General features: G+C 71.9%; 52 protein-coding genes (1 of these 52 cut by a window edge). 37 read left to right on the top strand and 15 right to left on the bottom strand.

Going from position 1 to position 57,669, the window contains the following annotated elements; translation table 11 throughout:
• On the top strand, positions 1-1,226 hold a 1,226-nt coding region (locus AMYTH_RS45710), incomplete at its 5' end, for an AMP-binding protein (protein WP_037322675.1).
• A gap of 341 nt (positions 1,227-1,567) precedes the next feature.
• Here AMYTH_RS45710 and mycP read toward each other — a convergent pair.
• Together mycP and eccD are read right to left on the bottom strand one after the other, a co-directional pair.
• Positions 1,568-3,016, bottom strand: coding sequence for a type VII secretion-associated serine protease mycosin (gene mycP / locus AMYTH_RS0125150; protein ID WP_027932616.1), 1,449 nt, complete (start codon positions 3,014-3,016; stop codon positions 1,568-1,570).
• 23 nt (positions 3,017-3,039) lie between these two features.
• Positions 3,040-4,404 carry a type VII secretion integral membrane protein EccD gene (gene eccD / locus AMYTH_RS0125145; protein ID WP_027932615.1) on the bottom strand — a complete coding sequence of 455 codons (1,365 nt, stop codon included), beginning with the start codon at positions 4,402-4,404 and terminating at the stop codon, positions 3,040-3,042.
• 304 nt (positions 4,405-4,708) lie between these two features.
• On the opposite strand from eccD, the gene AMYTH_RS0125140 reads away from it, so the two are divergent.
• The 4 genes from AMYTH_RS0125140 to AMYTH_RS0125125 all read left to right on the top strand — a co-directional run bounded on the left by AMYTH_RS0125140 (position 4,709) and on the right by AMYTH_RS0125125 (position 11,528).
• Positions 4,709-8,719: a type VII secretion protein EccC gene (locus AMYTH_RS0125140; RefSeq protein ID WP_027932614.1), complete on the top strand. Its 4,011-nt coding sequence runs from the start codon at positions 4,709-4,711 to the stop codon at positions 8,717-8,719.
• Positions 8,720-8,793: 74 nt separating this feature from the next.
• Positions 8,794-10,710: a type VII secretion-associated protein gene (locus tag AMYTH_RS0125135; protein ID WP_027932613.1), complete on the top strand. Its 1,917-nt coding sequence runs from the start codon at positions 8,794-8,796 to the stop codon at positions 10,708-10,710.
• Positions 10,711-10,863: 153 nt separating this feature from the next.
• On the top strand, positions 10,864-11,181 hold the full coding sequence (locus tag AMYTH_RS0125130; protein WP_017986646.1) for a WXG100 family type VII secretion target: 318 nt from the start codon (positions 10,864-10,866) through the stop codon (positions 11,179-11,181).
• Positions 11,182-11,246: 65 nt separating this feature from the next.
• On the top strand, positions 11,247-11,528 hold the full coding sequence (locus tag AMYTH_RS0125125; protein ID WP_017986647.1) for a WXG100 family type VII secretion target: 282 nt from the start codon (positions 11,247-11,249) through the stop codon (positions 11,526-11,528).
• A 51-nt stretch (positions 11,529-11,579) separates the two neighbouring features.
• Here the strand turns inward: AMYTH_RS0125125 and AMYTH_RS51075 are convergent, their stop codons facing one another.
• Positions 11,580-12,041: a DUF4333 domain-containing protein gene (locus tag AMYTH_RS51075; RefSeq protein ID WP_037322672.1), complete on the bottom strand. Its 462-nt coding sequence runs from the start codon at positions 12,039-12,041 to the stop codon at positions 11,580-11,582.
• A gap of 341 nt (positions 12,042-12,382) precedes the next feature.
• A complete protein-coding gene (locus tag AMYTH_RS0125115; protein ID WP_027932611.1) occupies positions 12,383-13,240 on the bottom strand; it encodes a hypothetical protein in 858 nt (285 codons plus the stop codon).
• 232 nt (positions 13,241-13,472) lie between these two features.
• On the opposite strand from AMYTH_RS0125115, the gene rplM reads away from it, so the two are divergent.
• The 6 genes from rplM (at position 13,473) to AMYTH_RS0125085 (ending at position 19,255) form a co-directional block, all read left to right on the top strand.
• The gene (rplM, locus tag AMYTH_RS0125110; RefSeq protein ID WP_020420002.1) at positions 13,473-13,925 is read left to right on the top strand and encodes a 50S ribosomal protein L13; all 453 of its coding nucleotides are present in this window, start codon (positions 13,473-13,475) and stop codon (positions 13,923-13,925) included.
• Between the two features lie 14 nt (positions 13,926-13,939).
• A complete protein-coding gene (rpsI, locus tag AMYTH_RS0125105; RefSeq protein WP_017986651.1) occupies positions 13,940-14,422 on the top strand; it encodes a 30S ribosomal protein S9 in 483 nt (160 codons plus the stop codon).
• A 211-nt stretch (positions 14,423-14,633) separates the two neighbouring features.
• A complete protein-coding gene (gene glmM / locus AMYTH_RS0125100) occupies positions 14,634-15,968 on the top strand; it encodes a phosphoglucosamine mutase (protein WP_027932609.1) in 1,335 nt (444 codons plus the stop codon).
• Positions 15,969-16,005: 37 nt separating this feature from the next.
• Positions 16,006-16,344 carry a hypothetical protein gene (locus AMYTH_RS0125095; protein ID WP_228684950.1) on the top strand — a complete coding sequence of 113 codons (339 nt, stop codon included), beginning with the start codon at positions 16,006-16,008 and terminating at the stop codon, positions 16,342-16,344.
• Positions 16,344-18,887, top strand: a complete 2,544-nt coding sequence (locus AMYTH_RS0125090) for a hypothetical protein (protein ID WP_027932607.1) — start codon at positions 16,344-16,346, stop codon at positions 18,885-18,887. Before AMYTH_RS0125095 ends, AMYTH_RS0125090 begins: the two co-directional genes overlap by 1 nt.
• Positions 18,884-19,255: a hypothetical protein gene (locus AMYTH_RS0125085; RefSeq protein WP_027932606.1), complete on the top strand. Its 372-nt coding sequence runs from the start codon at positions 18,884-18,886 to the stop codon at positions 19,253-19,255. Before AMYTH_RS0125090 ends, AMYTH_RS0125085 begins: the two co-directional genes overlap by 4 nt.
• Positions 19,256-20,005: 750 nt before the next feature.
• Here AMYTH_RS0125085 and AMYTH_RS0125080 read toward each other — a convergent pair.
• Positions 20,006-20,818 (bottom strand): dienelactone hydrolase family protein, encoded by an 813-nt coding sequence (locus AMYTH_RS0125080; protein ID WP_027932605.1) that lies wholly within the window; start codon positions 20,816-20,818, stop codon positions 20,006-20,008.
• 121 nt (positions 20,819-20,939) lie between these two features.
• On the opposite strand from AMYTH_RS0125080, the gene glmS reads away from it, so the two are divergent.
• The 12 genes from glmS (at position 20,940) to AMYTH_RS0125020 (ending at position 34,988) form a co-directional block, all read left to right on the top strand.
• Positions 20,940-22,802, top strand: a complete 1,863-nt coding sequence (glmS, locus tag AMYTH_RS0125075) for a glutamine--fructose-6-phosphate transaminase (isomerizing) (RefSeq protein WP_027932604.1) — start codon at positions 20,940-20,942, stop codon at positions 22,800-22,802.
• A gap of 10 nt (positions 22,803-22,812) precedes the next feature.
• Positions 22,813-24,252, top strand: coding sequence for an NAD(P)H-hydrate dehydratase (locus AMYTH_RS0125070; protein WP_027932603.1), 1,440 nt, complete (start codon positions 22,813-22,815; stop codon positions 24,250-24,252).
• Between the two features lie 289 nt (positions 24,253-24,541).
• Positions 24,542-26,002, top strand: a complete 1,461-nt coding sequence (locus AMYTH_RS0125065) for an extracellular solute-binding protein (RefSeq protein WP_027932602.1) — start codon at positions 24,542-24,544, stop codon at positions 26,000-26,002.
• A complete protein-coding gene (locus tag AMYTH_RS0125060) occupies positions 25,999-26,919 on the top strand; it encodes a carbohydrate ABC transporter permease (RefSeq protein WP_228684948.1) in 921 nt (306 codons plus the stop codon). The genes AMYTH_RS0125065 and AMYTH_RS0125060 overlap by 4 nt, the downstream gene beginning before the upstream one ends.
• On the top strand, positions 26,916-27,761 hold the full coding sequence (locus AMYTH_RS0125055; protein WP_027932600.1) for a carbohydrate ABC transporter permease: 846 nt from the start codon (positions 26,916-26,918) through the stop codon (positions 27,759-27,761). Before AMYTH_RS0125060 ends, AMYTH_RS0125055 begins: the two co-directional genes overlap by 4 nt.
• A gap of 1 nt (position 27,762) precedes the next feature.
• Positions 27,763-28,782 (top strand): NAD(P)-dependent alcohol dehydrogenase, encoded by a 1,020-nt coding sequence (locus AMYTH_RS0125050; RefSeq protein ID WP_027932599.1) that lies wholly within the window; start codon positions 27,763-27,765, stop codon positions 28,780-28,782.
• Positions 28,775-29,566, top strand: a complete 792-nt coding sequence (locus AMYTH_RS0125045; protein ID WP_027932598.1) for a DeoR/GlpR family DNA-binding transcription regulator — start codon at positions 28,775-28,777, stop codon at positions 29,564-29,566. Before AMYTH_RS0125050 ends, AMYTH_RS0125045 begins: the two co-directional genes overlap by 8 nt.
• The gene (gene xylB / locus AMYTH_RS0125040; protein WP_027932597.1) at positions 29,563-30,975 is read left to right on the top strand and encodes a xylulokinase; all 1,413 of its coding nucleotides are present in this window, start codon (positions 29,563-29,565) and stop codon (positions 30,973-30,975) included. The genes AMYTH_RS0125045 and xylB overlap by 4 nt, the downstream gene beginning before the upstream one ends.
• A gap of 332 nt (positions 30,976-31,307) precedes the next feature.
• The gene (gene alr / locus AMYTH_RS0125035) at positions 31,308-32,432 is read left to right on the top strand and encodes an alanine racemase (RefSeq protein ID WP_027932596.1); all 1,125 of its coding nucleotides are present in this window, start codon (positions 31,308-31,310) and stop codon (positions 32,430-32,432) included.
• Complete coding sequence (locus AMYTH_RS0125030) at positions 32,432-33,529, top strand: alpha/beta fold hydrolase (protein ID WP_037322671.1); 1,098 nt, start codon at positions 32,432-32,434, stop codon at positions 33,527-33,529. The genes alr and AMYTH_RS0125030 overlap by 1 nt, the downstream gene beginning before the upstream one ends.
• Positions 33,526-33,984 (top strand): tRNA (adenosine(37)-N6)-threonylcarbamoyltransferase complex ATPase subunit type 1 TsaE, encoded by a 459-nt coding sequence (tsaE, locus tag AMYTH_RS0125025; RefSeq protein WP_027932594.1) that lies wholly within the window; start codon positions 33,526-33,528, stop codon positions 33,982-33,984. Before AMYTH_RS0125030 ends, tsaE begins: the two co-directional genes overlap by 4 nt.
• Positions 33,984-34,988 (top strand): zinc-dependent alcohol dehydrogenase, encoded by a 1,005-nt coding sequence (locus AMYTH_RS0125020; protein WP_027932593.1) that lies wholly within the window; start codon positions 33,984-33,986, stop codon positions 34,986-34,988. Before tsaE ends, AMYTH_RS0125020 begins: the two co-directional genes overlap by 1 nt.
• A gap of 292 nt (positions 34,989-35,280) precedes the next feature.
• On the opposite strand, the gene AMYTH_RS0125015 is transcribed toward AMYTH_RS0125020, so the two are convergent.
• The 3 genes from AMYTH_RS0125015 to AMYTH_RS0125005 are packed head-to-tail and all read right to left on the bottom strand — an operon-like array spanning position 35,281 to position 39,350.
• Positions 35,281-36,603, bottom strand: coding sequence for a carboxyl transferase domain-containing protein (locus AMYTH_RS0125015; protein ID WP_027932592.1), 1,323 nt, complete (start codon positions 36,601-36,603; stop codon positions 35,281-35,283).
• Positions 36,596-38,035, bottom strand: coding sequence for an acyl-CoA synthetase (locus tag AMYTH_RS0125010; protein ID WP_027932591.1), 1,440 nt, complete (start codon positions 38,033-38,035; stop codon positions 36,596-36,598). The genes AMYTH_RS0125015 and AMYTH_RS0125010 overlap by 8 nt, the downstream gene beginning before the upstream one ends.
• Positions 38,036-38,051: 16 nt before the next feature.
• Positions 38,052-39,350, bottom strand: a complete 1,299-nt coding sequence (locus AMYTH_RS0125005; protein WP_027932590.1) for an SLC13 family permease — start codon at positions 39,348-39,350, stop codon at positions 38,052-38,054.
• A gap of 94 nt (positions 39,351-39,444) precedes the next feature.
• Between AMYTH_RS0125005 and AMYTH_RS0125000 the strand changes: the two genes are divergently transcribed.
• From AMYTH_RS0125000 to tsaD, 4 genes are all read left to right on the top strand, one after another.
• Entirely contained in the window at positions 39,445-40,146 is a 702-nt protein-coding gene (locus tag AMYTH_RS0125000; protein WP_027932589.1) for a FadR/GntR family transcriptional regulator, read from the top strand.
• Positions 40,147-40,308: 162 nt separating this feature from the next.
• The gene (gene tsaB / locus AMYTH_RS0124995) at positions 40,309-40,962 is read left to right on the top strand and encodes a tRNA (adenosine(37)-N6)-threonylcarbamoyltransferase complex dimerization subunit type 1 TsaB (RefSeq protein ID WP_027932588.1); all 654 of its coding nucleotides are present in this window, start codon (positions 40,309-40,311) and stop codon (positions 40,960-40,962) included.
• Complete coding sequence (gene rimI, locus AMYTH_RS0124990) at positions 40,959-41,429, top strand: ribosomal protein S18-alanine N-acetyltransferase (protein WP_027932587.1); 471 nt, start codon at positions 40,959-40,961, stop codon at positions 41,427-41,429. The genes tsaB and rimI overlap by 4 nt, the downstream gene beginning before the upstream one ends.
• Positions 41,429-42,475 (top strand): tRNA (adenosine(37)-N6)-threonylcarbamoyltransferase complex transferase subunit TsaD, encoded by a 1,047-nt coding sequence (gene tsaD / locus AMYTH_RS0124985; protein WP_027932586.1) that lies wholly within the window; start codon positions 41,429-41,431, stop codon positions 42,473-42,475. The genes rimI and tsaD overlap by 1 nt, the downstream gene beginning before the upstream one ends.
• 157 nt (positions 42,476-42,632) lie before the next feature.
• Here tsaD and AMYTH_RS0124980 read toward each other — a convergent pair whose 3' ends face one another.
• The 4 genes from AMYTH_RS0124980 to AMYTH_RS0124965 form a co-directional block, all read right to left on the bottom strand.
• Positions 42,633-42,920 (bottom strand): hypothetical protein, encoded by a 288-nt coding sequence (locus AMYTH_RS0124980; RefSeq protein WP_123683973.1) that lies wholly within the window; start codon positions 42,918-42,920, stop codon positions 42,633-42,635.
• Positions 42,921-42,945: 25 nt separating this feature from the next.
• Positions 42,946-44,841 (bottom strand): N-acetylmuramoyl-L-alanine amidase, encoded by a 1,896-nt coding sequence (locus tag AMYTH_RS0124975; protein WP_027932584.1) that lies wholly within the window; start codon positions 44,839-44,841, stop codon positions 42,946-42,948.
• 66 nt (positions 44,842-44,907) lie between these two features.
• Entirely contained in the window at positions 44,908-45,480 is a 573-nt protein-coding gene (locus AMYTH_RS47195; RefSeq protein ID WP_157360666.1) for a hypothetical protein, read from the bottom strand.
• An 80-nt stretch (positions 45,481-45,560) separates the two neighbouring features.
• Positions 45,561-45,944, bottom strand: coding sequence for a winged helix-turn-helix transcriptional regulator (locus tag AMYTH_RS0124965; protein ID WP_017986677.1), 384 nt, complete (start codon positions 45,942-45,944; stop codon positions 45,561-45,563).
• Between the two features lie 67 nt (positions 45,945-46,011).
• Between AMYTH_RS0124965 and AMYTH_RS0124960 the strand changes: the two genes are divergently transcribed.
• The 3 genes from AMYTH_RS0124960 to groL all read left to right on the top strand — a co-directional run bounded on the left by AMYTH_RS0124960 (position 46,012) and on the right by groL (position 49,319).
• Positions 46,012-46,863 (top strand): NADP-dependent oxidoreductase, encoded by an 852-nt coding sequence (locus tag AMYTH_RS0124960; RefSeq protein WP_027932582.1) that lies wholly within the window; start codon positions 46,012-46,014, stop codon positions 46,861-46,863.
• Between the two features lie 468 nt (positions 46,864-47,331).
• Positions 47,332-47,625 (top strand): co-chaperone GroES, encoded by a 294-nt coding sequence (gene groES, locus AMYTH_RS0124955; protein WP_026153773.1) that lies wholly within the window; start codon positions 47,332-47,334, stop codon positions 47,623-47,625.
• A gap of 77 nt (positions 47,626-47,702) precedes the next feature.
• Positions 47,703-49,319 (top strand): chaperonin GroEL, encoded by a 1,617-nt coding sequence (gene groL / locus AMYTH_RS0124950; protein ID WP_017986679.1) that lies wholly within the window; start codon positions 47,703-47,705, stop codon positions 49,317-49,319.
• Between the two features lie 276 nt (positions 49,320-49,595).
• On the opposite strand, the gene AMYTH_RS0124945 is transcribed toward groL, so the two are convergent.
• Entirely contained in the window at positions 49,596-50,336 is a 741-nt protein-coding gene (locus AMYTH_RS0124945) for a 3-oxoacyl-ACP reductase family protein (RefSeq protein ID WP_027932581.1), read from the bottom strand.
• 74 nt (positions 50,337-50,410) lie between these two features.
• On the opposite strand from AMYTH_RS0124945, the gene AMYTH_RS0124940 reads away from it, so the two are divergent.
• Positions 50,411-51,019: a TetR/AcrR family transcriptional regulator gene (locus tag AMYTH_RS0124940; protein ID WP_209440787.1), complete on the top strand. Its 609-nt coding sequence runs from the start codon at positions 50,411-50,413 to the stop codon at positions 51,017-51,019.
• Between the two features lie 40 nt (positions 51,020-51,059).
• Here the strand turns inward: AMYTH_RS0124940 and AMYTH_RS0124935 are convergent, their stop codons facing one another.
• Positions 51,060-51,362, bottom strand: coding sequence for a WhiB family transcriptional regulator (locus tag AMYTH_RS0124935; RefSeq protein ID WP_017986683.1), 303 nt, complete (start codon positions 51,360-51,362; stop codon positions 51,060-51,062).
• A gap of 274 nt (positions 51,363-51,636) precedes the next feature.
• Here AMYTH_RS0124935 and AMYTH_RS0124930 point away from each other — a divergent pair, with 274 nt between their 5' ends.
• The 5 genes from AMYTH_RS0124930 to AMYTH_RS0124910 all read left to right on the top strand — a co-directional run bounded on the left by AMYTH_RS0124930 (position 51,637) and on the right by AMYTH_RS0124910 (position 55,865).
• Positions 51,637-52,536: a MerR family transcriptional regulator gene (locus AMYTH_RS0124930; RefSeq protein WP_027932579.1), complete on the top strand. Its 900-nt coding sequence runs from the start codon at positions 51,637-51,639 to the stop codon at positions 52,534-52,536.
• 1 nt (position 52,537) lies between these two features.
• On the top strand, positions 52,538-53,374 hold the full coding sequence (locus AMYTH_RS0124925) for a serine/threonine-protein kinase (RefSeq protein WP_027932578.1): 837 nt from the start codon (positions 52,538-52,540) through the stop codon (positions 53,372-53,374).
• A gap of 141 nt (positions 53,375-53,515) precedes the next feature.
• Complete coding sequence (locus AMYTH_RS0124920; protein ID WP_017986686.1) at positions 53,516-54,112, top strand: response regulator transcription factor; 597 nt, start codon at positions 53,516-53,518, stop codon at positions 54,110-54,112.
• Positions 54,113-54,365: 253 nt separating this feature from the next.
• Positions 54,366-54,938 carry a sigma-70 family RNA polymerase sigma factor gene (locus AMYTH_RS0124915; RefSeq protein ID WP_026153775.1) on the top strand — a complete coding sequence of 191 codons (573 nt, stop codon included), beginning with the start codon at positions 54,366-54,368 and terminating at the stop codon, positions 54,936-54,938.
• Positions 54,939-55,865 carry an anti-sigma-D factor RsdA gene (locus AMYTH_RS0124910; protein WP_017986688.1) on the top strand — a complete coding sequence of 309 codons (927 nt, stop codon included), beginning with the start codon at positions 54,939-54,941 and terminating at the stop codon, positions 55,863-55,865. It abuts the gene before it with no gap.
• A 115-nt stretch (positions 55,866-55,980) separates the two neighbouring features.
• On the opposite strand, the gene AMYTH_RS0124905 is transcribed toward AMYTH_RS0124910, so the two are convergent.
• Complete coding sequence (locus AMYTH_RS0124905) at positions 55,981-56,370, bottom strand: DUF5319 domain-containing protein (RefSeq protein WP_017986689.1); 390 nt, start codon at positions 56,368-56,370, stop codon at positions 55,981-55,983.
• 173 nt (positions 56,371-56,543) lie between these two features.
• On the opposite strand from AMYTH_RS0124905, the gene guaB reads away from it, so the two are divergent.
• Positions 56,544-57,669, top strand: partial view of an IMP dehydrogenase gene (guaB, locus tag AMYTH_RS0124900; protein ID WP_027932577.1) — the 5' portion only. 377 nt of this gene lie beyond the right edge of the window; the window shows 1,126 of its 1,503 coding nt (coding positions 1-1,126); it begins with the start codon at positions 56,544-56,546; the stop codon falls past the right edge of the window.

Here is a 57,669-nt window from a genome sequence, read left to right as displayed (position 1 = left end):
AGACGTCCGACTACGCGGCGATGATCGAAGAGGTCCGGCCGCGGTGCGCCGCGCTGGAGCAGGTGGTGCTGCTGGGCTCGGACGAGTGGTCGGAGTTGATGGAGTCCGGGCGGGGCAAGGCGTTGCCGGAGGTCGGCCTGTCCGCCGACGACCCGATCAACATCCAGTACACCTCGGGCACGACGGGCTTCCCGAAGGGCGCGACCCTGTCGCACCACAACATCCTCAACAACGGCTTCTTCGTCGGCGAGCTGTGCCACTACACGGAAGCGGACCGGGTGTGCATCCCGGTGCCGTTCTACCACTGCTTCGGAATGGTGATGGGCAACCTCGCGGCCACCACGCACGGCGCGTGCATGGTGATCCCGGCGCCGTCGTTCGAGCCGAAGGCCACCCTGCAGGCGGTGGAGGCGGAGCGGTGCACGTCCCTGTACGGGGTGCCCACGATGTTCATCGCGGAGCTGGCCGAGCCCGGCTTCGAGGACTACGACCTGAGCAGCCTGCGAACCGGCATCATGGCGGGCTCGCCCTGCCCGGTCGAGGTGATGAAGCAGGTCATCGAGCGGATGGGCATGGCCGAGGTGTCCATTTGTTACGGCATGACGGAAACCTCGCCGGTGTCGACGCAGACCCGGTCGGACGACTCGATCGAGCGGCGGGTGTCGACGGTCGGACGGGTCGGGCCGCACCTGGAGGTCAAGATCGTCGACCCGGAGACCGGGCTGACGGTGCCGCGCGGCGAGCCGGGTGAGCTGTGCACCCGGGGCTACTCGGTGATGCTCGGATACTGGGACCAGCCGGACAAGACGGCCGAGGTGATCGACAAGGCGAGGTGGATGCACACCGGCGACCTCGGCGTGATGGACGACGAGGGCTACATCCAGATCACCGGGCGGATCAAGGACATGGTCATCCGCGGCGGCGAGAACATCTACCCCCGGGAGATCGAGGAGTTCCTCTACACGCACCCGGATGTGCTGGACGCGCAGGTGATCGGCGTCCCGGACCAGCGCTACGGCGAAGAGCTGATGGCGTGGATCCGGATGCGCGAGGGAGCCCAGCCACTGACGGCGGAGTCGCTGCGGGAGTTCTGCACGGGAAAGCTGGCGCACTACAAGATCCCGAAGTACGTGCACATCGTGGACGAATTCCCGATGACCGTGACCGGAAAGGTACGAAAGGTCGAGATGCGGGAAAAGGCACTGAAGATCCTCGACCTGGAATAGGAAAGGAAACCGCCACCCGGCAACGAAGGCGGCCCGACAAACCCACCCCAAAACCGCCACCCGGCAACGAAAGCAAGCCGACCAACCCAACCAGACCTCCCCCGCCCCCGATCCACAGCCGATCTTTAGTCGCCGATCAGGGTTGTCAAGGCACGCTTTCCCGCCTTGACAACCCTGCTCGGCGACTGAAACACAATCAGGCATCGGGGGCGGGGGAGGTCGCACCCAAGGCGACCTTCCGACGCGCCGCAAGGCGCACCGCCCGCAGGGCGGAAAAGATCAAAAGAGTCCTCGCCGGAAAGCCACCGGGATGACCACCCAGCTCGGGTGTTGTTCAAAGATCAGGCGCGTGTGCGGCGGATGGTCCTCATCACGAACATGACGACCAGCAGGACCACCAAGCCGCCGCCGGTGCCGGCCAGCGCCACGATCATCGGCGTCCAGTTCTTCGGCGACGCGTCCGGCAGCCCGGACGGCAACTGCCTGCCCGCCTCTGCGGCCAGGCCCTCCTCGGCGGGCACGATCGCGGTCAGCGCCGCCACCGGGTTGACCACGCCGAAACCGGTGAAGTTGTCGCGTCCGCCCTGCGCGCCGGGGTGCTGCGCGGTCACCCGGATGCGGTTCATGATCTGCCTGGCGTTCAGGTTCGGGTACTGCGCGGCCACCAGCGCCGCCACCCCGGCCACGTACGGCGCCGCGAAGCTCGTCCCCTGGATGGGCGTCGCCTTGTCGTTCTCGATCGTCTGGTTCGCCAGCTGCGACGAGCCCTTCGACGGGTCCAGCGAGATGATGTTCGTGCCCGGGGCGGCCACGCTCACCCACGGCCCGTGCACGCTGAACGGCGCCACCCCGCCGGTTTCGTCGATCGCCGCCACCGACAGCACGTCGTCGGAGAACCACGGGGGCGTCACGATCGACCGGGGCTTGTTCGGGTCGGCCTGGTCGTTCTGCGGGCACGTCTCGGACGTGTTGCCCGCCGCGGCGACGACCACCACGTTCCGATCCACGGCGTACCGCACCGCGGCCTGGATCGCCCGCTCGCCGTCGGTGATCGAGCCGTCCGCCGGCCGGCAGTTGTCCACCGACATGTTGATCACGTCGACGTTCAGGTTCACCGCGCGCACGATCGCCTGCGCCAGCGACAGCGTGGTGCCCGCGCCGTTCGCGTCGTTCTGCTGCCGTCCACCGGTCTGCTGGCCGCTGGTGCCGCCCGCGGAGTCCGGTTTGGAGTAGTTCTGACTGGACTGCCGGATCGACACGATCGTCGAATCGGGCGCGACGCCGGTGAACCCGATCTGGTCCTGCGGCGTCTGCGCGGCGATGATCCCGGCCACCTCGGTGCCGTGACCGTCGCAGTCGTTCAGGCCGTTGTCACCGGCCGAAACGTAGTCACCGCCGCCCTCCAGCCGGGGCAGGTACGGGTGCCGGGTCACGCCGGTGTCGATCACCGCGACCCGGATGCCGCCGCCCGCCGAACCGGTCTTGGCGCGGGCGAGCTGCTGGGCCTCCTCGATCTGGAGGTACTGCTGGCCCCACGGCTTCTCCCGCAGCACGACCTCCTTCTGCCCGAGGTCGCGCGTCACACAGGCGTTCTTCTGCTGGTAGTCGAAGCTGTTGCGGCCACCGTTGTCGCTCGGCAGGTAGCTGGCGACGAACGGCGGCGGCACCGCCCAGTACCCGTCGGAGCCGGTGCCGCCCGTCTGCGCCTGGGCCGTCCCGGTCGCCAGGACGCCGATCGACGCCGCCAGCAGGACGGTCGCCGTCCGGCCGGGCGCACCGAGTCTCCGCACGCGAGTTCCCCCTCGAATCATGCTCAGCCGAACGAGATGTGCCGCAGCGTGGCGTACAGGTCCATGACGGCCAGCGCGAGCGGCAGCACGGTGGCGATGCAGATCGCCTCGAAGATCTCGACGGTGCGGCGCAGCGGCGGCGAGAACCGCTGGTTGGGGAACACGACGCCGACCACCAGCGAACCCGCGCCGATGATCACCAGCGCGCCGAACACCCACAGCAGGCGGCCCATCGGTGTCTGCGTGCCCAGCCAGCCGATCAGGATGCCGGCGCCGGACACGATGCCGGTGGTCAGCAGCGCGACGGCCTGGCTGCCGTTGGCGTAGGAGCGGGCGCGCAGCAGCAGCACCATCGTCGCGACGGCGGCGGTGAGGATGCCCCACACGCCGGGCGCGGTCGCGGTGATGATCGCGGCGATCGCGGTCGCGCTGCCGCACCCGATCAGCAGGCCGGTCATGTAGTTGTGGGCGACGGCCGTGCGGCGCTCGATCTCGGCGTAGTCCGGGAACGTCGTGTCCTCTTTGAGCTCCTCCGCGGTGCCCGGCACGTGCGGCAGCGGCAGCTTGGCCAGCCAGATCGTCGCGCGCGGCAGCAGGGAGATCAGCGCCAGCGCGCCGGCCGCGGTGCCCGCGGCGATGCCGGCCGCCGGGTGCGCGATCAGGGTCGCGATGGTGAACGCGACTACCCCGATCACACCGGCCGTGGCGGCGGCGATGAACGTCGTGATGCCCGCGCCCATGATCATGATCGCGACCGCGGCCAGGATCACCACGAGCCCGCTGGCCAGCAGCAGGTTGGCCCGCACGGTCAGTCCGGGCACGGCGTAGAAACCGGCGACGAACGCGAACGGCAGCCCGCCCGCGGCGGCGATCACCACCCCGGTCGCCTCGGCCTGGTAGGCCTTCGCCAGCGTCGCGCCGACCGCGAGGCAGGCGATCGCGGCGACACCCGCGGTGAGCGCGGCGGCCAGGCCGTTTCCGCCGAACAGCGGGCCGCCGAAGAACAGGGCCACGGCCGCGGTGAACAGCGCCAGGCCGCCCGCGATGTGCCCGATGCGCCGCGCGGTCTCCTTGGTCCACGGCCGGAAGGTGTCCGGCTGGGCGTCGGCGATCGCGTCGACCACGTCGTCGTACAGCGGCGGCGGCGGGTTGTCGTTGCGCTTGCGCAGCTGCAGCAGGTCGCCGTCGACGATGCCCAGCGAGGCGAGCGTCCGGCTCGGGTCGAGCGGCGCGTCACCCAGCTTGGCCAGCGCCCAGCCGCCGTGGCGGGCGCCGCCGTCCGGCGAGGTCTCCCTGGCCATGTCGAGCAGCATCGGCATCAGGTCGGCGACCGCGACGTCGGCGGGCAGCGCCACGTCGATCCTGGTCCGGGGCGCGACCACCGTCACCCTGCTGAATACCGTCGTGCCCGTTGCCACTTGCCTGCCCCCTACCCGAGAGAATGCTGCGGGCTACTTATACCGAACGACCGTGTCCGCGGCAGCCGCTGCCCGTGAATTCCTGCCCAACGTGCACCCGCGGATCGTTCCGGACTGTCGGTGGGCGGTCCTAGTATTACTGCACCTGGCTCCGCCACGGGGGTGGATTCGGGCAATCGGTGCCGGGTTGGGCGGTCTCGGCCTCGGAAGAGGCCGTTGTTCGCTACCGTGTGGGCGCTGGAGGAGCAGGACGACTTGAAGAGGGGACCCTTCGGTGAGCACGCTGCAGTTCAAGAGGTCACCACGGCTTGCTGCGCCGCGCCCACCGGGTGGTGAGGTCCACCTCGAACCGCCGCCCGAGGTGCCCCGCACGATCCCGGGCAACGTCGTCCAGAAGATGATGCCCGTGGTCATGATCGTGGCCACCATGGGCATGGTCGTCGTCATGTTCACCACCGGCGGATCGGCGGCGCGCAGCCCGCTGACGCTGATGTTCCCGCTGATGATGCTCATGTCGATGGGCGGGATGTTCGCCGGCGGCGGCAAGAGCGGCGGGGCCAAGAAGGCCGAGATGAACGAGGACCGCAAGGACTACCTGCGGTACCTCGGGCAGATGCGTGAGCGGGCCCGCGAGGCGATGGCCGAGCAGCGCGCGTCGCTGGAGTGGGTGCACCCGGATCCGCAGGCGCTGTGGTCGCTGGCCGCGAGCCGCCGCATGTGGGAACGCCGCCAGAACGATCAGGACTTCCTGCACCTGCGCGTCGGGCGCAGCTCGCACCGGCTGGCGACGCGCCTGGTGCCGCCGCAGACCGGCCCGGTCGACGAGCTGGAGCCGATCGCCACGCTGGCGCTGCGCCGGTTCGTGCGCGCCCACTCGATCGTCCCCGACCTGCCCACCCAGATCACCCTGCGCGGGTTCGCAGCGGTGAGCCTGAGCGGCGACAAGGAGCTGACCCGCGGTCTGACCAGGGCGATGCTGGCCCAGCTGGTCACCTTCCACAGCTGTGACGACGTGCTGCTCGCGTTCGCCACCACCGGCCGCGCGAAGGCCGAGTGGGAGTGGGCGAAGTGGCTGCCGCACGTCCAGCACCCCGAGCTGGCCGACGGCATCGGCCAGCTGCGCATGATGGCCGGTTCGCTCGCGCAGATCGAGCAGTGGCTGGACGCGGAGCTGCGCGACCGCCCGCGGTTCTCGCGCAACGCGACGCCGTCGCCGGACCAGCCGCACATCGTGATCGTGCTGGACGACGCCGAGGTCACCCGCGAGGAGCAGATCATCCTCGAGGAGGGCCTGGTCGGCGTCACCCTGATCGACCTCTCCGACTCGCTGGGCAACCTCGCCGCGCGCCGCGGCCTGCGCCTGGTCGTGGAGAAGGAACGCGTCGGCGCGCGCAGCGGCGGCGGCATCGAGTGGTTCGGCAAGCCGGACACCCTCAGCGTCGTCGAGTGCGAGGCGCTGGCCCGCAAGCTCGCGCCGTACCGGGTCGGCAGCGCGGCGCAGGAGGCCAGCGAGGACGAGCCGCTGCTGTCCAACCCGACGCTGCTCGAGCTGCTCGGCATCCCGGGCGACCCGATGACGTTCGACGTGCAGCAGGCCTGGCGGCCGCGCCCGGTGCGCGACCGCTACCGCGTGCCGTTCGGGATCGGCGAGTTCGGGCAGGCCGTCGAGCTGGACATCAAGGAAGCCGCGATGGAGGGCATGGGCCCGCACGGCCTGTGCATCGGGGCGACCGGTTCCGGTAAGTCGGAGTTCCTGCGCACGCTGGTGCTCGGCCTGCTGGCCACGCACTCCAGCACGACGCTGAACATGATCCTGGTCGACTTCAAGGGTGGTGCGACGTTCCTCGGCCTGGACAAGGCCCCGCACGTCGCCGCGACGATCACCAACCTGGCCGGTGACCTGACGCTGGTCGACCGCATGAAGGACGCGATCGCGGGCGAGGTCGCGCGGCGACAGGAAGTGCTCGCGAAGGGCAACTACAAGAACGTCTGGGACTACGAGAAGGCCCGCGAGAACGGCGCCGACCTCGACCCGCTGCCCGCGCTGTTCATCTGCATCGACGAGTTCTCCGAGATGCTGACGGCCAAGCCGGACTTCATCGACATCTTCCTCCAGATCGGCCGCGTCGGCCGGTCGCTGCAGATGCACATGCTGCTCGCCTCGCAGCGGCTGGAGGAGGGCAAGCTGCGTGGTCTGGACACGTTCCTGTCCTACCGGATCGGTCTGAAGACGTTCTCCGCCGCGGAGTCCCGGGCCGCGATCGGCGTGCCGGACGCGTTCGAGCTGCCGTCGATCCCGGGTTCGGGGTACCTGAAGTACGACACGTCCACGATGGTCCGGTTCAAGGCGTCCTACGTGTCCGGTCCGTACCGGCCCGCCGGGATGCAGGCGGCCGGGCCGGTGGCCAACGTCGTGCGTGCGGACAAGCGGCCGCAGCTGTTCGTGCCCGACTTCGTGGAGCTGCCGCCGGAGCCCGAGCCGGAGCCGGTGCGCGTCGAGGCCGCGCCCCAGCCGCAGCAGGAGGAGGGCACCGAGCCGACCGAGCTCGAGGTCATCGTCGACCGCCTGATCGGCCAGGGGCCGCCCGCGCACGAGGTGTGGCTGCCGCCGCTCGACGAGTCGAACTCGCTGGACACGCTGCTGCCGAACCTCAACCCGACGGACGACCGCGGTCTGTCGCCGGTGGGCTTCTTCGGCAACGGCAAGCTGCAGGTGCCGATCGGCATCGTCGACCGGCCGTTCGAGCAGCGGCGCGACCCGCTGTGGGCGGACTTCTCCGGCGCGGCCGGCCACGGTGTGATCGTCGGCGGTCCGCAGTCGGGCAAGTCGACCCTGCTGCGCACGCTGATCATGTCGCTGTCGCTGGCCAACACGCCGGAGGAGGCGCAGTTCTACTGCATCGACCTCGGTGGTGGCACGCTCGCCGGCCTCTCCGACCTGCCGCACGTCGGTGGTGTCGCGGTGGCCCGGCGCGAGCCGGACAAGGCCCGCCGCATCGTGGCCGAGCTGAACGCGCTCGCCAACGAGCGGGAAGGCCTGTTCGGGCAGCTGGGCATCGACTCGATGGCCGACTTCCGCAACCGCAAGCGGCGCGGCGAGATCACCCCGGAGCAGGACCCGTTCGGCGACGCGTTCCTGATCGTCGACGGCTGGCGCGCCCTGCGCGACGACTTCGAGGAGCTGGAGCCGCAGATCACCGCGCTGGCCCAGCGCGGCCTGGCCTACGGCGTGCACGTGATCATCTCCGCGAACCGGTGGGCGGACATCCGCCCGGCCATCAAGGACATGCTGGGCACGCGGTTCGAGCTGCGGCTCGGTGACCCGAGCGAATCCGACATCGACCGCCGGACCGCGGTGAACGTGCCCGAGGGCCGTCCCGGCCGCGGCCTGACCCGCGACCGGCTGCACATGCTGATCGGCCTGCCGCGGATCGACGGGTCGAGCGACCCGGAGACGATCGGCGCCGGCGTCGCGGACGCGGTCGCGAAGATCAAGGCGGCCTGGCCGGGCCGCCCGGCGCCGCAGGTGCGGCTGCTGCCGGAGATGGTGTCCTACGAGGACGTGCTGTCGATGGACAAGCAGCGGCACACCAAGCTCATCCCGATCGGCATCAACGAGGACGAGCTGGCGCCGGTCTACCTGGACTTCGACGCCGACCCGCACTTCATCGCCTTCGCCGACGGCGAGTCCGGCAAGACGAACCTGCTGCGGCAGATCACGCGCGGGATCACCGAGCGGTACACGGCGAAGGAAGCGGTCATCGTGCTGGTGGACTACCGGCGCACGATGCTCGGGTTCGTGGAGGGCAACCACCTGCTCGGCTACGCGGTGTCGGCCAACCAGCTCGACGGCATGGTCAAGGACATCGTGGGGTCGATGACCCGGCGGCTGCCCGGGCCGGACGTCACGCAGGAGCAGCTGCGCAACCGGTCCTGGTGGAAGGGCCCGGAGCTGTTCATCGTGGTCGACGACTACGACCTGGTGGCCACGCAGACGTCCAACCCGCTCAAGCCGTTGTCGGAGTTCCTGGCCCAGGCCAAGGACGTCGGCCTGCACATGGTCGTGGTGCGCCGCACGGGTGGCGCGTCGCGGGCGGCCTACGACCCGATCATCGGCAAGCTGAAGGAGATCGCGGCGCCGGGCATCGTGATGAACGGCAGCAAGGACGAGGGCCAGCTGCTGGGCAACGTCAAGCCGTCCGCGATGCCGCCGGGCCGTGGTGTGCTGGTGAGCCGCAAGGTCGGCAAGCAGTTGATGCAGGTGTCGTGGATCCAGCCGGACTGATCAGGACCGTCCACATCGGAGCGGGGGCACCAGGGCCGTGGCGCGGCTCTGGTGCCGTTTCGCGGGGGCGCCTCGTGACCTTGCGCGTCGCAGTGGACTTCGGGACGTCGAGCACGTGCGTGGTGGCCGCGCTGAACGGGCGGCCGCCGCAGGTGGTCGTCGTGGACGGGCAGCCGCTCATGTCCTCGGCCGTGTACGCGGCGGCCGACGGCACGCTGTTCGTCGGGCAGGAGGCCGACCGGCAGGCCGCGATGGACCCGTCGCGCTACGAGCCGAACCCGAAGCGCCGCATCGACGAGGGCGAGCTGCTGCTCGGCGACCGCGTCCTGCGGGTCACCGACGTCGTGCGGGCGGTGCTGGAACGAGCCGTCACCGAGGCGCGCCGCCTCGCCAGCAACGCCGAGGTCGGGCTGCTCGTGCTGACCCACCCGGCCGACTGGGGCGCGGTCCGCACCCGGCTGCTGCGCCAGGCCGCGAGCGGTCTGGCCCGCGAGGTCACGCTCGTGCCCGAACCGGTCGCGGCCGCGGTGTTCCACGCCGCCACCTTCGCGCCCGAGGAGATCAACTCCGACCGCACGGTGGAGATCAGCAACCGTCCCGGCGCGACACTGGCCGTGCTCGACCTCGGCGGCGGCACAGTGGACGTGAGCGTCGTGAGCCGGGTGCCCGGCCACCGCGGCGGGTTCCAGGTCCTGGCCACCCGGGGCGACCCGAGCTTCGGCGGCGCCGACGTCGACCAGTTGCTGCTGGAGCACGTCGGCAGCCTGGTGTCCTCGGCGGACCCGGACGCGTGGCGCCAGCTCGTCGAGGGCCGCGAGCTGACCGACCGGCGCCGTCGCCGCGTGCTGCGCCAGGACGTGCGTGGCGCCAAGGAAACGTTGTCCCGGCACGCCTACACCGACGTGCCGATGCCGCCGCCGTTCGCCGACGCGCACGTGACGCGCGAGGACCTGGAGCGCCTGGTCGCCGCGCCGCTGGGCCGCGCGGTCGAGCTCACCTGCGCCGCGATCGAGGAGGCCGAGCTGCGCCCGAAGCAGCTCAGCGCGATCTTCCTGGTCGGCGGGTCGAGCCGGATCCCGATGATCTCGCGGCTTGTCCACGAGCGCACCGGCGTGGTTCCGACCACTCTGGACCAGCCGGAGACGGTGGTCGCGCGTGGCGCGCTGCTCGCGGTCCAGAAGGCGCCCGCGGCGCCGCCGCCGCGCGTGCCCGCCCGGCAGCTCGCCGACCAGCGCACCGAGGTCGTGCGCAACCCGAACGCGCCCCGCCCGGGGTTCTCGCCGCGGCCGCCGACACCGCCCGGCGGGTTCAGCGGTCCGGCCGTGCCGCGCCACGCGCCGCAGGGCGTGCGCCGCCCGCCGCCTGGGCCGCCGCGCCCCGCCCACCACGGCTCCGGCCCGGGTTCGCCGCCGCGCGGGATTCCCGCGCCACCGGCGCGGAAGAAGCCGAAGCTGCCGTGGATCATCGGCGGCGCGGCCGTGCTGGTCGTCGCCGCGGTGGCCGGGCTGGTGCTGGTGCTGACCGCGGACGGGGAGCCGGAACCGCCGCCGGGGAAGGTCGTCGCGCAGTACCACTACCAGTTCACCGCGCCGCAGGACTGGACGCAGACCGGTGGCTCGCCGGACCTGCGGGAGACGCTGATCAAACCGGACGACGCGCAGCAGCAGTTCGACTCGGTGTCGGTCCAGGAGCACCCGCTGTCCTACGACGCGTCGGCCGATCCCGGCCGGCTCGTCAGTGAGTTGCGCTCGCAAATCGAAGCGGCGCCGGCGCAGTACTCCGGGTTCAACCCGGAAGCCACCTACGCCGGCCGGAAAGTGGTCTTCTACCACCAGGTCCTGCCCGGCCAGAACGCGTCGATCGACTGGTACGCGCTCGCGCAGGGGAACGTCCAGGTGAACGTCGGATGCGTGTACGCGAACGAAAACGCGCGTGAGCGGGTGAACGCCGCGTGCACGCAGGTGATCCGGACGCTCAACATCAGCGCGTGAAAACCCGTTCGGGTGAGCGCGGCATTCACACGCGCAACTACTTCCGCGAACGGCGGGACAAGGCGGAACCGGCCATGGCAAGGTCATCGTCGTAGGTCCGTAAGGCGGTTGGGATCGTTACGGACAACACCACGACGAAGGGGGTAGTTCCTCATGGCAGGCGGCTTTGAAGGGGATCCGGCAGAATTCGCGGCCGCGCACCTGAAGGTGTCCGAGGCCAAGCTGGCGATGGACCAGAACCTGATGCAGCTGGCCAACAACATCGAGGCCACGCAGGCGGGCTGGACCGGTCCGGCGGCCAAGGTGTTCCAGGACGTCATGGACGCGTTCGCCCAGAAGTCGGCGAAGCTGAACGACGCGCTCGAGCACATCGGCGAGATGCTCAAGTCCTCCGGTGTCCAGTACGAGGTGCAGGACCAGGAAGTCAACCAGCAGCTGAGCTCGCTCCAGGCCGCTCTCGAAGGCCTGTGATCGCGGCCTGAGCGCCGTCACCACACCTGACTTCCAGACCAGAAAGGACAATCATGTCGGGCCCGATGAAGGTCGATTACGCCACCATCCACCAGGCCGCCACGGACTGCAACAAGACCGGCGGCGAGCTGGAGAACCTCTTCACCCAGCTGAAGTCGGACCTCGCTCCGCTGACCAACAGCTGGACCGGTGACGCGCAGCAGGCGTGGCACGACCGGCAGGAGGAGTGGAACCGCGCGCTGGAGGACATGAAGGGTCTCCTCGCCCGCATCGCCACCGCGCTGCCGCAGATCGCGGACGGCTACCAGTCCACCGACACCGGCATCACCAAGATGTTCGGCGGCTGAGTATTTCCCGAAAAAGGGCCCCGGCGTGCGCCGGGGCCCTTTTTCCGTTGGTCAGCGCGGCATTCCGACTTCGTACTGCGCCTGGTCGTTGAGCACGCGGACGGTGACCTTTTTCGGTTGTCCCGCAACGGTCACCGTGCATTCGAACGTGGTGCCCGTGCGGACCGGCTGGTCATCGGGGCACTGGGCGTTCTTGACGTCCCCCTCGCCGAAGTCCTCGCGGAGGATCTTGACGACGCCGTCCTGGACCGCGGCCTGGTCGAGGGTGTCCCCCTGGAACGCGCCGAGCAGCCAGGCGCCGACGCCACCCCCGCCGAGCAGCACGACCACCGCGGCGCCGATCAGGAACGGCTTCTTGGAGCGCTTGGGCTTCTGCTCGCCGAACGCGCCGAACCCCCCGTAGCTCGGCTGCCACTGCCCGCCCTGCTGCGGCTGAGGTCCGGCCCCCGGGCCGGGGGCAGGTTGGTGCTGCGCCTGGCCGGGCTGCTGGTTCCACCCCTGGCCCGGCGGCACCTGGCCGGTTTGGTGCTGGCCCCAGGGTTGGGGGACCGGTCCGCTGGCGGGATTCTGCTGGCTGGGCTGGCCCCAAGATGCGGCAGGGCCGTTCGCCGCACCGGTCTGGTCGGCTGCCTGTTGCCTCCACGGTTGGGGGACCGGTCCGCTGGCGGGGTTCTGCTGGCTGGGCTGGCCCCAGGGTGCGGAAGCGCCCGCTTGGTCAGCGGGCTGCTGGCCCCACTGCGGCGGAACCGGCCCGCCGGCCGGGCCCTGCTGTCCCCAGGACTGGGGGACCGGTCCGCTGGCGGGATTCTGCTGTCCTGGCTGCCACCCCGGCTGTTGCGGCTGGTTCACGCCATTCACCTGCCCTGCCCCTGGATGTCGTCCATCCGGGCGTAGAAATCAGCCACCGCTGCGCTGTCCGCCAGTACCGTGACCTGCGACGGGTCCGGGATCTTCGGCAGGTCGACCTCGGACGGCGTGCCGTCGAGCCGGTAGTGGTAGTCGATCTCCAGCTCGTGCCCGTTGCCGGTGATCTTGCCGGTCATCTCGATCTCGGTCAGCTTGCCCCGCGGGTCCAGCACGACGCGCGTCTGCAGCGTCTGAGCCTTCATCTCGGCCGTCAGCTCGGCGCTGATCGCGGCGGGGAAGGTCACCACGTCGTTGTCGATGAACGCGGTCAGGGTCACCTCGGCCATCAGCTCGACGCTGCCGTCGGGCTTGCTGTTGGCGCGCTTCGCGCCGTGGCCGCCCTCCACCGAGTCCTGCACGGCGCCGAGCATCTTGCAGACCGTCTGCGCGCCCTCCCAGTAGCACTCGTTGTACTGGCCCGACGTGTACGGCATCTGCACCCACGGCGTCGGCGCGAGGCTCGCGTACACGGGCCCGAGCAGCATGTACTCGACCGGGCTGTTGGCCGGGTGGTAGACGTCCAGGTACTCGTTCGAGTCGAGGTTCGAGTGGTTGCGGCTCAGCCGCGCGGGCGGGTGCCCCAGCTGGACGGCGCTGATCGTCGCGTTCAGGCGCCGCTCGTCGAAGCGAACCACCTGGTCCAGCCGGGTCTTCCTGGTCTCGTTGGCGCTGAACTGGTCGGACAGCTTGTTGAGCGTGTCGTCGAACTTCGCGCTCACGTACGCGGCGGCGTCCTCGCCGTCGGGCACGGGGGTCCCCGCCTTGGCACTGCCGCACCCGGCGAGCAGGGCCACCGTGGCGAGCACCGCGGTGAACCTCGGTAGGCTGGATCTCGTTCGCGCGGACACGCCGGTGGCCCCCTCCAGGCGGAAAACCGTGTTCTCGACTGCGCGCAACCCTAGTATGTAAGCCGGGGACACCCCGCCTTCAAGGTCGCCGAACCCGGCGGGTATCTTTATATGTCGTTGTGCGTGCAGCAAGCGTTCGCGCTGGGTACGCACTCGACCCCAAACGCACCGTTGACCACGAGGTAAACCCTTGCCCACGTACAGCCCTAAGCCTGGCGATGTCACCCGTGCCTGGCATGTGATCGATGCCGAGGATGTCGTGCTCGGCCGGCTCGCGACCGAGGTCGCCACGCTGCTGCGCGGCAAGCACAAGCCCACGTATGCACCACACGTGGACACCGGTGACTTCGTCATCATCGTCAACGCCGAGAAGGTCCGCCTGACCGGTAACAAGCGCGACCAGAAGTTCGCGTACCGGCACAGCGGCTACCCGGGCGGTCTGCGCAAGCGCTCGTTCGGCGAGCTGCTCGACACCCGGCCCGACCGGCTGCTGGAGAAGGTCGTCAAGGGCATGCTGCCGAAGAACAAGCTCGGCCGCGCCCAGGCGAAGAAGCTGAAGGTCTACGCAGGCCCGCAGCACCCGCACGCTGCGCAGCAGCCGCAGCCGTTCGAGATCACCAAGATCGCGCAGGTCGCCAAGTGAGTGAGGAAGTGTCTGTGACCAGCACGGAGACCGAGACCGAGGCCCCCGAGGCCACCGAGGCGGTCGTGACCAGCGAGACGCCGGCCGCGCCGCGGCCGTCCCGCGCTGCCGGTGGCTCCGCCCAGACCGTCGGCCGTCGCAAGGAGGCCGTCGTCCGCGTGCGGCTCGTCCCCGGCACCGGCAAGTTCAAGCTCAACGGGCGCAGCCTGGAGGAGTACTTCCCGAACAAGGTGCACCAGCAGCTCATCCGCGAGCCCCTGGTGACCGTCGAGAAGCCGGACTCGTTCGACATCTTCGGCAACCTGACCGGTGGCGGCATCTCGGGCCAGGCGGGCGCGCTGCGCCTCGCGATCGCCCGCGCCCTGGTCGAGGTCGACGCCGACGACCGCCCCGCGCTGAAGAAGGCCGGGTTCCTGACCCGCGACGCGCGCGCGACCGAGCGCAAGAAGTACGGCCTCAAGAAGGCCCGCAAGGCTCCGCAGTACAGCAAGCGCTGACCTGCGCCAGTCCGACGCGAAGGCGCCCATCCGGTTCCGGGTGGGCGCCTTCGTCGTTCCTGCCCAGGTGACACACAGGCTGGATATGTAACGTGCGAAAACGGCGTTCTTCCAGCGGAACGTACCCTGGCGACGATGTTCCGGGGGAGCGTTACCGTCGAACCGGGGGACGCTAGGTTGTCGGGGTTGCACGGCTCGAGGAGAGGATGAGATGGCTCGCCTTTTCGGCACCGACGGGGTACGAGGCCTCGCCAACGGGGAGCTGACCCCGGAGCTGGCGCTGTCCGTGGCGGCCAGCGCGGCCCGCGTGCTCGCCGCGCACGACCGCTCGCACCGTCCGGTCGCGGTCGTCGGGCGTGACCCCCGGGCCAGCGGCGAGATGCTGGAGGCCGCCGTCGTGGCCGGCCTCGCGTCGGCGGGCGCGGACGTCCTGCGTGTGGGCGTCCAGCCGACTCCCGCGGTCGCCCACCTGGTCGGCGCGCTCGAAGCCGACCTCGGCGTGATGATCTCCGCGTCCCACAACCCCATGCCGGACAACGGCATCAAGCTCTTCGCCTCCGGCGGGCACAAGCTCCCGGACGGCATCGAGGACGAGATCGAGGCGGGCCTGACCGGTGACGGCCCCCGCCCCACCGGCGCGGAGATCGGCCGGGTCAGCGACGTCGACGACGCCCTCGAGCGCTACACGAACCACCTGCTCGCGGTCACCCCGCACCCGCTGACCGGCCTGCGGATCGTCGTCGACTGCGCCAACGGCGCGGCCTCGTTCGCCGCGCCCGAGGTCTACCGCAAGGCAGGCGCCGAGGTCATCGCCATCCACGCGGAGCCGGACGGCATCAACATCAACGAGGGCTGCGGCTCGACCCACCCGGAGAAGCTCCAGGCGATGGTGGTCGAGCACGGCGCCGACCTGGGCATCGCCCACGACGGCGACGCCGACCGCTGCCTCGCCGTGGACGCCTCCGGTGAACTGGTGGACGGCGACCAGATCATGGCGATCCTGGCGCTCGCGATGGCCGAGGCCGGGGAGCTGACCCACGACACCCTCGTCGCGACCGTGATGAGCAACCTCGGCCTGCACCTGGCGATGCGCGACCACCAGGTCAACCTGCGCACGACGGCCGTCGGCGACCGGTACGTGCTGGAGGAGTTGCGCGCGGGCGGGTACGCGCTGGGCGGCGAGCAGTCCGGCCACGTGGTGTTCCCGGCGCTCGCCACCACCGGCGACGGCCTGCTCACCGCGCTGCGGGTGATGAGCCGCGTCGCGTCGACCGGCAAGCCGCTGGCCGAGCTGGCCGGGGTGATGCGCAAGCTGCCCCAGGTGCTGGTCAACGTACGGGTCTCGGACAAGGCGACGGTCGCGAAGTCCGACGTCGTGCGCGAAGCGGTCGAGGCCGTGGAGGCCGAGCTGGGCGACGAGGGCCGCGTCCTGCTGCGCCCGTCCGGCACCGAGCAGCTGGTGCGGGTGATGGTCGAGGCGCCGGCGCAGGAGACCGCCCAGGCCGCCGCGGACCGCCTCGCCGGAGTCGTTTCGTCCGTCTCCTGAACCGACTGCGGATTGTCGTACCCGGTAGGTACATTCTGTGCACGACACGGAGCGAGGGGGAGTGGTCGTGGCCGGGTACGAGGTCGATCCGCAGCAGCTCAGCGCCGCCGCCGGCACGGTGCGGGACGAGCCGGGGACGCAGCTGCGGTACACGCTGCCCAACCTCAAGGACGTGCGGATCACGGCCGAGGACTTCGGCCGCAAGCACCACGAATCCTTCGCCGGGTACCAGGCGGGCGTGCAGCGGCTGGTGGCTTGTGTGGACAGCTACGTGCGGGCCTCCGGTGAGTTCGCGGACAAACTGGGCCGCGCGAGCGGGTCCTACACGGCGGCGGACGACCGGACCCAGGGCGACGTGCGGACGGCGGCGAGCTGATGGCGGAGCGGCTGCCCACGATCGAGGAGGTCCGGCAGCTCGTCGACGACCCGGGGATCGACGACGAGACCAAGCGGACCCTGCTCGTCCGCTACTTCGACGCGATCGGTGACGTCGACCCGGTCGTCTACGGCTTCCGGAACGAGAACGAGAAGAAACAGCTGCTGGAGTCCTATCAGGACCGGTTCGGGTTCACCGACCGGGACCTGACGGACGGCGCCTTCGCCTACGACGCGTACTCCGCGGCGCAGGGCAGGCACGACGCGAACATGCAGGCCGCGCGCGAGGCGCAAGCGCGGGCGGTCGGCGACGGGAAGGCGCGCCTCGACTCGCTGAAGGGGTCCGACACCAGCCCGGGGGCGGCGAACTCGAACGAGATCCTGGACGCCGGCGCGGCGGGGCTGGACAGCTTCCGCACCTGGCTGCCCGTCTACAGCAGGGCGCGCGCGGTGGCGGCGCCCGGGCTGCCGGACTTCCGCCTGCAGGAGCTGATCGACCGGTACGACGAGCAGCGTGACATCCCGTTCGACAAGTTCGCCGCCGGGGTGACCGAGATCGTGCAGGTGCGGGAGTCGGTCGCGGATGCCGCGCCGTCGCAGAACTCGGCGATGCAGGCGTTGTTCGGCTCCTGGGAGGGCGACGGGAAGAGCGCGGCGGCGGCGTCCTGGACGAAGTTCGGGGACGGGGTCAGGACGGTCGAGCAGTCGCTGGAGCACGCGGCGGACGTAGTGACCCGGACGATCGCCGCCGTCGCCGGGTCCTGCCGGGACAAGGCTTCGTGGGTGCTGCAGTACGCGTTCCAGACCTGGCCGCAGCAGCAGGGCCTGACGGCGCAGGACACCGACCGGCTCGCGCGGATCGCCGAGCTGGGGCGCAACGCCAGCGCGGACGACTTCAAGCACTTCATCCCGTTCCTGGTGGGGCAGCATTCGCCGTTGGCGGGGCAGTTGGTTGTGGGCTCGTCGTTCGGGATGCCGGACGAGCTGCTGGACGCGGTGCAGTCGTGGGCGAAGAGCTGGCTGGCGGAGTTCTGCGGCTGGTTCGCCGGTTTCGTCGGCGAGTTCCAGGCGATGTGCGAGAACACGCGCGTTGCGGTGGCGGCCCAGTGGTCGGCGTTGAACACCGAGTTGCAGCAGGTGCCGGACAACCCGTTCGCCGGGGTCGGCGAGGCCGCGCCGGTCGCGTCTCGTAGCTCCGGTGCTGGTGGGGCGAGCGGTTCCGGCGGGGGTTTCGCAGGTGGCGCGGGCTCGGCGGGTGGTGCCGGCTCGGCGGGGGGCGCTGGTTTGGCGGGTGGCGCTGGTTCGGCGGGTGGCGCGGGCGCGACGCCACCGCCCGCCGCGCCGGTCGTGCCCCCGGCGGTCGCGCCCGTCGTGCCGGCCGCCGCGCCGGTGCCGGACGAGCAGGACACGCTGACGGTCCAGCGGGGCGACAGCAAGCTCGAGATGTCCGAGCCGGACCAGACCGGCCGGATGGCCATCAAGATCGACAACGGTGACGGCCCGCCGAAGGACTACCAGCTCACGTGGGGCACCCCCGACCCGGCGACCCCCGCGTACACCCCAGCCGCGGACGGCAAAATCCACATCGACGACGGCCCACTGCACATCACAGCCGAACGCCCCTCCGGCGAGACCGGCCCCACGGTGGTCACGATCGACGACGGCACCGGCACCCCCACGACCTACACCCTCGGTGAGGAGTCGGCCGCCCGGCCCGCCGCTTCCGGGGCTGGGTTCGCTTCTGGTGCCCCCGCGACGTATCCCCTGGGTGAGGAGTCGGCCGGTCGGTCCGCCGCTTCCGGGGCTGGGTTCGCTTCTGGTGCCTCCGCGACCGACCCTCTGGGTGAGGAGTCGGCCGCTCGGCCCGCCGCTCCCGGTGCCGCCCCCGGCCTCTCCACCGACCCGGCCCAGCGCCTCGGCGCGACTGGTGCACTCGGCGGCCTCAACCAGCCGGCTGTCGCCGCAGATTCCATCCCCCTCGCCGATACCGTCCAGCGGTCGGTGGCTGGCGCATTCGATGACCTCGCCCAGCCGGTTGCTGCCTCCGGGCCCCTCCCCGATCAGGCTCAAGGCGCGGGTGCCGACGGCGCGCCCGATGGCACCCAACCGACGATGTCCGGCGCCGCTGGTGCTGGTCCGAACCTCGCCGACGCTGCCGGTCCGGGCGCTACCGGCGACCCGTCGCTCGGCGGTCAGGAGCACACCACCCCGGCGGCCGCGCTGGGTGGGGTGTCCGATGGGCTGGCCGGGCAGGGCGCGGTGAGCGGCTCCCTCGGCGATCCCGGCTCGCTCGGTCACTCCTCGGCACCCGCGGCGACCGGGGCGACCCTCGGCACCGCGCCGGGGCTCGATCCCGTCGGGGCGGCTGTCGATCCGAGCGGGATGAGCATGCTCGGCGGTCTGCCACCCGCCGGCGGGAACCAGGGCGGCGACGATCCGGAGCGGTCGTCCCGCGCCTACCGCGTCGACGGGGACATCTTCGACAGCCCCGGCTCGGGTGGCCGCATCAGCGGCTCCCTGGACGAGGAGGAAACCCGCAGGTGAGCGAGTTCCAGACGAAGCTCGACGCGATCGCCGCCGAGCGCGTCGCCCGTCAGGACCTGATCGGCCGCCGTGTCGCGGCGAGTCTCGCGGAGAGCCAGGCCCGCGCCGGCGACCTCACGCGGGAGGCCGCCGCCACCGTGCAGCGCCTCGCCGAGCAGGCCGCCCGCACGAGGACCGCCGCCGGCTGGGAGCTGCCCGAGAAGTCCGACCCCAACGCCTCACTGGGCATGGACTTCGAGGACCCCGAGATGGCGACCGAACCGACCAACCGTCACGCGCCTCCACCGGAACCCCAGACGCGCCGGGGCCGCCACGCCCGCCCCGACGAACCCGAGGACGACTACTCGACCAAGGACTGGCTGGGCTGACCCCCGAACCCGTGGACGAACGGCCGCGGCTGGTGGGCGGCTTTGGCTGAGGGTGGCGCTGGCCGGGCGCGGTGGCTGAGCTCGAAGCGCGACCGGACTCCTGCACCTGACGAGCGTGCTCGGGCTCGGCCGGTAAGGACACCGGCCGCGGCGCTGGTGGTCGGCGAGGGTGCTGGGCCCTGCCAGGGCAGACAATGCGGAGACCGCACCGCGGGCCATGAGATTTCGGCGGCAAGCTGTGGCGCCCGAGCGACCACGAAGCCTCAACGGCGGCGCGACGGCACCCAGCGCCGCCCAGGCTGGCGTTGGGTGCAAGGTCGGCACACTCGGTGCCGCCCAGGCTGGCGCTGCGGCGCGACGGCACTCAGTGCTGTGCAGGCTGGCGTTGGGTGCAAGGTCGGCACACTCGGTGCCGCCCAGGCTGGCGCTGCGGCGCGACGGCACTCAGTGCTGTGCAGGCTGGCGTTGGGTGCAAGGTAGGCACACTCGGTGCCGCCCAGGCTGGCGCTGCGGCGCGACGGCACTCGGTGCTGTGCAGGCCGGCGTTGGGTGCAAGGTAGGCACACGCAGTGCCGCCCAGGCTGGCGCTGGGTGCAAGGCAACTGAGCGCCGGTGCGCCGGCCGGCGACGGAACTGCCCGTCGGTGCCCCGGCCATCGCAACGGCAAGTGGCTGCTGCGGCTGGCCCCGCGCCGCGTGTCCCCGCGCTGGATGTCGACGTAGCCGTGCCGAGCCAGCGCCCACCGGCCAGCTACGCAGCCACCGGCAAAGCATCCCGCGAGAAGTCGATCCCGGCGCGCTTCACGTCCGTCTCCAGCAGCGGGCGGTACTTGTCCGTCCCCGTCAGATGCGTCAGGAAGAACGCCGTGAACAGGGCCCGCACCAGCACCTGTGTCCGGTGGTTCGGCTTCCCGTGCAGCAGGCGCTGGCTCCAGTGGCTGCCCTCGGTCAACGCCAGGTGGGTCGACTTGTCGACCTTCCGGTACTGGACCGGCCCGCCCCAGGCCTTGGCTATCGACTCGGCGTTGCCGCCCGCCGGGGCGACCAGGTCGCCGTCCGCGGCCAGGTGCAGCCCCGGCGCCGTCACCCGCACCGCGGCCGCGCTCGCCGACGGCAATGTCTGCGCCGCGGCGAACGTCGCCACCCCGCGCACCCCGCCCGAGGCCGCGGCGAGCACCGCCGATCCGCCGCCGGTCGAGTGGCCCGCCAGGCCCAGCCGGTCCCGGTCGACGCTGATCGCGTCCGGACCGAGCCGCACCCCGGTCACCACGTCGAGCGTCGTGCGCAGGTCCGCGGCCAGCAGGCGGTGCGACGGCAGCGGACCCAGCTGCGTCGCGGGCGCGGCGGCCACGACGCCCCAGCTCGCCAGATGCGCCAGCAGCCCGCGGTACCGCCCTGGCGGCTGCAACCAACCGTGCCCGAACGCCACCGCCGGCAGCCCGAGGCCGCTTCGTGGGGTGAACACCACACCGGGCAATCCGGCGAGCGCGAGGTTGCCCCGCAGCACGTCGTGCGGTCCCGCGTGCGACAGCTCTTCGAGCAGCTCCTTGGGCTTGCTGACCATGGTCGAGAGCTTAGGGCAGCCCGCCCCGGCACGGCCGCGCAACATCCTTCGGAAGCGCGGTTTCGCCGAGGTGGAGATGAGCCGGGGGAGCGCAACCCGTATCCCTCGTTAGGCTGGTGGTGTGTGCGGAATCGTGGGATATGTCGGTCACCGGCAGGCGCTGGACGTCGTGCTCGGCGGGCTGCGCCGGATGGAGTACCGCGGGTATGACTCGGCCGGGGTGGCCGTGCTGGACGGCGCCGGCGCGCTGACCGTCGAACGCAAGGCGGGTCGCCTGGCCAACCTGGAGGGCGCGCTCTCCGAACACGGCCTCGACCGGTTCGCGGGCACCGCGGGCATGGGCCACACCCGCTGGGCGACCCACGGCGCGCCCATCGACCGCAACTCGCACCCGCACCGGGACGCCTCGCAGCGCGTCGCGGTCGTGCACAACGGCATCATCGAGAACTTCGCCGCCCTGCGGGCCGAGCTGGAGGCCGACGGTGTCGAGATGACCAGCGACACCGACACCGAGACCGCGGCCCACCTGGTGGCCCGCGCCTACGCCGACGGCCCCACCGCCGGTGACCTGCCCGCCAGCGTCCGGGCCGTGTGCCGCCGCCTCGAGGGCGCGTTCACCCTGGTCGTCACCCACGCCGACCAGCCGGACATGATCGTCGCCGCGCGGCGGTCGTCGCCGCTGGTCGTCGGCGTCGGCGAGGGCGAGCATTTCGTCGCCTCTGACGTGTCGGCCTTCATCGAGCACACCCGCGAGGCCGTCGAGCTGGGCCAGGACCAGGTCGTGGTCATCAGCCGCGACGGCTACGACATCTCCGACTTCGCCGGCGAGCCCGCGCAGGGCAAGCCGTTCACGGTCAACTGGGACCTCTCGGCCGCCGAGAAGGGCGGCCACGAGTACTTCATGCTCAAGGAGATCGAGGAGCAGCCGGAGGCGCTGGCGAACACGCTGCGCGGGCACTTCGACCGCGGCCGCATCATCCTCGACGAGCAGCGCCTGTCCGACCAGGACCTGCGTGAGGTCGACAAGGTGTTCGTGGTGGCCTGCGGCTCGGCCTACCACTCCGGCCTGGTCGCCAAGTACGCGATCGAGCACTGGTGCCGCCTGCCGGTCGAGGTCGAGCTGGCCAGCGAGTTCCGCTACCGCGACCCGGTGCTGGACCGGGACACCCTGGTCGTCGCCGTGTCGCAGTCCGGGGAGACCGCCGACACGCTCGAAGCGATCCGCCACGCCCGCGACCAGAAGGCGCGCGTGCTGGCCGTCTGCAACACCAACGGCGCGCAGATCCCGCGCGAGTCCGACGCCGTGCTCTACACGCACGCCGGGCCGGAGGTCGGGGTCGCGGCGACGAAGACGTTCCTGTCGCAGATCGCGGCGAACTACCTCGTCGGCCTCGCGCTGGCGCAGGCCCGCGGCACCAAGTACCCGGACGAGGTGGCGCGCGAGTTCGCCGAGCTGGAGGCCATGCCCGCCGCCGTGCAGAAGGTGCTGTCCACTGTGGACCAGGTTCGCGAGCTGAGCCGGGACATCGCCGACTCGAAGGCGGTGCTGTTCCTGGGCAGGCACGTCGGCTACCCGGTCGCCCTGGAGGGCGCGCTCAAGCTCAAGGAGTTGGCGTACATGCACGCCGAGGCGTTCGCCGCCGGTGAGCTGAAGCACGGCCCGATCGCGCTGATCGAGGAGGGCCTGCCGGTCGTTGTCGTGATGCCGTCGCCGAAGGGCCGCGCGGTGCTGCACGCCAAGCTGGTGTCGAACATCAGCGAGATCCAGGCCCGCGGCGCGCGCACGATCGTCATCGCCGAGGAGGGCGACGACACGGTGCGCCCGTTCGCCGACGAGCTGATCGAGGTCCCGGCGGTGCCGACGCTGCTGCAGCCGCTGGTCTCGACCGTGCCGCTGCAGGTGCTCTCGGCCGAGATCGCCCGCTCGCGTGGATACGACGTGGACAAGCCGCGCAACCTGGCGAAGTCGGTCACTGTCGAGTAGACAAGGCCGCGTGCAAGGCATCTGGAAGACAGACCGGATCCGCGCGGCCGAAGACCGGCTGCTGGCCGTCACGCCGGAAGGCGCGTTGATGCACAAGGCCGCGTTCGCGGTCGCCGTGCACGCGGCCGAGATGCTGGCCGAGCACACTGGGCGGGTGTCCGGGCGCCGTGTCGCGCTGCTCGTCGGCGCGGGCAACAACGGCGGTGACGCGTTGTGGGCCGGTGCGTTCCTGCGCCGCCGCAACGTGAGCGTCACCGCGATCCTGCTCAAGCCCGAGAAGGCGCACGCCGCCGGTCTTGCCGCGTTGCGCCGGGCGAAGGGCCGGGTGGTCACCGCCGAGGACGGTCCGGCCGTGCTCCAGGTCGCGGACCTGGTGGTCGACGGGATCGTCGGCCTGTCCGCGCACGGCGGCCTGCGCCCGGACGCGGCCGCGCTGGTCGAGCACGTCCGCGCGCCGGTGCTGGCGGTCGACCTGCCCAGCGGTGTCGAGCCGGACACCGGGGTGGTGCCGGGCGACGCGGTCACGGCCACGCGGACGGTCACGTTCGGCGCGCGGAAGCCGGTGCACGTGCTCAACCCGTCGCGTTGCGGGCGGGTCGAGCTGGTCGACATCGGCCTCGAACTGGACGATCCGGACCTGTGGCAGCTGGACGCGGCCGACGTCGGGCGCGCGTGGCCGGTGCCGGGGCCGGAGGACAACAAGTACAGCCAGGGCGTGACGGGCGTCGCGGCCGGATCGGCGACCTACCCGGGCGCCGCGGTGCTCGCGACCGGCTCGGCGGTGCTGGCGACGTCCGGCATGGTGCGCTATGCCGGGCCGGCGGCCGACGTCGTGCGGTCGCGGTGGCCGGAGGTCGTGGCGACCGGTTCGGTGACCGACGCGGGCCGCGTGCAGGCGTGGGTGGTCGGGCCGGGGATCGGGACCGGCCGCGAGGGGCGCGAGGTGCTGGCCCACGTGCTCGGCGCCGGGGTGCCGGTGTGCGCGGACGCCGACGCGACCACGTTGATGGCGCACCGCCCGGACGTCCTGGACGCGCGCGACCCGGGCACGCCGCTGGTGCTGACCCCGCACGCGGGCGAGTTCGAACGGCTGATGGGCCGCCCGCCGGGCGAGGACCGGGTGGCCTCGGTGCGGGAGGCCGCGGCGAAGTACAACGCCGTGGTGCTGCTGAAGGGCAACGTCACGATCGTCGCCGCCCCGGACGGCCGGGTGCTGGTGAATGTGGCGCGTGGTTCTTGGTTGGCGACGGCTGGTTCCGGGGATGTGTTGTCGGGGTTGATCGGTTCGTTGCTGGCGGGTGGGTTGGAGCCGTGGCTGGCTGCTGGGTGTGCGGCGTATGTGCACTCGCTGGCGGGGGAGTTGGCGGCGCGTGGGGTGCCGGTGTCGGCGTCGGGGATTCTGGCCGCGATTCCGGATGCGGTGCGGAGGGTGCGCGCCGGCGTGCTCTGACGCGGAGCGCGTGCTCGTGAGGGAGCGATCGGCGCGGCTCCGGGCGGAGGGGTGCTGTCCGGGTTGATCGGCTCGCTGCTCGCGAGGGCGGGCTCGTGGTGTGGTCGGCCGCCGGGACCCTCGCCGCGCTCCCGGATGCGGACCGTGCGCGCCAGCGCTCTTTGAACACGAACGATCACCGTGAGTTCTCGTAGGAGAACTTGCCCATCAAGTTATCGAGTTATGTGTTAACAACCGCGAGATCCTCTGGTAAATAAGTGGGCGTCCCCACCAACTACGGAGGAACCCAATGACGGGAGCGCCCCCAAGGGGCGTCGCGCGGCGGTCGGTGCTCAGGGGGGCACTGGCGGGCGGCGCGGCCCTCGCCACCGGCGGCCTGCTCGGCGCCTGCGGCGTCCGCCAGGACGCGCCGCGGATCGTCACCGACGACCGCTGGCGCCAGTTCGCAGGCGCCACGATCAACCTGATCTCCGAGAACACCGCCCCCACCGCGGCGATCGCGGCGAACCTCAAGCCGTTCACCGACCTGACCGGCATCAACGTCAACATCGTCACGCTGGAGCTGTCCGCCCTGGTCCAGAAGGTCGCGCTCGACCTGGCCGGCGGCGAGTCGCAGTACCACGTGATCTACGCCGACCCCTACCAGGTGCTCGCGCCCTACTCGAAGGGCCTGGTCGACCTGCGTGAACTCGCCGCGCAGCCCGGCCTGCCCGAGTTCACCGGCTGGGACGACTTCATCCCGACCCAGCTCGACGCGGCCGGCCGGTTCGGCGACCGGGACAAGATCTTCGCCGTCCCCTACGACTGCCCGACGATGATCTGGCAGTACCGCGCCGACCTGTTCGACAAGTACGGCGCCCGCATGGCCGACGACCTCGGCTTCGACCCGACCCCTGGCCTCGACCGCACCTGGGACGAGTACCTGCGGATCGCGCGGTGGTTCAACGACAACGCCGACGAGGTCGCCTACGGCACCGGCCACCAGGCCAAACAACACGACTCGCTGATGTGCGACTTCTCCAACGTGCTGTGGTCCTACGGCGGCGACTACTTCGACAACGGCACCGAGGTCGGCCTCTACGGCACCACCGACCCCGGCCCGTGCCGCCTCGGCAGCGACCAGGCCATCGCCGCCGCCGAGTTCTACCAGCGGCTCCTGTCGATCGCCGACCCGTCGTCGAAGACCTGGGACTGGAACGGCCTGGCCCCGGCGCTCAGCTCGGGCCGCATCGCGATGTGCGTCAACTGGCACGAGTACGCGGCGGCCAACGAGAAGGCCATGCCCGGCCGCTTCGGTTACGCCCCGCTGCCGCGCGGTCCGGTCCGCTCCGCCAACCACTACGGTGGCTGCGGCATCGGCATCAACGGCAACACCCAGCCCAACGAGCGCATGGCCGCCTGGCTGTTCGTGCTCTGGGCGACCTCGACGCAGACGCAGCTGGCCAACCTCAAGAGCGAGGCGGGCGGCGGCACCCCGACCCGGCAGTCCGTCTACGACCTGCCCGAGGTTCGCGCCGCCGAGCACCGGCCCTCCGCGATGCCGAACATCCTCGCCGCGCCCGCCGTGGCCACCGCGTGGCAGCCGGAGAACATCGGTCTGCGGCCGAAGATCCCGATGTGGAACGAGTGCGACACCGCCGTCTACACGCAACTGTCCAAAATGCTCGCCGGGGATTCCTCGCCCGCGGACACCATGCGCGGCGCGGCCACGAAGATCGACCGGATCACGGCACGGGGGTGGGCGGCATGACCACGACACTCGACGCGCCCGCCGAGGCGCCCGTCCGGAACGCCAAGGCACGCAAGCGGTTCGGCTTCCACGGCCTCATGATGACGCCGGGCATGGTCCTGCTCGCGCTGCTGTCGGTCATCCCGCTGGTCACGATCATCGCGACGAGCTTCTCGCGCGTGCACCTGCTCGGCGGAGTCGTGTTCGACAACGTCGGCCTGACCTACTGGGCGCGGCTGTTCGGCGACCTCGACCTGTGGGTGCAGTGGCTGCGCACCATCGCCTTCTTCGTGCTGACCGTCGGCCTGGAAATGGTGCTGGGCCTGGGATTCGCGCTGTGCCTGTGGAAGCTGGTACGCGCCCGCAACCTGCTGCTGACGCTGTTCCTGCTGCCGATGTTCGTCGCGCCGGTGATCGTCGGCCTGCTCGGCCGGTTCCTCACTGACTCCACGTTCGGCCTCTACACGTGGCTGCTCGGCCTGGTCGGCTACCACGGCGACATCCTCGGCGGCGGCACGTCGGCGTTCCTGGCGGTGGTCGCGATGGACGTCTGGGAGTGGACGCCGCTGATCACGCTGGTCGTGCTCGCCGGCCTGACCGCGGTGCCGCAGAGCATCCGCGAGGCCGCGGCGCTGGACGGTGCGAACGGCTGGCAGAGCTTCCGGCACGTCCTGCTGCCCTCGATCTCCGGGGTGCTGCTGGTGGCGCTGCTGATCCGCTCGATGGACGCGATCCGCTACTTCGACATCATCAGCGTCACCACCAACGGCGGCCCCGCCGACGCGACCAAGACGGTGCCGATCCGGCTGTACGAAACGGCTTTCCGCTTCTTCGACCTCGGCTACGCCGCGGTGATCGGGCTCGTCATGCTCGTCGTGACGATCCTCATCGCGCGGGCGTTCGTCCGGGTACTGGACAGGAAGGGGCTGACCCGATGACGAGCGCCATCGACCGCACGCCGCTGCGCGCCCGGCTGGGCGTCCGCGCCGTGGTGATCGTGGGTCTGCTGTGGACACTGGTGCCGCTGGTGTGGATGGTGGCGTCCTCGTTCAAGACCGATGTGGACGTCACAGCCGCGGAGCCGGAGTTCCTGTTCCAGCCCACGCTGGAGAACTACCGCAGCCTGTTCACCGGGGCCAACAACCTCGGCCCCTACATCTGGCACAGCGTGCTCGCGTCCGGGATCTCCTCGGTGCTCGCCGTGGCGATCGGCGCGCTGGCGGGCTACGGGCTCGCCGGCACCCGGATGCGGGCCAAGAAGCACGTCGCGTTCTGGATCATCTCGACCCGGATGGCGCCGATCGCCGTCGTGGTGCTGCCGCTGTTCCTGCTGTTCCGCGGCGCGAACCTGATCGACAGCATCCCCGGGCTGATCCTGGCGTACCTGACCTTCAACCTGCCGTTCGCGATCTGGCTGATGAGCGCGTTCTTCGCCGAGGTGCCGCCGTCGGTGGAGGAGTCGGCGCTGGTCGCGGGCTGCACGCGGTGGCAGGCGTTCTGGCACGTCGTGCTGCCGCTGACCAAGTCGGGCCTGGTGACCACCTTCGTGCTGTGCCTGGTGTTCTCCTGGAACGACTACGCGTTCGCGCTGGTGTTCAGCGGTCCGCACTCGCAGACCCTGCCGATCGCCGCCGACCAGCTCGTGACGCAGACGGGAATCGACTGGGGCCAGCTCACGGCCATCGGCACTATTGTGGTGTTGCCGATGATCGTGGCCGGTCTCGCCGTGCGCCGGTGGCTGGTCACCGGCCTGACGCTGGGAGCCGTGACAGGTGAGTGAAGTGCCCGCGACGATGAAGGTCGCCGTGCTGTACGGGATCCACGACATCCGCGTCGAGGAGCGTCCCGTGCCGGAGCCTGCGCCGGACGAGGTGCTGATCCGGGTCGCCTCCGTCGGCACCTGCGGTTCCGACGTGCACTACTACGAGCACGGCCGCATCGGCGACTTCGTCGTCGAGCAGCCGCTGGTCCTCGGCCACGAGCCCAGCGGCATGGTCGTCGCCAGGGGCAAGGACGCGCGGCGGCACGAGATCGGCGCGCGCGTGGCCCTCGAACCGGGCGTGCCGTGCTCGGTGTGCGGCGAGTGCAAGGCGGGCCGCTACAACCTGTGCCCGCGCATGCGGTTCTTCGGCACGCCGCCGATCGACGGCGCGTTCTGCGAGTACGTGGTGCTGCGCGAGGACTTCGCGCACCCGGTGCCGGACGCGCTCAGCGACGACGCGGCCGGCCTGCTCGAACCGCTGTCGGTGGGCGTGTGGGCGAGCCGCAAGTCGCGCGTCGCGCCGGGCAGCCGCGTGCTGATCACCGGCGCCGGGCCGATCGGGCTGGTCGCGACGCAGACCGCGCGGGCGTTCGGCGCGAGCGAGGTGGTCGTCACCGACGTCAACCCGCGCCGCCTCCAGGTGGCGGAGGAGCTGGGCGCGACCGCGACGATCGACGTGTCGCGGGAAAGCCTGGCCGACGCCGGGTTCGAGCCGGACGTGCTGCTCGAATGCTCGGGCGTGCCCGCCGCCGCCGGGCAGGCGATCCGCACGGTCGCCCGCGCCGGCCGGGTCGTGCTGATCGGCATGGGCGGCGACGAGATCCCGCTGCCGCTGGCGCACGTGCAGAACTTCGAGCTGGAGGTCACCGGCACCTTCCGGTACGCGAACACCTGGCCGACGGCGATCGCGCTGGCCGCGGGCGGCGAGGTCGACCTGGACCGCCTGGTCACCCACCGGTTCGGCCTGGACGAGGTCGAGCAGGCCCTCACCATCGCCGGGAAGGACGACTCGGTCATCAAGGCGGTGGTGCGTGCCTAGACCGTCCGACGCCGAGGTCGAGCAGCGCCGCCAGGAGGTCCTGCGGCACGTGATCGACTGCGGTGAGGTGCGCATCGACCAGCTGACCGAGCAGTTCGGGGTCAGCCTGATGACGATGCACCGCGACCTCGACGACCTCGCGGAGCGGCGGTTGCTGCGCAAGCTGCGCGGCAAGGTAGCGGCGTACCCGGCGCTGACCATGGAGACGGCGAAGCGCTTCCGGGAGAACCTCAACCTGCCGCTGAAGGAAGCGTTGTCCGCGCTGGCGTTCGAGCAGGTGGCGGCCGGGCAGACGGTGTTCGTCGACGACTCGACGACGTTGTTCCCGCTGGTCCGCCGGTTCCCGGAGCTGGGGCGGCTGGTGGTGATCACCAACTCGCTGGAGGAGGCCCGCATCCTCGGCGAGGCCGAGGGCGTCGAGGTGCTGCTGCTCGGCGGCCGCTACACCGAGTTCGACTCGTGCAGCGGCCCGGACACCGTCGCCGCCCTCGGCCGGATGCGCGCCGACGTCGGATTCGTCTCCGCGACCGCGGTCGCCGGCGGACGGCTGTACCACCCGGTGCGCGACTACGCCGACCTCAAGACGGCCGCGCTGGCCGCGTCGAACCGGAACGTGCTGGTGGTCGACCATTCGAAGTTCGGCCGCACGGCGACCTACGACTACGGTGACGTCGGCGCCTACGACGTCGTGATCACCGACGACATGACGCCCGCCGACGAGATCGCCGCGATGCGGGCGCTCGGCGTGGAAGTGCTGGTGGCCGAAGTTCCGGAGGGATCATGACGGACAAGCTCGTGGCCGGGGTCGACTCGTCCACCCAGTCGACCAAGATCGTCGTCTGCGACGCGGAGACCGGCGCGGTGGTACGCACCGGCCGCGCCGCGCACCCGGACGCGACCGAGGTGGACCCGCGCGAGTGGTGGCGGGCGTTCACCGAGGCCGGCGACGGGTTGCTGGACGGCGTCCAGGCGCTCGGCGTCGGCGGTCAGCAGCACGGCATGGTGACCCTCGACGAGGACGGCGAGGTCGTGCGGCCGGCGTTGCTGTGGAACGACACGCGCTCCGGGCAGGCGGCCGAGGACCTGGTGCGGGAGCTGGGCGGCCCGGCGGCGTGGACGGAGGCGGTCGGCTCGGTGCCGGTCGCCAGCTTCACCGTGACGAAGCTGCGGTGGCTCGCGGAGAACGAGCCGGAGCTGGCCGACCGGGTGGCGCGCGTGGTGCTGCCGCACGACTGGCTGACCTGGCGCCTGACCGGCGGCGAGGCGGTGACCGACCGCGGCGACGCGTCCGGCACGGGCTACTTCTCGCCGGCGGAGGGCGTGTACCGGCGGGACATCCTCAAGCACGCGTTCGGCGGCCGGGACCCGGAGCTGCCGCGGGTGCTGGGCCCGGCGGAGGCGGCCGGGCGGACACCGGACGGGGTGCTCGTGTCGGCGGGCACGGGCGACAACATGGCCGCGGCGCTGGCGCTCGGCCTCGGCGAGGGCGACGTCGTGGTGTCGCTGGGCACGAGCGGCACGGTGTTCGGCGTGTGCGAGACGGCGTCCGCGGACGCCACCGGACTGGTCGCCGGTTTCGCCGACGCGACCGGCCGGTTCCTGCCGCTGGCCTGCACGCTCAACGCGGCGCGCGTCCTGACCGCGACGGCCGCGATGCTGGGCACCGACCTGGCCGGGTTCGACCGGCTGGCGCTGGCGGCCCAGCCGGGCGCCGAGGGCCTGACGCTGCTGCCGTACCTGGACGGCGAGCGCACCCCGAACCTGCCCACGGCGGCCGGTTCGCTGCACGGCTTGCGCCGGGGCAACATGACGCCGGAAAACCTGGCGCGCGCCGCGGTCGAAGGGATGCTGTGCGGCCTGTCGGCGGGTCTCGACGCGGTGGCGGCGCAGGGCCTGGCCGCCCGGCGGGTGCTCCTGATCGGCGGGGCGGCCCAGTCCGAGGCGGTGCGGGCCATCGCGCCGATCGTGTTCGGGGTGCCGGTGGTGGTGCCGGAGCCGGCGGAGCACGTCGCGCTGGGGGCCGCGCGCCAGGCGGCGTGGGCGCTGGCGGGAGGTGCCGAGCCGCCGGTGTGGGAGGCCAAGGCGCAGGTGACGTTGGAGCAGCCGCGGTCGCCCGAGGTCGGGGACGAGATCCGCGGCAGGCACCTGGCGGTGCGGCAGCTGGTGCACGACGTGCCGCTGCAGGGAGCGTGAGGTAGGGACGGGCGGCGCGATCCGGCTCCCACCCGCGAGCCGGACCGCGACTGGCACCCGGCCGCCATCCGGCAACGCAGGCCTCAACTGCGCCGCCTTCCCGGCGGGGCACCCATCCGCACCCGGCAACGCAGGCCTCCGACCAACGCCCCAGACCTCCCCCGCCCCCGATCCGCAGCCTGCTTTTGGTCGCCGACCAGGGGTGTCAAGGTACTCTTTCCCGCCTTGACGCCCCTGCCCGGCGACCAATACACACTCGAGGTGAGGGGGTGGGGGAGGTCGACACCGCCCGCAGGGCGCCCGGCGGCCCGGACGTGGGAAAATGGACCCCGATGAGCCCCGATCTCCCCCGCGCCGAGGTTGTCGTAGACCTGGCTGCCCTGCGGCACAACGTCGCCCTGCTCGCGAGCCGGGCGGCGGTTTCCGGTGCCGCCACGATGGCTGTCGTCAAGGCCGACGGCTACGGCCACGGCGCGGTCCCCGTCGCGCGCGCCGCGCTGCAGGCGGGCGCGACCTGGCTCGGGGCCTGCTCGCTCGGCGAGGCGCTCGCGCTGCGCGAGGCGGGCCTCACCGCGCCCATCCTGGCCTGGCTCGACCTGCCGAGCACCGACTTCGCGCCCGGCGTCGCCGCGGACGTGGACCTCGCGGCCAGTTCGCGGGCCGAACTCGCGCGCATCGCCGACGCCGCCCGCCGCACCGGCAAGCGCGCGCGGGTCCACCTGAAGATCGACACCGGCCTGTCCCGCAACGGCTGCCCCGCCGCCGACTGGCCCGCCCTGGTCAAGGAGGCCGCCGGGGAGCCGGACGTCGAGGTCGTCGCGATCTGGTCGCACCTCGCGTGCGCCGACGAGCCGGGCCACCCGTCGATCGACCAGCAGGCCGAGCGCTTCGCCGCGGCGTACGAGATCGCCCGCGACGCCGGCCTGAAACCGTTGCGGCACCTGGCGAACTCGGCCGCCACCCTGAACCGGCCGGACCTGCACTTCGACCTCGTCCGCCCGGGCATCGCGATCTACGGCCTCAACCCCAACCCGGAGCCCGAGGACCTGCGCCCGGTGATGACGTTCCGGTCCTCGGTCGTGCTCACCAAACGGATCCGCGCCGGCGAGTCCGTCTCCTATGGACACACGTGGACCGCGCAGCGGGACACCACGCTCGCCCTCGTGCCCACCGGGTACGCCGACGGGGTGCCGCGCACGCTGTCCGGCCGGATGGACGTGTGGCTGCACGGCAAGCGCCGTCCGGTCGCCGGTCGCGTGTGCATGGACCAGCTGGTCGTGGACTGCGGTGACGACGAGCCGCCGCTGGGTGCGGAGGTGGTCCTGTTCGGCGACGGCGCGCGGGGCGAGCCGACCGCGCGCGAATGGGCCGACAAGATCGGCACCATCGACTACGAGATCGTCACCGGCATGTACCGGCCCCGGATCCGGCGGCGGTACCTGGCGGAGGACGTCTGATGGTGTCCCGCCGCATGCTCACCGTGCTCGGCGGTGCCGCCGCGCTGGTCACCGGCACCGCGGCGGCCACCATCGCGGTGACCGCGCAGCAGCAGCGCCAGCGGGACCACCTCACCGGCGAACGCCTCGGCACCCTCGACCCGGACCGCACGTCCACGGTCGCCGCGGACGACGGCACCCCGCTGTCGGTGTCCGAGATCGACCCGGCCGACGGCGGCAAACCCGAGCTGACCGTGGTGGGTGTGCACGGGTTCGCGTTGTCGCAGCTGAGCTGGCACTTCCAGCGCCGCGACCTGGCGTCGCTCACGTTGCCGCGCGTGCGGCAGGTCTACTACGACCACCGCGGGCACGGCGCGTCCGGCCCGGCGAACGAGAAGACCAGCACCATCGAACAGCTGGCCCGCGACCTTGACGCGGTGCTGCGCGCCGTGGCGCCGGAGGGGCCGATCGTGCTCATGGGGCACTCGATGGGCGGCATGGTGGTCATGGAGCTGGCCCAGCAGAACCCGGAGTTGTTCGCCGAGCGGATCTGCGGGGTCGCGTTCATCGCGACCGCGGCAGGCGAGGTGGGCCGCAAGGGGCTGCCGCGCGGGCTGCTGTCCAAGTACAACCCGCTGACCCGCGGGGTCGGCGAGCTCGCCGGGTGGCAGCCGGGGCTGGTCGAGTTCGTGCGGGCCGCGGGCGGGCAGCTGACCCGGCAGGCCGTGCGGCTGCTCGCGTTCGGCTCCCGCGACGTCGACCCGCGCGTGGTCGACTTCATGCTCGAAATGCTGGCCGTGACGTCGGTGAAGGAGCTGGTCGGGTTCGTCGACACGCTCGGCAGCCACAACCGGTACGCCGCGCTGGCCGGTCTGAAGCACGCGCACGTGCTGGTGATCGGTGCCGACACCGACCGGTTCACGCCGTACTCGCACGCGGAGCGGATCGCGGCGGAGCTGCCCGACGCCGAGCTGGTGCGGGTGCGCGGCGCCGGGCACATGGTGCAGCTCGAACAGCCCGAGGTGGTCGACAGCCACCTCATCGACCTGGTACAGCGATGCGCGGGTGTGACGGACGAGTCCCGTCCGCGGCGGATGTGGCGGTGGTTGAACCAATGAGCATCGAGTTACCGACGGCCGACGACACGGTGGCCTTCGGCGAGTCGCTGGGCCGCACCCTGCGGGCGGGCGACGTCGTCCTGCTCGCCGGTCCGCTCGGCGCGGGCAAGACCGTGCTGACGCGCGGGATCGCGGCCGGGCTGGGCGTGTCCGGGCGGGTCAGCTCGCCGACGTTCGTGCTCGCGCGGGTGCACCCGGCGGGGGAGCGGGGCGTCGCGCTGGTGCACGTCGACGCCTACCGCCTCGGCGGTGACCTGACGCAGCTCGACGACCTGGACCTGGACACCGACCTCGAATCGGCCGCCGTGGTCGTGGAGTGGGGCGAGGGTTCCGCGGAGCGGCTGTCGTCCGACCACCTGGTGGTCCGGCTCGACCGGCGGCCCGACGACGTGCGGGAACTGACGCTGGAGCCGCACGGTTCGTGGGTCGAGCGCGTGCCCGAGCTGGTGGGCTGATGGGGCGCGCGGTCGTCGTCGAGGCGCCGGGCAAGCTGAGGGTCGTGCGGACCGAGCCGGAGGACCCCGGCCACGGCGAGGTCGTCGTGCGCGTGGAGTGGGCCGGGATCTGCGGGTCGGACCGCGAGGTGCTGGCCGGGACGCGGGCCGAGGGGTTCGTGCGATACCCGGTGGTGCCCGGGCACGAATGGTCGGGCACGGTCGTCGAGCTGGGGCCGGGCACGGACCCGGAGCTGCTCGGCAAACCCGTGGTGGGCGAGGGGTTCCGCAACTGCGGCCGGTGCGCCCCGTGCCGGCGCGGCGACACCACCCTGTGCACCGCCGAGTACGACGAGACGGGCTTCACCCAGCCCGGCGCGTGGGCCGACGAGCTGCGCATCCCGGCGCGGCTGCTGCACGTGCTGCCCGACGGCGCCGACCTGCGCGCCGCGGCGCTGCTGGAACCGGCGGCCTGCATGGCGGCGGCGACGCTGCTCGCGGCGGTCGTGCCGGGCGAACGGGTGGCGGTGATCGGCGGCGGCACGCTCGGCCTGCTGGCGACGCAACTGCTGGCGGCGAGCGGCCCGGCCGAGTTGGTGGTGGTGGACCCGCGGGCGTCCCGCGCGGTGCCCGCGTCCCGATTCTGCGGCGCGACCGGCTTCTACAGCCCGGGCGCGGCGCCGGGCGGGTTCGACGTGGTGGTGGAGGCGGCGGGCGCCCCGGGCACGGGGGCGCAGGCGGTGCGGATGTGTCGCCGCGGTGGCCGGGTGGTGCTGACGGGCCTGGCGGGCCACGAGACGGAGCCGATCGCGCCCGCGGACCTGGTGACGGCCGCGGTGACGGTGCACACGGTGTTCGGCGCGCCGTCCCGCGCGTGGACGCACGCCGTGCGGGCCTTCGCGACCGGTCTGCTGGACCCCGCGCCGCTGATCACGCACGAGTTCCCGCTGGAGGAAGCCGAACGCGCCCTGCGGCTGCTGGAGGACCCCGCCGTCGATACCGGGAAGGTCCTGCTGCACCCCTGACGCCACCCGGCCCCTCTCGGGCGCCTCCACCTGGCACCTCTGCCCGGCACCTCTGCCCGGCCCTTCCGCCCGGGTGCGAGACCCGCGCCCGTGGCGCGGGCCCGCGTTCGCGGGCGCGAGTTCTGCAATCGGGCGCGAGCTGTGCACTCGCGGGCGCGAGTCCCGCGCTACAGCGCGCGAGTCCGTACTACAGCGCGCGAGTCCGCGCTGCCGTGCGCGAGTTCCGCGTTCGCGGGCCTGAGTTCTGCCTTTGGCCGCGCCCCCGCCGTCAAGCCCCGCAGCCAGTCCGGCCTCAGCGCCCCACGATTCCCCGCACCACGCCCAGCTCCACCAGGTCCTGCGGCCGCAACCGCAGCTGGTTCGCCGTCGCCGGGACCTCCTCGGGCGGGCGCTTCAGGATCGACGCCGCCGCTTCCGGGGACGTCACCGAGAAGTAGCTGTCCGGCGTCACCCACGTCCGCTCGGGGTGGGCGAACGCCAGCGCACCCCCGGAGCCGCCCTCGCCGATCACCAGCGTCGTCACCGGCACCGACGCCCCGGCCACCGCCGCGAAGACCTCCGCGATCGCCGCGCCCGCGCCCGCCCGCTCGGCCGCCGGGTCGTTGGCCGCGCCCGGGGTGTCCACCAGCGTGAGCACCGGGATCCCCAGTCGGTCCGCCAGCCGGATCAGCCGCGCCGCCGTGCGGAAACCCGACGGCAGCGTCGCGGTCCCGCACTGCGCGGCGTAGCCGACCGTCACGCCCCCGCGCATCCCGAACCCGCACCGCACCCCGGGATCCACGCCGCCGCACCGGTCGCCGCTGATGTCCTCCCGCCAGTCGAAGTAGGCGTCCAAATAGGACTCTGCTCGCGGCCGTGACGGGGCACGCGCCGCCCGCACCGCGGCCCAGCCGTCCGCCGGGAGCTCGCCGCCTCCCAAAGCCGGTGGCGGCGGCGCCGGCTGCCCGTCCGCGCCCGTCAGCAACGACAACCAGCGGCCCAGCCGGTCACCCAGCTCCGCCGCCGGAACGATCTGGTCCACGTGCCCGGACGCCAGCTGCGACTCCGCGGTGTAGGCCGACGCGTCACCGGACGGCCGCACCCGCGACCCGGCGAACCCGACCTGCGCGCCGGGCAGGGCCAGTGCCACGTCCGAACCGGCGCCGAGCGTGGCCCAGCCGCCGCCGGTCGTCGGGTCCCGCACGACCGCGACCTGCGGCAACCCGGCGTCCCGCGTCAGCGCCGCCTGCCGCGCGATCCGCTGCAGCTGGGTCAGCGCGGCCATGCCCTCCTGCATCCGGCTGCCGCCGGTCGCGATCATCGACACGACCGGCGTCCGCAGCTCCCGCGCCCGCTCGAACGCCGCCTCGATCCGGTCGCCGGTGCGCCGCCCGAGCGACCCGCCGAGGAACCCGAACTCCCACGCGATCACGGTCGCCTCGGTGCCGCCGAACTTGCCGACACCACACACCACCGACTCCGACTCGCCGGTCCGGGAAGCGGCCCGGGCATACGCGGAGTCGTAGCCCGGCCAGCCGATCGGACCGTCCACACCGGACTCGACACTCGGCGGCGCGGGCAGCTCGGTGAACCCGGAGCACACCGAGCCGATCACCGCGCGGGCGCTCTCACGCATTCAGCGCCCGCTTCATGACCTTGCCCATGTCGTTGCGTGGCAGCGCGTCCAGGAATCGCACCACCCGCGGCCGCTTGTGCGGCGACAGCAACCGCGCGACGTGGTCGACGAGCTCCTGCTCCGCGGGCGGCTCCCCGGCGGGCACGATCCACGCCACGATCCGCTCGCCGAGGTCCGGGTCCGGCTCGCCGGTCACCGCGGCCTCGGCCACCCCCGGGTGCTCCAGCAACGCGTTCTCGATCTCGCCCGCGCCGATCTTGTAGCCGCCGCTCTTGATCAGGTCGGTGGCCTTGCGGCCGACGATCCGGTAGTAGCCGTCGGCGTCGCGGGTCGCCATGTCGCCGGTGCGGAACCAGCCGGCGTCGAACACCTCAGCCGTCGCGTCCGGCCGGTTGAGGTACTCGGTGAACAGGTTCGGCCCGCGCACCTGGATCTCGCCGACCGTCTCGCCGTCGCTGGTCTCGATGACCGCGCCCGACTCGTCGACCAGCCGCACCTCGACCCCGCGCAGCGGCACCCCGACCGTGCCGGGTTTGCGCTCGCCGTCGGCGCGGACGCTGGTGTTCATCAGCGTCTCGCTCATGCCGTAGCGCTCCACGACCCGCTGTCCGGTGGCCGCGCGGATGCGCTCGTGGTCATGCACCGGCAGCGCGGCCGACCCGGACACCAGCAGCCGCGCGCCGCTCAGGGCCTTCGCGAGCTCCGGGTTGCTGCCCACCTCCTCCGCGATGCGGTGGTACATCGTGGGCACGCCGAACATCATCGTCGCCTCGGTCGACAGTTTCCGGGCGATGACGTCGGTGGCGAACTTGCCGGCGTGGTGCACGGTGCCGCCGCGGCGCAGCGGGCCGAGGATCCCGAGGATCAAGCCGTGCACGTGGAACAGCGGCAGCGCGTGCACGAGCACGTCGTCCGCGGTCCATTGCCAGGCGTCCTCCAGCGCGTCCAACGTGCTGGAGATGGCGCGCCGCGGCAGCACGACGCCCTTCGGCGGGCCGGTGGTGCCCGAGGTGTAGACGATCAGCGCGGGCGCCTCTTCGCCCGGCTCCTCGGGCAGGTCACCGGGGCTGCCGATCAGCGCGACCTGCTGGCGCGGCAGGTTCGCCAGCCGCTCCGGCAGCTTCGCGCCCGGCTCGCTGAGGACGAGGGACGGCGCGCTGTCGTTCACGATGTGGTCGAGTTCGCGCTCGCCGATCTTCGGGTTGACCGGGACGGCCGGGATACCCGCGAGCAGCGCCGCGACCACGGCGACGCTCGTGTGGATGGTCGGCGTCGCCCACACCGCCACCCGCGTGGGCGACTGGGCGCGGATCTCCCTGGCGAGTGAACCGGCGATCGCCGCCAGTTCCGCGTAGCCGAGCGAGACCTCGCCGAAGCGGAGGGCCTCCTTCTCCGGCGGCTCGGCCAGGACCGGGAACAACCGTTCGGGCACGTGAACTCCTCACAGATCAGCCGAGTCCGGGCACGATGAACACGAGCCAGACGACGGCGGGTACCACGGCGACCATGATGCCGCCGTAGACGAGCAACTGCCGGAAGAAGGCATCCCGGTCCACCTCGCGGGCGTTGGCCAGCACCAGCGCGCCGTTGGTGGAGAACGGGCTGACGTCGACGACCGTCGCCGACACGGCGAGCGCGCAGATCATGCCGACCGGGCCGACCGTGCCCAGCGCGAGGAACGGCACCGCGAGCGGGATGAGCGCGCCCATGATCCCGACCGACGACGCGAACGCCGAGACGATCGCGCCGATGTAGCACAGCAGCAGCGCGGCGAGCAGCGGCGCGCCGATGCCGCCGACGCCCTCGCCCGCCCACTCGATCGTGCCCATCTCCTGCAGGACGCCGACGTAGGTCAGCACGCCGCAGATCAGCAGCACGGTGGGCCAGGTGACCTCGCCGACGGCCTTCTTGCTGGTCGCGGGCCAGATCACGCTGAGCACCACGGCGAGCGTCATCGCGGTCAGGCCGACGTCGAGGTCGAACACCAGCGTGGCGACGACCAGCACGGCCAGGCTCGCGAGCGTGGCGATGCGGGGTGCGTTGAGCTGGACCCGGCCGGGTGCGGCGCCGCCGGCCGATCCGGTGCCGGCAGGCGGGCCGCCGGTGCCCGCGGCGACCAGCTCGCGCTCCCGCTCGATGGTGGGGACGATCTGCCGTTTGCGGAGCACCACGAACACGATCGCCGCGATCACCAGGTTGACCACGAAGCTGGCCAGGAAGAGCGTGATCTCGCTGCCGCCGAGGTGCTCGCGCGCGACGATGCCGTTGACGATCGTGCCGTACACGCTGATCGGCGAGAAGCCGCCGGCCTGCGCGCCGTGCACGACCATCGCGCCCATCAGCAGCGGGTGGATGCCGTACTGGGCGGCGAACCCGAGCGCGACGGGCGCGACGATGGCGACCGCGGCCGGGCTGACCGCGCCGATCGCGGTGAGCACCGCGGTGATGGCGAAGGTGACCCAGGGGATCAGCGCGACGCGGCCGCGCACCAGCCGGACGGCGGCGTCGACCAGCCAGTCCGTGGTGCCGTTGGCGCGGGCGATGGCGAACAGGAACGTGACGCCGACGAGCACGACGAACAGGTCGCCGGGGAAGCCGGCGAAGATCTCGTCGGCATCCATGTTTGCGGCCAGCGTGCCGACGCCGAACGCGGCCGCGAAGGACAGCACCCCCATGTTGATCGAGCGGGTCGTCGCTATCACGAAGACAACCGCGAGGACGAGGATCGAGATCAGCTCAGCGGACATCGGTAGAACTCCCGCCGTTGGGATTCAAGTGGCTGAGTGGCTGAACCACTTTGCGGCTCAGCCACTCAGCCTGTCAAGGGCTAGGCTTCGGAACGTGTCTGATGCGCTGAGCCCGATGGCCCGTCCGCGGCTGTACGAGCAGGTCCTGGAGCGGTTGCGGGCCTACGCGGCCGACGCCGGGCTGCGGGCGGGCGACCGGTTGCCCGCGGAGCGGGACCTGGCGCAGCGGCTCGGGGTGAGCCGGGCGTCGGTGAAGCAGGCGATCGTCGTGCTGGAGGTGCAGGGCCTGGTCGAGACCCGGCACGGCGGCGGCACCTACCTGGTGCGGGACGCGCTGGACGCCGAGCCGGTCGAGCGGCTGGTGGAACGCCGCCGGCGGCTGCCGGACGTGCTCGACGCGCGGGAGGCGCTGGAGACGAAGCTGGCCGAGCTGGCGGCGATGCGCCGGACCGACGAAGACCTGGCCGCGCTGGAGTCCGCGCTGGAGTTCATGGCGTCGGAGATCAGGGACGGGGGAGCCGGAGTCGAGGGTGACCGCCGGTTCCACGCGGCGGTCACCGGGGCCGCGCACAGCGCCCTGCTGGCCGAGTTCATGGAGGCGATCGCCGACCAGATCACCGAGAGCCGCAACGAGTCGCTCCGCCAGCCTGGCCGCCCGCCGCGGTCGCTGGACCAGCACATCCGCATCGCCGACGCCATCCGGGACCGCAACCCGAAGACCGCCGCCGAAGCGATGCGGGACCACCTCCGCACGGTCGCCGAGGTGCGCCTGCTGAGCTGGGACCCGGAGGACTGACCCGGGAGGTGCCCCGCCGTCTGGCAACGCGAACGCCGGACCGCGCGGTGCGGTCGCACAGGGCACCCGACCGGCACCCGGTCACCTTTCCCGGGAAAGCGTGCCGGGGTCCGGCAAGCCCGGTAACCGCAGGTCGGCGCGCACGCCGTACCCTGGAGAGCTGTGCTGGTACTGGCTCTGGACACGTCGACGCCCGCGGTGACCGCGGGGGTCGCCGAACTCGCCGCGAGCGCCACGGTGCTCGCCGAGCGGGTGACCCTCGACGCGCGTGCGCACGGTGAACTGATCACCCCGCACGCCCTGGACGCGGCACGCGAAGCGGGTGTCGCGCTCAAGGACCTGGCGGCGATCGTCGTCGGCGCCGGGCCGGGGCCGTTCACCGGTCTGCGCGCCGGTCTCGCCACCGCCGCCGCGCTCGGGCACGCGCTCGGCATCCCGGCCCACCCGGTCTGCAGCCTCGACGCGATCGCCCGGCAGGCCGGCCTTGGCGAGCCGTTCCACGTCGTCACCGACGCCCGTCGCCGCGAGGTGTACTGGGCGGCCTACGACGCGGACGGCGTGCGCATCGACGGTCCGCACGTGCAGGCGCCCGCCGAGTTGTCGTTCAGCCTCGCCGCGGGGGACGGCGCCCGCCTCTACGCCGAGCAGCTCGGCGCCCGGGTCGTCGAGCCGTACTACCCGAGCACCGCGGGTCTCGTGGCGGCCGCCCGCGAGGCGCTGACGTCGGGAGCCGAGCCCGCCCCGCTGACGCCGCTCTACCTGCGCCGCCCGGATGCCGTCGAGCCCGCCGCGCGGAAGCGGGTGACCACCGCGTGAAGCTCGCCAAGCTGCGCCGCAAGGACGTCGACCGGTGCGCCGAGATCGAGAAGATCCTCTTCGCAGGGGACGACCCGTGGAGCGCCCGCGCGTTCCTCAGTGAGCTGGACTCCGGCGCCTACTACCTCGGCGCGTACACCCCCGAGGACGTCCTGATCGGCTACGCCGGCCTGGCGGTCGTCGGCGGCCGGGGCGAGTACGAGGCCAGCGTCCACACCATCGGGGTCGACCCGGCTCACCAGGGCCAGGGCATCGGCACCGCGCTGCTGCGCGCACTGCTCGCCCGCGCCGACGAGGTCGCCGCGCCGGTGTTCCTGGAGGTCCGCACCGACAACGACCGCGCGCAGGAGCTGTACCGGCGGCACGGTTTCGAGCGGATCGGCCTGCGCAAGCGTTACTACCACCCGTCCGGCGCGGACGCGTACACGATGATGCGCCCGGCCGTGAGCAAGCAGGAGGTGGGCTGATGTCCCGCATCATCCTCGGCATCGAAAGCTCCTGCGACGAGACCGGCGTCGGCCTGGTGCGCCTGCACGACGACGGCGCCGTCGAACTCCTCGCCGACGAGGTCGCGTCGAGCGTCGAGCAGCACGCGCGGTTCGGCGGTGTGGTGCCGGAGGTCGCCAGCCGGGCCCACCTGGAGGCCATGCGGCCGACGGCGGAGCGCGCGTTCGCCACGGCCGGGCTCGCGCTGTCCGATGTGGACGCCATCGCGGTGACCGCGGGCCCAGGGCTCGCGGGCGCGCTGCTGGTGGGCGTCTCGGCGGCGAAGGCCTACGCGGCGGCGCTGGACGTCCCGCTCTACGGCGTCAACCACCTGGCCGGGCACATCGCGGTGGACACCCTGCAGCACGGCCCGTTGCCGAAGCCGTGCCTGGCGATGCTGGTGTCCGGCGGGCACACGCAGCTGCTGCGGGTGGACGACATCGCCGGTGAGATCACCGAGATCGGGTCCACTGTGGACGACGCCGCCGGTGAGGCCTACGACAAGGTGGCCCGCGTGCTCGGCCTGCCGTACCCGGGCGGACCGCCGATCGACAAGGCCGCGCGCGAGGGCAACCCCGCGGCGATCGACTTCCCGCGCGGCATGACCGGCCCGCGGGACGCGAAGTTCGACTTCTCGTTCTCCGGCTTGAAGACCGCGGTGGCGCGGTGGGTGGAGAACGCCGAGCGTCGCGGCGAGGAAATCCCGGTGAACGACGTTGCGGCGTCCTTCCAGGAGGCGGTGGCCGACGTGCTGACCGCGAAGGCCGTGCGCGCGGCGAAGGAGATGGGCATCGGCACGCTGGTGATCTCCGGCGGGGTCGCGGCGAACTCGCGGCTGTCCGGCCTGGCGCGTGAGCGCTGTGAGGCCGCGGGGATCGAACTGCGCGTCCCGAGGCCGCGCCTGTGCACCGACAACGGCGCGATGATCGCCGCGCTGGGCGCGCACGTGGTGGCGGCGGAGAAGAAGCCGTCGGCGCTGGACCTCTCCGCGAATCCCGCGCTGCCGGTGGAGATCGTCTCGCTCTGAGGGATTGCCCAGCGCTTGAGCGCGCAGCTCGCGCCCACCCGCGCCCGCGGTCAGGGGGCGAGCGTGACCGTGCTGTGCGTCGGCGAGCCCGGCAGTGTGCTGCGGCAAGCCGTGAGGGACCGCCCCGGCCACCGATCCGGCAGCCGGGGCAGCCCCGTCAGATGCAGTCGACCGCGTACTCAGCCACGCCTTCGCCCTCCCAGGTGACCGTGCCGGTCCCCCTCGGCGCGATCGGCACGCACGCGGGGCGCTCCCCGGTGCTCAGGGCGATCGAGCCCTCGATCGCCACCCCGCAGTCGTTGCGCAGCTCGGCCCAGCCGGGGCCGCTGTCGGTCAGCTCCGCGCACGCGCCCAGCGCACCCGCCTCGCCCGCCCACGCGGGCGACGCCGTCGCCAGCAGCCCGGCCGCGACCAACGCGACGCCCGCGGCCATGCGAATCCCCACAGTTCCTCCCCAGATTCACCGCACGTCAGGGGCGCGTGCGCGAAACCACCACGTCGTCGAGCTTGACGAAGCCCACCCGGTGCCCGAACTGCACCTGCACGTACTTCGTCTTCCCGCGCACCACCACGTGCTGCGCCGGGTCGAACGTCGTCGCCGAGTAGTACTCCGCGGTCAGCGTCGGGCCCGCCGCGTACTTCTGGCCCGCGGGCACGGTGTACTGCAGCGGCACGACCTCCTGCGGCGTGATCCCCGCCGGGTACGCCTCCGCCTCGGGGTACGCCCGCCCGTACACCGGCACCGACGACAGCCCCGGCCGCGGCGTCACCACCTGCCCCAGCACCGGCACCACCCCGGACGACCGCAGCCACCCCTTCTGCCCGAGGAACCACACCGCCGTCCAGTCGCCGCGGACCTCCGCCACCGCGTACCGCTGCCCGGTCGAGACCCGGCTGCCCACGTCCGAGATCGCCACCGTGGACGGCCCGCCGTCGGGGTGCAGTCCGATGTCCGCCAGCAACGGCGCGTCGTCGCGGGGTTCGGTGCGCAGGAACAGGGCGGACGATCCGCGCGCCGGGCACGCGGCGCCCGGGGCCGACGTGTCGCAGCCCGTGTAGCCCGTCGGATTCGTGGCGAAGTCGGGTTTGACCATCACCATGCCCGTCGGCTGCCGCACCGGCCGTGCGTTCAGCGGCGCCCCGAGCAGGTCGAAGTAGTGCGCCCAGTCCCAGTACGGCGCCGGGTCCCAGTGCATGCCGGCGACCTTGTCCGCGGTCGTGCCCGGCACGTTGTCGTGACCGATGATGTGCTCGCGGTCCAGCGGGATCCGGTACTTCCCGGCCAGGTACTTCACCAGCTTCGCCGAGGTCCGGTACATCGCCTCGGTGTACCAGGTGCCCTGCGCCGCGAACCCCTCGTGCTCGACGCCGATCGACTTCGCGTTGAAGTACCAGTTCCCGGCGTGCCAGCCGACGTCCTTGGTCAGCACGTGCTGTGCGACGTGCCCGTCCGTCGAGCGGAGCGTGTAGTGCCACGCCAGGTACGTCGGGTCCTGCACGAGCCCGATCGCCGCGTCGTAGGTGCACTCGGTGTCGTGGATGACGATGTGCGTGATCTGCTGCGAGTTGGGCCGTTCGGCCTTGTCGTAGTTGCCGTAGTTGCCGCCGCCGAGGTCCTGGTAGGGCGCCGGGATCCACTCGACGGGCAGCCCGGGCGGGGCCTCCGCCGCGCCCTCCGCGACCGTGGACAGCCCGAGCGCGCGGACCTGTTCGCGCCGCGGCGAAACCGGCGTCGCGGGCAGTGCGACGGCCTGCCCGTCGTCGGTGGTCCGGCTCGCGCCCGCGGTGATGGTCGCGAACACCTCGTCGGCGAAGAACGTCGCGGTCCCGGTGTCCGACGCGCCGGAGTAGCGGGCGACCGCGCCGTACCAGTCGGCGGGCGCGTCGGCGCGCGCGCCGAGTTCCCGTTGGTAGTGGGCCAGAACCGCCGCGCCGCCGCGGATGTTCTGCACCGGATCCGTGCGGAGCGTCGCGGCGTCCACGCCGGTCAGGTCGGCGGCGAGGTCCACGGTCTGCAGCGCGTCCGACGTGTGCGGCCGCAGCTCGCCGCGCGCCGCGTCGCCACGCGGGTCCTCGCCCTTGTCGTGATGGCTGCCTCCGGCGGCGACCGCGCGCAGGTCGGTCAGGTGCATCGGGCCGAAACCGGCGCCGGTGCTCGGCGCGCCGCCGTGCGAGTCCCAGCGGGACTTCAGGTACGACACGCCGAGCAGCACGGGTTCCGGGACCCCGAACTCCGCCGCCGCGGCGGCGAACGCACGCTGACGGGCCGAGGTCGTGGCGGCCGAAGCGCCGGGCGCGGCGACCACGGCCACGCCTGCCGTGCCGGCGGCGATCGCGCGCAAAGCGTTGCGACGGGTGATCGACATGCTGCCCCTCCCAGGCTGGTGTAGTCAGGAAACTACACAGTGGCAAGGGGGTTGGGAACTACCCGATCACTTGCGCGCCTCTTCCAGGTCTTTCAGGCACCAGGAGCCGTTCTCGTCGGCGAGCGAGATGACCAGGTCCCCCTCGACCCGCCTGCCTTCGGCCTCGAGCACCACGTGTGCCGTGGCGGTCGCGGTGCCTGCGGTCTCCTGGACCGGGCCGTTGAGCGTGAACGCCTGGTACATCTCGGCTTCCCGGGTGTACCCCTCGATCGCGACCTCCGCGCCGGAGCACGCCAGCTGGTTCAGACCGTTCTCGTCGTGCGCGAGGAATCGCCGGCCGATCTCGTCCACCAGGTTCGCGGCCGGGCTGTCGCCGGCGTCCGGCGCGCGGTCGGCTACGGTGCCGTTCTCATCATCGCCGAGCAGGAAGCCAGGTGCGGCGAACGCCGTGACGAGGAACGCGACGACCACCAGGACACCCGCGGTGAGCCCGATCCACAGGCCGGTCTTCTTCGGCGGCCGGGGCGGCGGGTACCCACCGCCGGGCGGGAACGGGCCCTGCTGCTGCGGGTAGCCGCCCTGGCCGTAGGCGCCGGGCCGCGGCCCGTAGGACTGGCCCGGCTGCGGTGGGTACGTCATCGGCACGCTCTCCTGGATCCGCTGCACCACCTCGGTGCGCCACGGGGCGTACGACGCCTTGTGGGTGACAGCGGTTCCGGTCAGCGCACCGGTTCCGGCGCGGGGCGGTTGTCGAAGGCCTCCCGCGCCGCGAGGATCTCGCCGACGTGCTCCTCGGCCCACTCGCCCAGCACGTTGAACATGTCGCCGACCTGCGTGCCGAGTGCGGTGAGCGAGTACTCGACGCGCGGCGGCACGGTCGGGTAGACGGCCCGGTCGACCAGGCCGTCGCGCTCGAGCGCGCGCAGCGTCTGGGTGAGCGACTTCTGGGTGATGCCCTCCAGTTGGCGGCGCAACTCGTTGAAGCGCACGGGGCCGTCGCTGCGGCGCAGGAAGCTCAGCACCAGCAGCGTCCACTTGTTGGCCAGCGCGTCGAGCACCGTGCGGGCGGGGCAGGCGCGCAGGTAGGACTGGACGGTATCCATGGGGTACCTGGATATCAGGAAGGTGCCTTCTTCACAACTGATACCACCGCGGTCGAGGATCTTCGGTGTGAAAGCTGTTGATGTGCGGGCCCTTGGCGGCCCCGAGGTCCTGGAAGTCGTCGACGTGCCGCGGCCGGTGCCCGGGCCGGGCGAGGTGCTGGTGCGGGTGCGCGCGGTGGGGGTGAACGCGGCCGACTGGAAGCTCCGGCGGGGGCTGGTGGAGGGGTTCGGGATCGTGCCGCCGTTCCGGCTCGGCCTGGACTTCTCGGGCGTGGTCGAGGAGACCGGCGATGAGGTGTTCGGGTTGGTGATGTCGCGATGGGGCGCCTACGCCGAGTACGTGGCTGTGCCCCGCGACGCGCTGGCCCCGAAGCCGGCGTCCCTGGACCACGTCGACGCCGCCGCGCTGCCGACGGCGGTGCTGACCGCGTCCCAGGCGCTGGCCGATGTTCGTGCTGGTCAGCGCGTCCTGATCCACGCCGCGGCCGGCGGGGTCGGGCACGTGGCGGTGCAGGTGGCGAAGGCCAGGGGCGCGCACGTGATCGGCACCGCGCGGGCGGTCAACCACGAGTTCCTGCGCGCACTCGGCGCGGACGAGCTGATCGACCACACCGCGGTCGACTTCACCACGGCGGTGTCCGATGTGGACGTGGTGTTCGACCTGGTCGGCGGCGAGTACGGCTCGCGGTCGCTGCGGGTGCTGAAGCGGGACGGCGTGCTGATCGACGCCCAGGGCGACGACGGGGCGGACGACCCGCGCTACCGGCGGTTCTACGTGCAGCCGTCGGCCGCGGAGCTGGCGAGGGCCGCGGACGTGCGGATCCACGTCTCGCAGATCCTGCCGCTGGCGGACGCCGCGAAGGCGCACGAGCTGAGCGAGAGCGGGCGGGTGCGCGGGAAGATCGTGCTGGTTCCGTAGAACGGCCCCGGGACCGCGCCGTCGGGGTCCCGGGGCCGTTCAGGTCAAGGCCGGTGCTAGCAGCCTCCGCAGCAGCCGCATCCGGGGCCACTGCACGAGCTGCAACAGCTGCAACCACCCATGGGAACACCATTCCTTCCAGTCGTGTCCGGGCCGTTTCCCAAGGTAGGCAGCGGGGCCGGAAGTCAACACCGCTCAACGAGTGAGATGCCGATATCGCTACGTGACGACGTGTCGCCGGGGCGCCGGCCGCCGCCGCGACGGGGATGGCAAAGTGCCCGGTCAAGCGCCTTGACAAGGGGTGGCAGCCACACCGGGGGACCCTCCTTGCGCGGCTAGCACTCCCGTGGCTAGAGTGCTAATCGAAGGCACCGCACACGCCCCGGCACCCGCGACGGCGGGGGTGGTAGGCGCCGAAACCAAGTAAGTACCTGCCAACGCTTTCGACGACCCGTGGAGGTCAACCCGGTGAGCGTGAACATCAAACCGCTCGAGGACAAGATCGTTGTCCAGACGAGCGAGGCCGAGGAGACGACCGCGTCCGGCCTCGTCATCCCCGACACCGCCAAGGAGAAGCCCCAGGAGGGCAAGGTTCTGGCCGTTGGCCCGGGCCGCGTCGACGACAAGGGGAACCGCATCCCGGTCGACGTCAACGTCGGCGACGTCGTCATCTACTCGAAGTACGGCGGCACCGAGGTCAAGTACAACGGTGAGGACTACCTGATCCTGTCCGCTCGCGACGTGCTGGCTGTCGTCAACTGACACAGGCGCTGCGGTGAACGCCCCGGGCCCCGCTGGAAAGCCGGGGACGGGGCGTTCTGCTGTCTGAGAGGACTTCCATGCCCAAGCAGATCAACTTCGACGAGGACGCTCGTCGAGCCCTCGAGCGCGGCGTCAACAAGCTCGCCGACGCGGTCAAGGTCACCCTCGGCCCGCGCGGTCGCCACGTCGTGCTGGACAAGAAGTTCGGCGGCCCCACGATCACCCTCGACGGCGTCACCGTCGCGCGGGAGATCGAGCTGGAGGACCCGTTCGAGAACCTGGGTGCCCAGCTGGCCAAGAACGTGGCCACGAAGACCAACGACGTCGCCGGCGACGGCACCACCACGGCCACCGTGCTGGCGCAGTCTCTGGTGAAGGTCGGCCTCCGCAACGTGGCCGCCGGCGCCAACCCGGCCGGCCTCGGCAAGGGCATCGAGGCGGCCGCCGAGAAGGTCATCGAGGTGCTCAAGTCCAAGGCCACCCCGGTCAAGGGCCGCGACAACATCGCCCAGGTCGGCACGGTCACCTCCCGTGACGCCACCATCGGCGCCCTGCTCGGCGAGGCCGTGGAGCGGGTCGGCGAGGACGGTGTGATCACCGTGGAGGAGTCCTCCACGCTGGCCACCGAACTCGAGATCACCGAGGGTGTGCAGTTCGACAAGGGCTACCTGTCGGCGCACTTCGCGACCGACCCGGAGGAGCAGCGGGCGATCCTCGAGAACGCCTACGTGCTGCTGCACCGCGAGAAGATCTCGGCGCTGGCCGACCTGCTGCCGATCCTGGAGAAGGTCGCCGAGTCGAAGAAGCCGCTGCTGATCATCGCCGAGGACGTCGAGGGCGAGGCGCTGTCCACCCTGGTGGTCAACGCCCTGCGCAAGACCCTCGTCGCGGTCGCGGTGAAGGCCCCGTTCTTCGGTGACCGCCGCAAGGCGTTCCTGGACGACCTGGCCGTCGTCACCGGCGCGCAGGTCATCTCGTCGGAGGTCGGCCTGAAGCTGTCCGAGATCGGTCTCGACTCGCTGGGCACCGCCCGGCGCATCGAGATCACCAAGGACAACACGACGATCGTCGACGGCGCCGGCACGAAGGCCGACATCGAGGCCCGCATCGCGCAGATCCGCAAGGAGATCGAGACCACCGACTCCGACTGGGACCGCGAGAAGCTGCAGGAGCGGCTGGCGAAGCTCGGTGGCGGTGTCGCGGTGATCAAGGTCGGCGCGGCCACCGAGACCGAGCTGAACGAGCGCAAGCACCGCATCGAGGACGCCGTGGCTTCGACCAAGGCGGCCGTCGAGGAGGGCATCGTGCCCGGCGGTGGTTCGGCGATCGTGCACGCGGTCAAGGAGCTGGAAGGCGACCTCGGCCTGACCGGCGACGAGGCCACGGGTGTCCGCATCGTGCGGGACGCCCTGACCGCGCCGCTGAACTGGATCGCCGCGAACGCCGGCTACGAGGGCCCGGTCATCGTGTCCAAGGTGCAGGAGCAGGGCTGGGGCTACGGCTTCAACGCCGCCACCGGCGAGATCACCGACCTGCTGCAGGCCGGCATCGTCGACCCGGTGAAGGTGACCCGCTCCGCGGTCGCGAACGCGGCCTCCATCGCCCGTCTCGTCCTGACCACGGAGAGCACCGTGGTGGACAAGCCGGTCGAGGAGCCCGAGAACACCGGCCACGGCCACGGCCACGCCCACTAGCAACAACAAGCACCAAAGGGCCCCCGCCAAAGGCGGGGGCCCTTCCTTCTTCTCACCCGACGGCGACCCGGCAACGCAACGCGCCAACCCCCGAGCCACCCCCCTCCCGCAACCCGATCCCCAGCCAAATCGGTTGCCGAGCCACCGGGTCAAGGCACGCTTTCCCGCCTTGACGCGGTGTCTCGGCAACCGAACACTGAAAGATCGGGTTCGAGAGGGCTCAATCGGGGCGTAGCGAAGCGAAGCCGGCGATTGAGAAACCCGCGTAGCGCCTACTCAAGCATTGACCCCACCATCAACAGTGATCACCGACCCGGTGATGAACGCCCCACCAGCCCCGGCGACATGCGCAACGGTCGCGGCCAAGTCCTCCGGCGAAGCATGCCGCCCAACAGCCGAGAGCGCGAGAGTGCTCGCCGCCCGCGGCCCGTCCGCCGGGTTCATGTCCGTGTCGGTCGGCCCCGGCTGAACCACCACCGAAGTGATCCCGCGCGACCCCAGATCACGCGCGAACGCCCGGCTCATCCCCACCACGGCGGCCTTAGACGCCGCGTAGGCGCTCATCCCCGGCCGCGCCACCCGCTCGCCGAGCGTGCTGCCGATCGTGATGATCCGGCCACCGGCCGGCAGATGCCGCACCGCGGCCTTGGTCGCGACGAACACCGCCCGCACGTTGACCGCCAGCGTCCGGTCGAAGTCGGCGAGGCTCATCTCCTCGATCGTCCCGCGCGGGAAGATCCCGGCGTTGTTGACCAGCACGTCCAGCCCGCCCAGCGCTTCGGCGGCCTGGTTCACCGCCGCGGTCAGCGCCTCGGCGTCCGCGCTGTCGGCCTGCAGCGCCAGCCCCTTCCGGCCGAGGCTCTCGATCGAGGCCACCACCTCGGCCGCCCGCGAGGCGGACTTCTCGTAGGTGACCGCGACGTGCGCCCCTTCTGCCGCCAGCTTCCGGGCGATCGCCGCCCCGATGCCCCTGCTGCCCCCGGTCACGAGTGCGACCTTGCCGTCCAGCGAACCCATGAGCCCTCCATTTCTGTAGTGATCGGCACAGAAGTTAGGGCGACTTCTGTGCCGACCGCTATAGAATGCGAACCATGTCACCACGCGGCCGTCCGAGGGCCTTCGACCGGGACGCGGCCCTGGATGAGGCGATGTACGTCTTCTGGGAGCGCGGCTACGAGGGCACGTCGCTGTCCGACCTGACCGCCGCCATGAAGATCGGCTCACCGAGCCTGTACGCGGCCTTCGGCGGGAAGGAGGCGTTGTTCCGGGAGGCGATCGAGCGCTACCGCGAGCGGTTCGGGCACCGGCCGCCGGAGGGGGAGACCGCGCGCGACGCCGTCGAGGCCTGGTTGCGGGAGAGTGCCCGCGGGTACGTCGAGGAGGGGCACCCGCGCGGGTGCATGGTCGTGCTGGCCGCGCTCAACTGCACGGAGCAGAACCGGCCGGTCCGCGAATTCCTCGCGGCGAAGCGGCGGAACAACCTGATCGGAGTGGCGGCCCGCTTGCGGCGCGCGGTCGCGGAGGGGGACCTGCCCGAAGACGCCGACATCGAGGGAATCGTCCGGTTCTACGGCACGATTCTGCACGGGATGTCGATTCAAGCGCGAGATGGCGCCGAACTCGCCGACCTGGAAGCGGTCATCGACACGGCGATGTCCGCGTGGCCGCGATTTCTGGGAAAAAAGACGGCACCCGGCTGACGGGCGTTCACCCGGGTGCCGTCCGCCTTTTCCGTTCCGGCTACTGGCCGGAAAGGGTCAGCTGCGGTTTCCCGGTGCGGATGATCGTCTCCCGCTCGGCTTCCGACAGCCCGCCCCAGATCCCGTACGGCTCGTGCACCGCGAGCGCGTGTTCCCGGCACAGTTGCAGGACCGGGCAGGACTGGCAGATCGCCTTCGCCCGGGCCTCCCGGCGCGCTCGCGCCGGCCCCCGCTCGCCATCCGGGTGGAAGAACGCGCCGCTGTCCATCCCCCTGCACGACCCCCGCAGCTGCCAATCCCAGATATCGGCGTTCGGGCCCGGGAGCCTACGCGTGTCTGCCATCGTGACCGCCCTCCGATTCGGTCGTGCCACCCCTGCTTAGCCGCCCGGCGATTACTCCGAATGGCGCAACGGCGGTAACGTTAGAAGCGCGCCAATAGTTGTTCAAGGGAATCCCGCTGATTCAGCCGTTAGGTTTCCCCCGGATGCGTGAGATCAGGGCCGTAAACAGGGGAAATGACGAAACCGATTCAGGTTGCCCCGTTCGAGTGGTACCGGGATATTGGGTCGGGTGAGCCGTCCCAGGGGTGCCGGTCAGGCCGAGCCGACGATGCCCGTGGCCGCCGTCGCCCGGCGGCTCGGGGTCGCGCCCTCGACCCTGCGCACCTGGGACCGCCGCTACGGCCTCGGCCCGAGCAGGCACACCGACGGCAAGCACCGCCGCTACTGCGCCGCCGACATCGGCCGGCTCGAACTGATGCAGCGCGCGCTGCTGCGCGGCGCTTCGACCGCGGAGGCCGCTCGCTACGCGCTCCAGCAGATGCCGAAGTCGTTCGGCGCCGCCCCGGAGATCGCGGCCCAGCCGCTGCCGCCGCCGGCCGAGCAGCTCAGCGCCGCGCAGAACGGCGCGGCCGCCCGCCGGCTGCGTGCGGCCGCGGTCGCGCTCGACGGCCGCGCGGTGCAGCAGACTCTCGACGACGCGATCGGCAGCGTCGGCGTCCTCGACGCATGGGAGGGCGTGATCGCCCCGGTCCTCGACGCCTGCGGGGCCGGCTGGCCGGGCACCCCGGCCGGGGTCGAGGTGCAGGCGATGCTGAGCGAGTGCGTGCTGGCCGCCGTAGTGCGCGCCACGCCGGTGCTCGACCACCCGCGCAACCAGCGCCCGGTCCTGCTCAGCCGCGTTCCGGGCGAGCAGGACGCGTTGTCGCTGCACGTGCTGGCCGCGGGCCTCGCCGCGCGGCGCATCGGCTCGCAGCTCTTCGGGCTGCCACTGCCCGGTCCCGCGTTGTCCGCGGCTGTCCGGCGCAGCTCACCCGCGGCCGTGGTGCTCTGGGCCGACCGCGCGGGCAACGCCGATCCGGAGCTGTTCCCCGAAGTGTCCCGCGGCGGGCTGCGCAGCCGCCTGTTCGCCGCCGGCCCCGGCTGGCGCGCCCCGGAGCTGCCGGATCGCGTCGAACAGCTGTCTGGACTGCGGACGGCGGCTGACCGGATCGAGTACGTCCTGGTAGGGAAGTAACGTGCACGAGATCGAACTCCGACGAGCGGCCTTCGGCGACCGTCCGGCGCCGCCGCCGGACGTGCTCGCCGCCGCTGGCCCGCCCAGGCGGCGCCTGCTCGGCGCGATCGTGCTCGGCGCACAGGGCCGCTACGCGGCTGCCACCACCCTGCTCGACGAGCTCGCCCGCGACCGGGACCAGGTGGTCGCCGCACTGGCGCTGGCCACCCTCGCCTCGCACCGCCGTCAGCTCGGCGGCCACGCCGTCGCCCGCGGGCTCGACGGCGCCGCGCTGCGCCAGGCCGTCATGGCCGTGTCGGAGCCGGACCCGGACGGCCTGGACGCTCGCGGCGCGCTCGCGGACGCGCTCCTCGGGCTGGCCGCCGACCATCTGGGCACCGGGCGGCTCACCGCGTCGCGACGCGTCCTGGACCGAGCCGCGGGCGCGGTGGACAACTGGCGGACCCGGACCCGGCTCGGCTGGGTCACCGCGGAACTCGCGCTCGCCTCGGGCGACGCGCAGGCCGCGGTCGGGCCGGCCGAGGTCGCTCTCGACGAAGCCACCGCTGCCGGATCGATCCGGCACACGGTCAAGTCCCAACTGGTGCTCGCCGCGGCGCTGGGCACCATCGGGCAGAAGCGAAGAGCCGGGGAGCTCGTCTCGGGCGCGCTGGCGGACGCGGACAAGTACGAGCTGTCCTCGCTCAGCTGGCCCGCCGGGCTGATCGCGGCCGATCTGTGGCCCGCCGACGCGGACCGCCACCGATCGCGGACGGCCGCGGTGTTACACGCAGTGTTACTGGGCTCCGATCCCGGAGGGAGGCGGCTGGCGCATGGTTCTCCGTGGGTACCGGTCTGACCCCGGGTGCGGGGCTCCCGCCGGCCATACCGACATCCGGGCGAAGAAGTTCCAAAAAAAGCCACCGGATCGTGTCAAGGTACGGCCTCAAGCGTCCGATAGGGGATATGGAATGTCACCCGGCTGCAGGAAGGAACACCCGTGACGACGGTCTTGATCTGCGACGACCGACGCAGTGTCCGCGAAGGGCTCACCCGCGTGATGTCTGCTGTCCCCGGTGTCAGTCGCATCGACTGTGTAGCGCACGGTGACGAGTTGCTGGCCCGGTACTCGCGGCAGCCGGTCGACGTCGTGCTCGTCGGCACCCAGCGCGCGATGCCGGCCGGGGTGGAGGCGACTCGGCGGCTGGTGTCCGCCAACCCTCAGGCCAACGTGATCGTCTTCGGCGCGCCGGACGACGCCGGCAGCATCGCCGCCGCCATCGCCGGCGGGGCCCGCGGCTACCTGCGCTGGGACGCGTCCCGGCCGGAGCTGGTCGCCGCGCTCGCGCACACCCTCGCCAGCACCTCGGTGCCCGCGCCCCGCCAGCCCGCCGACCCCGGCGTGCAGCTCACCGAGCGCGAGCTGCAGGTGCTGCGCGGCATGAGCCAGGGCAAGAGCAACGGCCAGATCGGCCGTGAGCTGTACCTCTCCGAGGACACCGTGAAGACCCACGCGCGCCGGCTGTTCCGGAAGCTCGGCGTGCGGGACCGTGCGCAGGCCGTGGCGCACGGCTTCCGCCGGGGTCTGGTCTCCTGACGCGGACGCGCGGATTCAGCGAGAAATTTTCGTGTTTCCGCGCGCCGCTTCGCTCGATCGCCCCCCTGCGAACCACATCCGTGCGATACTGGGCGGCCTCGGTTCGGCGAGGCCGGCGCGGCTGTAGAGCCGACCACGCATACGCGACACCGGCGTCGCCAGGTACCGTAGGCCTCACCGGTGTGAGCGATGTGGGGATTGCCGCGCCGTTAATTTTGCACGCCTACACGTAACGCTGGGACTGTTGTCTGCGATGGCCAATGTGGGGGACGGGCTGGATGAGCCAGTCGCCGCCGCTGTCGAGGGGGATCCCCAGGCGGTGGAGCGGCTGCTGGCCGCTATCCGTCCCCTGGTGGTGCGGTATTGCCGTGCCCGGGTCGGACGACAGGAGCGGTCGTTCGCTTCGGCAGACGACGTTGCCCAGGAGGTGTGTCTAGCAGTGCTCACGGCGTTGCCTTCGTACCGTGACCAAGGGCGCCCGTTCCTGGCCTTTGTGTACGGCATCGCCCAGCACAAGGTGGCCGACGCGCATCGGGCCGCCGCGCGCAACCGGGCCGAGCCCGTCGCCGAGATCCCCGACGAGATCGAGGGCGACATCGGGCCGGAACAGCGCGCCTTGCAGGGGGAGTTGAACGAGCGCATGGCACAGCTGCTCCGGGTTCTGCCCGACAAGCAGCGGGAGATCGTGGTTCTGCGCGTGGTCGTGGGCCTGTCCGCCGAGGAGACCGCGGAAGCGGTCGGCTCGACGCCGGGTGCCGTCCGCGTCGCGCAGCACCGCGCGCTGGCCCGGCTCCGCAAGGCGCTGGCGTCCGAGGAGGTGGCCTGAGTGACCGATCGCGAAGACGTCAGACGTGAGCTCGACGAGCTCGAGTTCGAGTCGACCCTGAGTTCGTCGCGGGCGGAGTTCGAGGCGGACCTCACCGCGATCCGCGCGGACGACGGTCTGCTGGACTCGCTCGGCGGGTCCGACCCCGGCATCGCCGACGACCTGGGTGACCAGGAACTCAACGCCCTGCTGCTGTCCTGGCGACGGGACATCGACAGCGAGCCGCTCGCCGAGCTCATCGACACCGACACCGCCGTCACGACGATCAAGACGGCCGCGCTGGCCCGCCGCCACGGGCAGCGGGCGCGCCGTCGCCGCCTGCTCGTGCCGGTCGCCACGGCCGCCGCCGTCCTCGCCATCGGGTTCACCGGCACCAGCATCGCCGCGCGGGACGCGCAGCCCGGCGACACGCTGTGGGGCCTGACCAAGGTGCTCTACGCCGACCACGCGCGGTCGGTCGAGGCCGCCTCCGCGGCCCGCATCGACCTGCAGCAGGCCAGCATCGCCCTCTCGCAGGGCCGCATCGCCGAGGCGCAGCAGGCGCTCGCCGAGGCCGCCGCGAAGCTGAGCCAGGTCACCGAGGAGGAGAACCTCAGCCAGCTGATGGCGGAGCACCAGCAGCTCGCCTCGATGCTGCCGGACTCGGGCACCACCACGCCGGAATCGCCGACCTCCCTGCCGACCTCGGCCGCGCTGCCGCCGCCAAGCTCGACGAAGTCGCCGTCCTCGTCGACCACGACGAGCCCGCAGCAGACCACGACGCCGACCCCGTCGGAGAGCAGCACGACCTCGCCGTCCCCGACGACCGAGAGCAGCACGACGCCACCCGGCGACGGCACCTCGGGCAGCACGGTGCGCTACGACACGCCGGACTCGGGCGCCGGCCAGGCGCCGGCCGGTGTGGACACCGGCACCAGCTCGAACTGATCCGTCTCGTGAGAGGACCCGGCCGAGAGCGGCCGGGTCTTCGCCATTTTCGGCGTCCTGCCCCGGACATGGCGAAGGCCCGGCCTCCCGCGGCCGGGCCTTCTCGTGGAAACAGTCAGTAGGCGCTTTCGGTGGTCGTGATCCCGTCCGCGAAACCGCGGCAGTAGTCCCAGCTCACGTAGTCAGCCGGGTTGGGGTCGAAGGCCGGCTCGTGCGGGCGCATCCGCCCGTCCGCGAGCAACTGCTCGAGGCTCGCGCGCAGCAGGTGCCAGTCGTGGAAGTGCGGTTGATCGCACTCACCGCAATCGACCACGATCCCGCGGACTCCGCGGGGCTCCAGCAGCGCCTGGTAGACCGCGAGGTCCGACAGGTCCGCCAGCAACTCGGCGCGCGCCTGCGCGTCCATCGGTTCGGCCAGCTCGTCGTCCCCGATGCCGGCGAGCTCCCGTGCGGGGTCGTCCGGGTCGTCGGCGAACGGGTCGGGGGGCAACACTTCGTGCGGCACGCGTCGCACCGTACCTGCCCGACCGGGTTGCTTGTCCAGGGCCTTTCAGTCCCTCCAAACAGGGGCGAGTTTCCCCGGTCACGTCTGGCCCCAGTCCGGCGGTTGCCGGGACGGGGGCCAGATACCATCGACGGAAGGTTCACCCGCCACCGCCAGGAAGGTCAGCCACCCACATGACGAGCGAGTTCGCCCCGGAAGACAAGTTCGCGATGCTCGGGTTGACCTTCGACGACGTGCTGCTGCTGCCGGCCGAGTCGGACGTCGTGCCCAGCAACGTCGACACGTCGACCCGGCTGTCCCGCAACATCACCCTGCGCATCCCGCTGGTCTCCGCGGCGATGGACACGGTCACCGAGGCCCGCATGGCGATCAGCATGGCCCGCCAGGGCGGCATGGGCGTCCTGCACCGCAACCTGCCGATCGAGGAGCAGGCCGCGGCGGTCGAGGTCGTCAAGCGGTCCGAGGCGGGCATGGTCACCGACCCGGTCACCTGCTCGCCCGACGACACGCTCGCCGAGGTCGACGCCCTGTGCGCCCGGTTCCGCATCTCCGGCCTCCCGGTCACGGACGCGTCCGGCACGCTGGTGGGCATCATCACCAACCGCGACATGCGGTTCGAGCTGGACCACAGCCGCCCGGTCAGCGAGGTGATGACCAAGGAGAACCTGATCACCGCGCAGGTCGGTGTCACCGCGGACGCGGCGCTCGGCCTGCTCCGCCGCCACAAGATCGAGAAGCTGCCGATCGTCGACGGCGCGGGCAAGCTGCGCGGGCTGATCACCGTCAAGGACTTCGTCAAGACCGAGCAGTACCCGCACGCCACCAAGGACCCGGACGGCCGCCTGGTCGTCGGCGCGGCGGTCGGCGTCGGCGCGGCCGGTCACCAGCGCGCGATGGCGCTCGCCGACGCGGGTGTGGACGTGCTGATGGTCGACACCGCACACGGCCACTCGCGTGCGGTCATCGACATGGTCGCCACGCTGAAGAAGGAGCTGGGCGACACCGTCGACATCGTCGGCGGCAACGTCGCCACCCGGGCCGGCGCTCAGGCGCTGGTCGACGCGGGCGCGGACGCGGTCAAGGTGGGCGTCGGCCCCGGGTCGATCTGCACCACCCGCATCGTCGCCGGGGTCGGCGTGCCGCAGATCTCCGCGATCTACGAGGCCGACAAGGCGTGCCGCCCGGCCGGTGTGCCGGTGATCGGCGACGGCGGCATCCAGTACTCGGGCGACATCGCCAAGGCCATCACGGCCGGCGCGTCCACCGTGATGCTGGGCAGCCTGCTGGCCGGCACCGCCG

Source organism: Amycolatopsis thermoflava N1165 (assembly GCF_000473265.1).
Classification (GTDB): domain Bacteria; phylum Actinomycetota; class Actinomycetes; order Mycobacteriales; family Pseudonocardiaceae; genus Amycolatopsis_E; species Amycolatopsis_E thermoflava.
The sequence above is the reverse complement of the archived record's forward strand: the minus strand, read 5'-3'. Positions and strand labels throughout refer to the sequence as shown.

What these genes read in the sequence shown, in the direction of transcription:
- AMYTH_RS0125130 (WP_017986646.1), top strand. Translation starts at nt 10,864, where the DNA reads ATGGCAGGCGGCTTTGAAGGGGATCCGGCAGAATTCGCGGCCGCGCAC.
- AMYTH_RS0125125 (WP_017986647.1), top strand. Translation starts at nt 11,247, where the DNA reads ATGAAGGTCGATTACGCCACCATCCACCAGGCCGCCACGGACTGCAAC.
- glmM (WP_027932609.1), top strand. Translation starts at nt 14,634, where the DNA reads ATGGCTCGCCTTTTCGGCACCGACGGGGTACGAGGCCTCGCCAACGGG.
- AMYTH_RS0125090 (WP_027932607.1), top strand. Translation starts at nt 16,344, where the DNA reads ATGGCGGAGCGGCTGCCCACGATCGAGGAGGTCCGGCAGCTCGTCGAC.
- AMYTH_RS0125080 (WP_027932605.1), bottom strand. Translation starts at nt 20,818, where the DNA reads ATGGTCAGCAAGCCCAAGGAGCTGCTCGAAGAGCTGTCGCACGCGGGA.
- AMYTH_RS0125065 (WP_027932602.1), top strand. Translation starts at nt 24,542, where the DNA reads ATGACGGGAGCGCCCCCAAGGGGCGTCGCGCGGCGGTCGGTGCTCAGG.
- AMYTH_RS0125060 (WP_228684948.1), top strand. Translation starts at nt 25,999, where the DNA reads ATGACCACGACACTCGACGCGCCCGCCGAGGCGCCCGTCCGGAACGCC.
- AMYTH_RS0125055 (WP_027932600.1), top strand. Translation starts at nt 26,916, where the DNA reads ATGACGAGCGCCATCGACCGCACGCCGCTGCGCGCCCGGCTGGGCGTC.
- xylB (WP_027932597.1), top strand. Translation starts at nt 29,563, where the DNA reads ATGACGGACAAGCTCGTGGCCGGGGTCGACTCGTCCACCCAGTCGACC.
- alr (WP_027932596.1), top strand. Translation starts at nt 31,308, where the DNA reads ATGAGCCCCGATCTCCCCCGCGCCGAGGTTGTCGTAGACCTGGCTGCC.
- AMYTH_RS0125030 (WP_037322671.1), top strand. Translation starts at nt 32,432, where the DNA reads ATGGTGTCCCGCCGCATGCTCACCGTGCTCGGCGGTGCCGCCGCGCTG.
- tsaE (WP_027932594.1), top strand. Translation starts at nt 33,526, where the DNA reads ATGAGCATCGAGTTACCGACGGCCGACGACACGGTGGCCTTCGGCGAG.
- AMYTH_RS0125020 (WP_027932593.1), top strand. Translation starts at nt 33,984, where the DNA reads ATGGGGCGCGCGGTCGTCGTCGAGGCGCCGGGCAAGCTGAGGGTCGTG.
- AMYTH_RS0125015 (WP_027932592.1), bottom strand. Translation starts at nt 36,603, where the DNA reads ATGCGTGAGAGCGCCCGCGCGGTGATCGGCTCGGTGTGCTCCGGGTTC.
- AMYTH_RS0125005 (WP_027932590.1), bottom strand. Translation starts at nt 39,350, where the DNA reads ATGTCCGCTGAGCTGATCTCGATCCTCGTCCTCGCGGTTGTCTTCGTG.
- tsaD (WP_027932586.1), top strand. Translation starts at nt 41,429, where the DNA reads ATGTCCCGCATCATCCTCGGCATCGAAAGCTCCTGCGACGAGACCGGC.
- AMYTH_RS0124975 (WP_027932584.1), bottom strand. Translation starts at nt 44,841, where the DNA reads ATGTCGATCACCCGTCGCAACGCTTTGCGCGCGATCGCCGCCGGCACG.
- AMYTH_RS47195 (WP_157360666.1), bottom strand. Translation starts at nt 45,480, where the DNA reads ATGACGTACCCACCGCAGCCGGGCCAGTCCTACGGGCCGCGGCCCGGC.
- AMYTH_RS0124965 (WP_017986677.1), bottom strand. Translation starts at nt 45,944, where the DNA reads ATGGATACCGTCCAGTCCTACCTGCGCGCCTGCCCCGCCCGCACGGTG.
- groL (WP_017986679.1), top strand. Translation starts at nt 47,703, where the DNA reads ATGCCCAAGCAGATCAACTTCGACGAGGACGCTCGTCGAGCCCTCGAG.
- AMYTH_RS0124945 (WP_027932581.1), bottom strand. Translation starts at nt 50,336, where the DNA reads ATGGGTTCGCTGGACGGCAAGGTCGCACTCGTGACCGGGGGCAGCAGG.
- AMYTH_RS0124940 (WP_209440787.1), top strand. Translation starts at nt 50,411, where the DNA reads ATGTCACCACGCGGCCGTCCGAGGGCCTTCGACCGGGACGCGGCCCTG.
- AMYTH_RS0124935 (WP_017986683.1), bottom strand. Translation starts at nt 51,362, where the DNA reads ATGGCAGACACGCGTAGGCTCCCGGGCCCGAACGCCGATATCTGGGAT.
- AMYTH_RS0124915 (WP_026153775.1), top strand. Translation starts at nt 54,366, where the DNA reads ATGGCCAATGTGGGGGACGGGCTGGATGAGCCAGTCGCCGCCGCTGTC.